Source organism: Paenibacillus sp. FSL R7-0313, from assembly GCF_037969885.1.
Classification (GTDB): domain Bacteria; phylum Bacillota; class Bacilli; order Paenibacillales; family Paenibacillaceae; genus Paenibacillus.
This window is the reverse complement of record NZ_CP150219.1, coordinates 3,515,992-3,573,662: the sequence shown is the minus strand read 5'-3', so window position 1 is coordinate 3,573,662 and position 57,671 is coordinate 3,515,992. Positions and strand designations below refer to the sequence as shown.

The following is a 57,671-nucleotide window of genomic DNA, read 5'->3' as shown; positions in this document are numbered from 1 at the left end:
CATTAACCTCAATTAAATCAATTAATTTTACTCTCGATCCTTTATTAATATCAATATTCGATGTGTAAAAAACATTTAAAGGATAGGCTGCTCCTTCAGTAAATGCTGACCCGAAGTATTTAATACTTATTAAATCGTTACTTTTAAGCATAATCTGATAATTTATATCAAGACTATCTTTCTCCAGTGAATAGGAATTAATTATTCTTGTCGCTTCCTCTTTAATCAGCGCATTTATTTTGTCATCATTTGTAATATTAACTACCTTTGGATATATAATGTTAATATTATTCTTAGAGTAATTACTACTTTCAATTTTGTAACTTTTTTTTATACTCATTTCATTACTACCTTTTGCTTGATCCGAGTGCACCTCAGCTTTCGTATTACAGGAGATTAATAGTAAAACTGATATTATAACCAATAGCCAATGTTTCATGTCGTTTCATCTCCAGTTCAAGTAATAAGTCTCTCACTAGCGTAGAGTTTTCTTAACAAGTGTATAATATTTTTTTCTATTAGCAAGATGATTCGTTCCACCGTTAACTCGCTTAGTCACTTGGGTAACTGAAGCACCTGAATCTACTAGTTTATTCAACTTGTTATCATCCCACCAAAATCCTGCTGCTCGCCATGCATAATTTTCAGCAACGTATTCAGCACCTATTTTCATTATTTTTTGGTCCCCCATAGCGTCCGCAAAACGTTGGTAGTTATATCTACCTGTCATTTGTATATATCCTGCGCCTCTAAATTTATAACCATCTCCCTTTTTAGTATTACCAAGTTGTTTACCTAATTTGGTTCCAGGCTCATATTTAGAAAAATATTTTTTGCCACCCAGTTCAGTAGTCCATCTTCCCAATTCGGATTCTTGCATAACCTGTGATAGGAAATGACTAATCCTCTCTTTAGTTGTTATATCAAAAGTCCCTAACGTAACATTTAAGTCTTTCACCATGTTATTTGTTATATTTTGAAATCCCAGTTGAGTTAACTGTTTTTTTGTTACATATACTGTATATCCATTAGCAGTATTTGGCGGAACAGTATTATATGGACTATCACCTACGATTGGCGCATGCCCACTCGGATCTACATATTTTAGAGGATTATTACTTACATAGGAGTACAAATTCAAACTGAGCGGATCATTTAGTTCCCCTTCGTACGTATCCTCACCAATGAAACGTGCCATGCCTGGATCATACCAACGCGCTCGCAAATATTGCAGTCCTACCGTATCATCCCAATATTCTCCGGCATAGCGAAGCATATTAGGTACGGTTTCCTCTGTTGTTAACGGTCCACCCCAGATATCATAAGTGTAACTGTTCAGCACTTTGCCTGCATCGTCCACGAGGCCAACGACATCGCCATGACCATTCAACTGGTAGTATTCCAGTTTACCTGTTTGCTTGTCCTGGCGAGCCCATAATTGCCCATACAGATCATAGATATAGGCATATGTCAGCTCTGCTTTTCCAGACGTTACAGTGCCCTCAGCCATAAGTTTGGCTTCTTCATCGTAGTAATAACGAATCGTTTGGTCACCTTCCGTACGTTCATACAACAGTCCATCTCCATTATAGCTGTAGGTTACCGTTTTGCCTTCCCCCGTTGCTTTAATCAGACGATTCTGGCTGTCATACGTATACTGTGCATCCTTTAGGCCGTATACCTTACCACTTCCGGTACTGTACCGGTTACCATTCGGGTCATAAGTATACGTTTCTTTTTGCGTACCCGTTTCGGTCTGAATCCGGCTCAATTCATCGTATGTGTATTGATCAGTTTCCCCATTCTGTGTACGGGACGTGATGTTTTTATTACCATCATATTCATAGGCGAACTGTTGCACCGCAGATGTCCCTTGAGAGATCGTGATTCCCGACAGGTCATAGCCGCTGAACTGGTAGCTTGTGCTGAGGCCCTTGCCAAACGACAATTTCTCCAGCAAGCTATTGGACGCATAACTGAATGTCATCCGATCCACAGGCGTCGTTCCCGATGCTGCGAGTGCAGAGGCCCCTCCTGAACCCGAGGTAATATCCATGGAGGTTACCCGATTCATGGCATCTACTTCGCCGTGAATGCGCAAGGATTGTCCTTTGGCATCCGTTAAGGTATACCCTAGACGTTGCTGGGTATTGTTTTCAAAATCAAGTCGTGTCCCATCCGGGAACGCCAGTCCGTTCAACATCCCATCTGCTGCTTGATAACTGTACGTGGTCTTTCCATGATCATCGGTCATCGATGTTCTGCGGCCAATCTCGTCGTACGTATAGGATACATTCGTATCCGGTGCTTTCATACCTGTGAGCATGTTGTCACTGTTATACGTATACTCTGTTACTTTCCCAAGTCGATCCTGTTTTTTAATCAGATTACTTTTCTTATCGTAATATAACGTTGTCGCATACCCGGCTGGACTCGGATGCGTCTGTTTAATGAGTCTTCCCAATTCATCATACTGTTTTGTGACTGTTTGCGTATTCGGTGATACGATCTGTGTCACTTGGCCCTGATAGCTATAGAAGTACCGGCTTGTCTCTTGCTTCGGTGTGGTTACCGTCGTGATTTGTCCAAGCGCATCATACGTATAGGTCGTTTGTTGACCGTTACCATCGATAGATGCAATTACGTTACCATCGATATCATACTCGGTTTGTTGTAACGGAACATAAGCACCATTCCGATATTCTTCCACCGCCGTCACTCGACCAAGTAAATCCTTCTTCTCCCGTGTTTGATTGTCAGCAGCATCCTTATAGGTCACTGTTTGACCCACAGCATCAATATTGGTTGTTCCAATGGTCCCGTCTGGATACTTTGTCTCTATCGTTTGTCCAAACGCGTCGACTACAGCTCTCGTAACATTGCCTTCGGCATCCTCAACAGCCGTTACATTACCTTCGCGGTCATAGGCGTATTTGTACGTAGCCTCAGCCGTCTGCTCTTCTACCAAAAGGCCTAGCGGATTATACCGCTCGGTCGTGACAATGCCATCTGGTGATGTATTTGTAATGATGTTCTTAACATCATCGTACGCCGTAGTTGATTTCGTACCATCAGCATGCACGATTTGCAGAAGTCGCCCTTCCTTATCATACTGATACGATTCCTGTTCCCCGGATGCATCGGTTATCTTTTCCAGTTCACCAGCATTCGTATATTCATACGATTCCACGAGGGCTTCTGCTTTACCGGCAGCATCATTCACGGTCATGGACTTGGATTTCACCAAATGCCCTGCATTAGCCTGATAACTCAACGTAGCTACGCTGTCTTTAGCTAAATAGCCGCCTTTATCCGTAGTGCTGATGACTCTTCCTTTATCATCCAGCTTCACTTCCGATTCAGTGAGCAACTGACCACCGTATCCATTTTTGGTGGTAGTACGTAATGCGTCACCTTGATTGTTGTATGTCGTCTCGGTATATCGCTCTAACGAGCTGTTAATTTTCGTGGTAGACCGCACTGGCTTAATCCAGTTATACGGAGCTTTGCCAGTTTCGTACGCATAGGTAGATTCCTGTCCTGTACTTTGTTTTTCGGACGTCACCATGCCATTGGCATCGTAGGTCATGGTCGTGGTTAGCTTCTCGCCCGAACGGCCATTCTCGCTTACCCACTCCGTCATTTGAGTCGGAAGGTTTCGCTTCGTCTGGTTATCGTACTGCAACTCCGTGGAATAAGTCACGTCATCTCCAGTTAACGTGTGCTTATCTGCGCGAATCAAATCTGGATGCGCTGCAGCGCTAAACGTTTTGGAGAACGTCCAAGTATCTACAGTGTTCTCTGCTTTCACTTTTGTTGTCCATGATGCGGGTTGACCGTATGCTTCCAGGTCTTCTCCAGAATATTCAAAGTTAATCTTGTCCAGAACGCCTTCGCCTTCCGTTGTACTAAACTGGCTTTTGCGCTCTCTTACTTTGAATACGAAATGGGAGGAAACTTCGCCAATATGTTTCAACTCCGGAATATATGCATAATCCGTTATAGCTGATGAAGGGCTTGTAATGCGCGATAGCAACGCTGTATGCATCACACCTTGAGCATTTTGGTTGCTCTGCAACTCAGGTAAAAAGTTGAATTTGGATTCCGGATAATAGTACGTATACGTCGTTGTCCGATCGAGGGCATCCGTGTATTCTCGCAAAATACGAATGCCTTCGTCCTCGCGTTGCGTGTACGTTGCCTTCCGATCCGTTCCAGCAAGCTGTACAGTAACCTTCAGGTCGTCATAAGCAAATGTCAGCGCCTGACCTTCACTGTTTTCAATTCGTGCAATGGCTTGATTTCCGTTCAATGTCGTATAGTGAAAGTTCACGGTATTTTGGTAGCCATCTGTAATTTGCAACAGTTCTCCGGCTTCATTAAATAGATAATCGTAGCCGTTTCGAATGGATAAACGATAAGTGCTAGATACACCATTAACAGTCACGGTCGCATCTCGCTTAACGGTTAAATCATTCCATACGTAACCTTCCAGTTCCAGATTCGCGTTTAAGCGATAATAGCCCACGCCTGGAATCTGAATATATTGATTATCGCCACGTTTTTCCATGAAAGGAATGTCCCAACGCCAGCCTTGCCCCAATCCAGCAGAGAGTTCTTCCTTGCGTGGCGTAACCATATTGGAGTACGTTTGTGTCGTTTCGTCATATTCAACGCCAAGTTGCCCAGTGGCTCTAGCGCTGTCATAGACGCGTGTCAGATCAAACGGAATGAGTCCAGGTAGAGAAAGGTCAGTACTCTGAATCATCATTTCCCCTGTAGCAGTAGAGATGGATTCCGCTCCATAAGACGTCATATAAAGCGATGCGTCATCTCGGATATCGACATGGTTAAGTCCAGTTTCGTCCACGGTTGTTCCCGTACCTGGAGTATCCTCTCCAAGAGCATTAATCGAAAAGTTGTTTTGCTGTGATGAACCGGAAGGGAGTAAACCCTCCATTTGAATCGGTTCGCTTATTTCTTGTGCTTCTAGCCATTTCTCAGCAGCCTCGCCGCCTGTGCGATCTGTCTGTAAAGCTTTATACAACTGGTACAGCGAATAACCTTGATCTAGTTTTTTCTCAACCCAATCTTCCTTGATGCCAAATTGCTCTTTTAAACTATGGATAGTAATGTAGGTAGCGGAAGGGAGGGAATCCCTACCTTCTGCCGCCGCTGCTGCTTGTCCTCCATATCCAAAAGAACTGAACCCACTAAGAATCAATATGACGCATAACCAAGTAATCGTTATTTTCTTAAACACTCCATCACCTCAACCTAGATTTAGACAATCATTAATTAAATGGGAAAATCTTTTTCGTTCGTTTCGTTAAATTACCGTTGCGATCATACTCAAACACAATTTGATCTCCCGTAAATAGAACGACTTTAAGCAATTGATTGCCATAGCCGTATTCATAGCTGTTGTCATTACGAATGTTCATCCATGCTGCTTTTATGGCTCCCTGAATCGGTTTTCCTTCTTTTTCACTTAGCTTGAGATAATAATTCTGTCCACCTTCAAGCTCCCATTCAAGAACGGTATATTGCTCACCATATACCTGCTCTTGCTCTATTGAAGCAGCTACCGGAATACTCAATTCCTTATCTGAATACAATTCAATCCGAGGTTCAATGGAAAAATCACCTGTTTCCTTTATGGCAATCCGATACTTGTCAGAGCTATACGGACTGAAACGGTAGTACACATTCCCTTGCTGAACTGTCGGAAGCGCCGTCTCTGTGTTTTCATACAAAGTCAGAAACTCCACTTCCACTTCCTTGACCGTAAAGTGCCGATAAGCACCTACAAATTTCAGTGTTTGGGCTGACACGTTATGCACCTGAATCTCAGACTTTCCAGGTACAAATTGTCCTCCTGTAGCGTTCTTACCTTCCTTAACAACAACTTGATTCTGATTTCGAATAACGTAATCATAGGTTCCTCCTTCAGAAGGAGAACCAACGAGTATAGCCTCATACGATGAGGTATTCGAGAACAAGAGCGTGTTATTTGGCGTCAAATTCCGCTTGATAAGTGCAGGCTCCTGACTTAAGCTGGCTATCACGGGAGATTGATATTGAATCGTTACAGGTTCCGTAGATACTACGGTAACAACAAGCGTTGCACCTGCCGGAATATCCCATGTTGCATGACTCATACCTTCCACGAAATACAATGCTTTATTAGATTTGTCGTAGACCGTATAATCCACAACGGAATTTACTCCTGCGATTCGTTCAATTTGAGCGGGTTTTGAATCCGGATTCGTAAATACTGCACTCTGTCCTTGATTGACAGTGATTTCTGTTTCTGGTGAAGGGACTTGATCATCTTGTCCACGGAAAACGCGGTAAATCCCACCATACGTTATGGGTTGATCTGAGATGTTGGTAACAACAACTTTTTTACCACCCAAGACATACGCCTCGATCGCTGTTGCTGTTCTACTGCTTGACACTGTCCCATCTACGTTGTAAATCGTGTAATCATACACCCGCCCCTCACTGCTGGAAGCATCATTTCGGACCCTTTTCGCATCTGAGCTTATGTTGGTAAAGGCATAGCTCTCGCCTTTGTTCAACGTTACGCGCAGATAAGCTGGTTCCTGGCTATCCACTACAGAGAAATCATCCGTGTATTCAAATGTTACAGGTGTACTTCCCCCTACGGTAACGACGGCTTCACCACCAGAAGGAATGGTAGCGAGACTTACATTGCTATTGAATTTGTCACTATGTGCTCTGCCGTCTGCCTTATACACCACAATATCAAACAGTGCACCTAATTTTTTGGCGTTACTCCGTATTGGGTTGCTGAGTGAGCCTCCATTATGGAATTTTACCGATTGCCCCGGTGATACCGTAATCTTAGTTAGTGCTTCATTTGGTCGATCCTCTACATCAAAAATGGTGTAAATCGCACCTATGGTTACAGGTTGAGCAGATACACCTGTAATTACTGCTTTATTTCCATAGTAAACAACTGGTTCAACCGCTGTTGCTTTTCTTGTACTTCGTTCTGTACCATCTGGATAATAGGTGACGTAATCAAAGATCCGCCCTTGGGTGGTGGACGCATCACTGTCGAGATATTCCCGATCAGTAGTGTTATTCCAAAATGTCACGCTTTCTCCCTGTTTTAGTGTTACGCGATGGTACGCAGGTTCCATGCTTTCTTCAACAGAGAAATCATCCGTATAACTAAACTCAATTGGGACTTGCCCAACTACGGTCACGACTGCGTACCCCTGTGAACGAATGATCGGATTAGTATTTTTGTTGAATCCATCCGAATGAACGACGTTTTCTGCTGTATAAAGAACATAGTCAAAAAGGGCTCCATTGGTACTGCTGGCATTGTTTTTTATCGGATTGGCCAACGAACCATTATTACTGAAAATCATAGATTCTCCAGGATATACAGTGATTCGAGTAATTGCATCGCCACCGGCTTTTTGGACATCAAATGTCCGATAGGGCACACCATATGTTACAGGCGTTGCTGTAACCAAAGTTACAACGGCGGTTCTTCCTGCTGCTACAGTAGGTTTAGTGGTCGTATTCGTCCCTGTAGAACTTTCCGTTCCATCCGGAAGATAAACAACGTAATCATGCTTATCTTTGGTCGTTCCATCCGTTTGGAGTGCATCGGATTTGGAACTGATATTAGTGAACTGGTAGCTATCTCCCTGATATAGCGTTGTACGCGTATAGGCTGGCTCATCGCTCCATTCACCGGTATAGACTTCATAGGGAAAACCAACACTAACAGGCTGTGAGCCCGCTCCAGTAATAATGATTTCGTTCCCTCCCGCAAGTGAAGGTTTCCCAGTCGTTTCGAAATTGGAAGCTACAAGACTACCATCTTCTTTGTATGAAGCGTAATCTATCTTCCTGTCCTGAGCTGTGGAAGTATCGGCACTTAGAACTCTTGACTGTGTCCCTTCATTAAAGTATCGATAGCTCTCTCCTTTGGATAACATAACCCTAAGCATGGCAGGGTTAGCTGATACACTGTAGGAAAATTCTGAACGAATTGTCACCGTAAAAGGATTCTGACCCGTCGAGGTGATCACAGCTGTATAGCCTGAACCTACTGATAAACTACTAGTAGAGTCCATGTTTTCGCCCATGATGCTGCCATCTGGTCTATAAATAACGTAATCGTACGCACTACTTCTTGAGGTCGCCGCATTCGTACTTAACGATCTTGTCGCACTTCCGTTATTCGTGAACGTATAGGAATCTCCAGGACTCATGGTCAAAGTTTCGTCTGCCATGGCCATTGCTTGAGCAGAGAAAGAGTTCTCCCCGTATGTATCATCAGTAACCGTCGATTCATCTTCCGGTTCTTCGATAAATTCGTCTATACCTTCCGGTTCTTCATAGAAATCCGGATCAACATCTTCCAGATATTCGTTGTCTGTTAAAGTTGATTCCTCCATAGGAACATCAACTTTCTCCGTGCTACTTTCAGTTGTTATTATGGCATCCAATTGATTTGAAAGCGCATAACCGCTAGTCGGATAGATGGTTCCAATCAACAACAAAGCCATAAGAAAAACAATAAAACCTTTTCTTAAACTCATGGAATTTATATTCCTCCTTTATGTTTTTTCTCCATTTCCTCCCTCAACAGATGTATAAATGGAGCCTAATAAATCATTATCGTCATTTTCCTTATTTTAGGACATAGTAAATTAGTCCCTAAATTCAGGGACTTTTTTCCTTTTATATCTCAGATAACAATTTAAAATATAACCTGTAATTATCCTGATACAAAATAGAATAATAGATTAGATGTAGTTCAAATGCTATTTCAACTGAGTTAATCGTCTTTCCTATTTGGATTAGGACTTAGATTTAATATCTGAAAAATAAAAAAGCCGCCAGTTGGCGACTTTTAAGTGAATCAAATAGTTATCATTCTGGTACATGATCAGCGCAAAGCAGACTACTTTCCCTCTGCTTGTATGAATACATACGTACTCTCGTCGGATCGCTCTTCTGAAAAGGCAAAGTTCAACCGATCAAAGTTTCTTACGTCCTTCACATCTGTAATCTTGTGTTCTGCCATATAACGTACCATTTCACCTCTGGCCATCTTGGCCCAGGTTGCCTTTTCAACAAGCTTCCCATTGACCGTTTGTCCGAATACACAAGTAATGAACCGGGTTTCCTCACTCAGAAACGGCAAAATATTTTTGCTATACTCTTTGGAAGCCAGATTTAGGATGTAGTTGCTTTCTGATTGAAGCTGATCTGCGAGTTTGCTGCCCCAGAATTGATAGAGCGATTTGAAGCCTGGACCTTGCAGCTTGCCCTGCATCTCCAACCGATAAGGGGTAACCCCATCCAAAGGCCGCAACATGCCATAAAAACCGGATAATATACGTAAATGCTGCTGAAGATACGCCAGTTCCTCATTTTGAAAAACACCCGGAGCCATATATTGATACTGAATGCCCTCGTAGGAATATATGGCTGGTGTCAGATTTGCTTTAATATTCATATTCTGAATCCGCTCCACGTTCTGTTCGGCGATTGCATCGTTACACTTCCACATCGCTTTGAGTTCGTCATAGGATAACTTTTGAAGCAGACTCAACAGCTGTTCTGACTCGTTTATAAACTGCGGCATCTGTGCGATAGCCATAAGATCGGTATCAATCTTCATCTTTTTAGCTGGTGATATGATAATTCTCATCGTGCTGATCCATCCTTAATCTACCGTTGTTTTTGTCGTTATCCATTGTACAGGATTGGACAGGCGAATCCAATGCCAAGGCTTAACTAAACCCCTCATGGTACCTTTGAAAAGACTTAAAATGAACAAGTCAGCCCACGATTGGACCGGCTTGTTCATTAGAATTCAACACATTAAATTGGTGAGAAAGCAAGGGATGCATTTCAAACCGCTATTAGGGAGATACGCTCCCCGTGCCGCTATTTTGCTCTGTTTTGGTAGTCGGCAATTGAATCATTGGCGTATTTGACCCACTTACATATGGAAGGGCTCCATCCCATTTCTTGATGGTTTCATATTCAACGAGTTGACTCGATAAGGATTGTTGAAGCTCTTTGTTGGCTTTAGCTTGACCTTCTGCTTCGATCAATAGTTTGTCTGCATTACCTTGTGCTTCCACGCGCTTGCGCTCTGCTTCTTTCTTGGCGATCTCAAGTTCAGTCGTTTTACGTTCCAGTTCTTGAGAAGCTTCAACACGCTTATCTATTGCTTCCTGAGTCTTAGCGTCAGGTTGAGGAACACCTACAGTAACGTTGGATACAATGAAGCCTAACTCTTTAACGTCATCAGAAAAACGTTGTTGGACATCCACTCCAGCTTCAGATGACTTTTCCCCATATACATCAATCACTGTAAACTTGGAAATACCTTTACGAGCTGCGTCACGGAAACGTGTTTTGAGATATGTATCCTCAATTTCTTGAATGCTAATTGGCCCAAATGTGTTGAAAATAGAAGATACTTTACTTGGTTCTACCTGGTAGTTGTAAGCAAAATCGATTGTGATGTTTTTCCCGTCAGAAGTAGCAATCTGAATATCTCTGTATTCCACCGTTTGAATTCGGATCGGATATTTCGTCACTTTATCAAACGCTCCAACGAGTTTCCACCCTTGACTCAGTGTACTATCTTTTACCCCTCCATTGGGTGAATAAACGACCCCAACATATCCATTAGGAATTCGTGTTAAAAAGAAGGTCACCAGTAGCACTCCCACAATAATAACTAATGCAACCGCAATTGCCCCTACCCTAAACGTCTTTGAATTTTTCATCACCATTCTCCTCTTGTTTGAATTTATTGTATTTCTTCAAAATTCTACTACCTATTTTATTGAATAGCGGGAACATTAATGACCATAGAATAAATGCTAGGATAAAAATTAAAATGATTCCCCCAATAAATGGCATATTCGTCCTCCCCTCTATGGATGTAACCGAGTACAAATTTATAAATGGTAACTAATTATATCCTCTTTTATATATACTTTGTAAATTCGTATTAGGTTTCAAGGATGTTTAGAGCTTGAAGTACTATTAGGTAAAGTAGAGAAGAGAAAGGTGGGTGAATGGGCGTCCAGTACCCGGTTATTCATATTCAAGAAAGTAATCAATAATTCATCTGGTAATTATGGATCAGGCCATAATTGTACCCATTTCGTTTCTCTGTAGGTGTAGACATATTCCTGTGGGTTATCCTTCAATTTGACGACTACAGGATACTGTGGCATTTTACTTCGACGAGCAGTGATGCTAATGATATCATGTTCATCCACACCCTTTTCAACGATTAAATACGTTCTTAAACCATCTTCAAGATCCTTCATATCCTTTTTATATGAGCCGTACCATGTGACAGAAGTTATGACAACTAATATAAGTACAATCAGTGATCCTTTTAGAAACTTCTATTCTATCGGCCAAAAAGAAAAAACCTTAAGGACATTGCCCCAAGGTTTAAGCATAGGAAATTATACATGTTCATTATAAGAAATAGACTCAAATAATTGACCAAATACAGGTATTAGTTTAGTTACATACCAATTTACGTCAGTTATTTTGTTATAACTTTCTACATCAAGAACTTTTCGATTGATATCAGGACTCATAAGTATGGTACCATTCTCTTCAATTAAAAATGTTCCCCCTACATCAGTATCTTTCCAAGTCATTGCCACTCCAATTAATTCTTTTTGATTATCCTTTATGACTAAAATCTTTAGTAACTCCTCTAGAGGAATTGATTTATTCTGCCAATTAAAGTCATTATCATCTCCAATCGGTAGATAAGTTACTTTTCCTTGATCGTTATAAGACCAACCGAAATCTTCCAGTTGGCGAAGAATAGACATTCTTGAGATTTGCTTTGATAAACTTATTTCAATGGATATTGAAACAGACATGCAAAATCCCCCTTATCTTTAATCTAAAAATCCCTTGAATCCAATCCCTTTTTTAGTTAGCCAATCTTTGATCTGCTGAGGTATTTTCGTGTTTGAATACAAGTAATTTATAAATTGCGGCATCTGCGCGATAGCCATAAGATCGGTGTCGATCTTCATCTTTTTAGCTGGTGATATGATAATTCTCATCGTGCTAATCCATCCTTAATCTCCGTTTTTTTTGTTGTTATCCATTGTTCAGGATTGGACAGGCGAATCCAATGGTGAAGCATAATATCTTCTTTTGTCTTAGTAAGTATGATTGCTTTATTCATTCGGATTAGGCGTCAGCTGAATCCATTCATCTGTATAGTTGTAGATATATTCCTGCGGATTGTCCTTGAATTTGACGACAACAGGATACATCGGCATTTTGCTTCGCCGAGCGGTGATGCTTATAATCGTGTTTTCATCTATTCCTTTCTCGGCGGTTAAATATGTTCTCAAATCATCCTCCAGCTTCTTCATGTCACTCTTATAAGAGCCATACCATGAAAAAGAAGCAATGACCACTACTACCAGTATAACTAAGGAGGTCTTTAGCAACTTCATTTTGCTCACCCTTACTTTAATTTATATTCTAATGATCCGAAATTCACCAAACTGATTGAACCCGCTTATTTGGAATAGGCCCTTGCTACTATATCAGATCAAAACTTGTCAATATGCTATTACCTGAAGTCGGGTCGATATTCTCATGAGTCACCATGATCTGTTTTGTTATGATTATAAATAAAATGTATTAAAATTAATAGAGTTTAAGAGAAAGGGTGTCGCTTTTTATGTTTATTGTTCAACTACTGCTCGCTCTCGCACTTTTGGGCGGTTCAGACAGCTCCAATGATGCCACATCTACACAACTGGAAGTCAATCCGTTACAGCCTCACCCTGCATATTCTGAACTTGTCTTGGAATCCGGTTTAAAGCCTTTCCGTTCTGAACTAACATACAAAGGATTTGATCCTGACTATAATCAATTTGAGCAGGCCGCTAAAATTCTTCAGGACAAGCTTTTGGATAGCGCACTACCACCGCTTCTATCCAAATCCGGAGATACAGGTACATTTGATTACGGCGGACAATTAAAATTGTTAAAAACTGTTCCTCTGAAGCAAAGTATTGAATTCGGCCCATTGACTATTCATATGATGGATGCTCAATTATTAGAGGCTAGTGATATTCCAGATGATACTCGTAAAAACATTTCTATTCTGAATCAAGAAGATATCGGTCCTGATATAACTTATATCAAAATCATCTACAGTGTGGAAAATACAACGGATCAAAATATCGGATTTTACGGTTTGAATTCCATCCATCCAAACACAGGTAAACCTATCTCAGCAGATCGTAATTTCATGAGAAAACCCTATGTTTATCATCAATATGACGGTGTAGTCATGGATAATATGGGCTATGGTTTAGTATACACAGATGACCCCGACAAGCTGGAATCCATTGAATTGGTTTTCAATAGAATCTATGAATATGACACTGGAGAAACCATTGTAGAGCCTACTTCATTGAATATCCCTTTCACGGTCCAGAAGTAATATTAAACTTATATTTGCTTCAATTTTAAGATACCATTTTTTCACGATATAATAATTATTAAACCCCGGCCATGTACCTGCAGATGAGCAGCATACAGCCGGGGTTCCTTGTTGTATTAAGAAAATACATTTGTTCTATCTATAAACTCAAACTATCTCATCTCGTAAAATCATGCTGGCCAATGGTCAGCAGCGTCGGCCTGCTCTTACTCCACACCGAAGTGGCTATCTTCGGATTGTAATAATAGAGCGCTCCGTTTGTCGGATCAGCGCCATTCAAAGCCTTGCGAGCAGCTCTGTAAGAGGTCTGAGTCGGCTTCGTATTGAACTGCCCATCGTCTATAGCCGTGAATTGTCCTTTCTGGAAAATAACTTTCGAAATAGACGACGGGAATTCACTCGAATGTACCCGATTCAACACAACCGCTCCTACAGCAACTTGCCCTTCAAAAGATTCCCCGCGAGCTTCACCGTGGATCAGCTTCGCCAGCTGGCGCAGTGTCTCGCCTTCGGCTTTGGCTTTTTTATTCAGCCTGTTCAGTGTTGCCGGACCTGCAACGCCGTCTGCACTCAGCCCCTGTGCCTGTTGGAACTTGCGGACAGCACCTTTGGTGATGGTACCGTAATATCCAGTCATTCCAGCATCGAAGTAGCCCAGATCGCTCAATTGTTCCTGCAATTGCAGCACATGTTCACTGCGAACACCCTGTTCCAGCTTCTGTGCTCCCGCAGAAGGCGCTGCCACGGTCAATCCCAGTGTCAATGCGCAGGCACCGAGAAGCATGCTGACCCGTCCTGCTCTTTTACCAGCGGCTTTCCCCTTTCCATGAGTGACTTTCCGACTGACGGTGATTGGTTCCATGATGTCAGCAATCGCCCGCACATCAGATCCTTCATTCGTCCTACCAGCACTAGTCAGAGCATCCTCGCTCTCTGTGCACTCCATATTTTTCGTAATTGTCATGTTATTCATCGTATTGGTGACCTCCATCTCTTTCATGGGTTTACTTTCATCCACAACATACACATCATACATTCTGTTTATTTCACTCAGTTCATTACTGTTCTTATCGCGGTACGTTACATGTATGTCGTTATTCATATGCGCACGCACCATGTCAATCACGTTATTACGGCTTGCATTTATACTATTCAAGCGAGTCTTTTCATTCATTTGTGCCATCTGCTTATACTTGTTCATCATGCCATTTACCTCCACTTTTCTGAATCCAGATCCCACTTCTTCCCCCTGAATCCTCGCGGTCCTACATCCCGAGTGTCATTATAGGATATAGAAAAAATGAAGTCTATCGGACCGATGACGCAGTGAAAAATCGATGCTGAACATAACAAAAAGAGGCATGAGCCCATGGTCACACCATGGTCATACCCCTTCTTGTATCAACCATATACCGCTTGTCCAACCCGTTATTTCCGTAGGCAGGCAGACCCGTACAAAAGTTGCGTTGTATTTATTGACAATTACTCAGCAAGTTCCTGACCCTTCGTTTCCCGGCCCCAGAACAGTACAGCCGCTGCGCCAATGAGGATTGTCACGAAGAAAATCGTGAAAATCAGGCTGATCGCCACTTCACGCTGAACCAGCATACCGACCATTAATGGAGCAAGTACGCCCCCGATTCTGCCAACCGATGTGGCAAGTCCAACACCTGTCGAACGAACGGAAGTCGGATATAATTCCGGGCTGTAGGCGTACAGACCACCCCAGGCTCCCAGATTGAAGAAGGATAGACAGATTCCTGCGGCCAAGATCGTCGCTTCCGTTGTTGCCAGTCCAAACGCAATCGCACTGAATGCGGTCAAGGTAAGATAAACAACCAGTACGAACTTGCGACCGTAACGTTCAATGAAGTACGCTGCGGTGAAGTAACCTGGCAACTGTGCAATCGTCATGATCAGCACGTATTGGAAACTTTTAACCAACGTAAATCCTTTTGCCATCACAACCGAAGGCAGCCACAGGAACATTCCATAATAAGAGAAAATGACGGTAAACCACAAAATCCAGAGCATCAACGTTGTACGGCGATGTGGTGCTGACCAGACGGTAGCTACTTTCTCGCGGAACGTGATTTTATGAAGCTTGGTATGATTCTTGTACCGCGGCGGGTCCTGAATGGCACGACGCAGATACAGTGCATAGAACGCCGGAAGCGCACCAATGGCAAAGGCAATTCTCCATCCGTACTCCGGGATAACAAAGTTCGCAATCAGCGCGGATACAATCCAGCCCCCAGCCCAGAAACTTTCCAATAATACAACGGCACGTCCACGTTCCGCTGTAGGCATCGACTCCGATACCAGTGTGGATGCCACGGGCAACTCTCCGCCAAGTCCAATACCCGCAACCAGACGCAGTGCACACAATACCGCAAATCCAGTCGCCAATGCAGACAGACCGCTTGCAATCGTAAAGATTAACAAGGTCCACATCAGTATGGCCTTCCGTCCAAATCGGTCCGCGAGTGCACCTGCAAGCAAAGCACCTAGCGCCATACCGATCGAGTTAATACTCGTAAGCACGCCGACTTGTCCGGGACTGAGACTCCATTCCTTGGCGAGTGCAGCCACGATAAAGGAGATCATACCAACTTCCATCGCATCAAACAGCCAGCTCATGCCGGCACTGAACAGCAGCTTGCGCTGCTTGGGATTCCGCAATACTTCCAGTTTGCTCATCACTTATAGCTCCCTTGATCTCTATGTAGTCATTCTGACACTAAATCATTATTATGCAGAATGCTCCAGAAATCAATGCAAAATAAGCTTTTCCTTCCGATTTCTGCGATACCTTACCCCTTGAGTGAACCCGCTGTCAGACCTGCTACAAAGTAACGCTGGAGTAGAAGGAACAGCACGATCATCGGAATGGCCGTTACCAGCACACCCGTAAGCATCATCGGATAGTTCGTCACGTATTCCCCACGGAACTGCATAAGCGCGAGAGGTAAAGTGAGCTTGGACTTACTGCTGAGCATCAGCATCGGAATAAGCAAGTCATTCCATACCATGACGAGAAGGAACGTAGCTGTTGCCGCCAGCGAAGGTGCAGCCAGTGGCAGTGCAATCCGGGTATAGAGCCTCCATTCACTTGCTCCATCCATACTGCCCGCTTCCAGAATCTCCGAATTAAGCATGCGCATGAAGCCTGTCAGCATAAATACGGAGACTGGCATCAGCATTGCCGCGGATACGACAATCAAACCTGTCAGACTGTCCGACCACCCGAGTGTACGCGTGAGAGAATAGATCGGCAGCATACTCACTTGGGAAGGAACGATCAGCCCTGCTACGAACAGAGCAAACACGATTTTACCTACATTACCGCCCCAGCGGACAATGGCGTAAGCAATCATGCTGCTCAGCACTAACTCAATGGCAACCGTACCAAGCGTCACAACCAGACTGTTCCCGAAATATTGCCACATCGGCTGATTGCGGAACATGCCCGTGATGTTATCCCACGTAAACGGGTCCGGCCAGCTGAATGGACTGGTGAAGAAGTTGCTGCTTGTTTTGAATGAGGAAACAAATACAAAGTACAGCGGCACAAGGATCAGCAGCGCGTACACCAATAAGATCAGGCGATTGAACCATTTTAAAAACATGTGAACTCCCTTCTGCCTCGATTGCAGGATGAATGCTCCAACATCAACCTCAATAACTTACCCGGTCGGCACGCAGTGCCTTGAACTGCAAGAGCGTCAAGAGCGCGAGCAACACCAGGAAGATCATGGAACCGGCAGAAGCCAGACCAAATGAATAGCTGCCAAAGGCGGTATGATAGATATATGTTGTCAAAATTTCAGTTGCGTAGTTCGGGCCTCCGTCCGTCATGGTGAAAATAAGGTCAAATGCCTTGAACGACTGAATGGTCGTATAGGCCACAACAATCGTTGCCGAAGGTGCCAGCAGTGGCCAGGTCACGGTACGGAATACCTGCCATTTGCTGCCGCCGTCAATGCGAGCCGCTTCATACAGTTCTGCCGGAATGCCTTGCAGACCTGCGATGAATACAATCATCATCTGTCCAGCATGGGCCCAGACTTGGACCGCAGCGATGGAATAGATGGCGATCTTAGGATCACCAATCCAGTTGCGAGCAATACTGCTCATCCCGGCTTCATTCAATCCATAGTTGATCAATCCAATGGATGGATCATACATAAATGCCCAGATCAGTCCGACCGATACGGAAGACAGAATCGCAGGCAGGAAATACAGTGCCCGAAGCACAATGCGTGTCTTGGTATTGCGTACCAGGAGCAGGGCTAAGACAAGAGAAATAAAGGTTTGTGCTATAACAACCGTTAACATGAACTCCACGTTATTACCAAAGGCTTTGCGGAATACGATGCTGCTGAGACTGTCCTTGTAATTATCCAGCCCTACAAATGCATACGACGGGGATACCCCGTCCCAATCCGTAAAGGAGTAGAACAGCCCCGTCAATGTAGGAAATACGAACAATCCAACGTACAGCAGCAACCCAGGGATCAGAAAAAGGGATAGCTGTAGACGGTTTTTCATCGTTTATTTCCCGATATGCTGATCAATGATCGCTTGTGCCTGCTGTGCTGCTTCTTCTGGAGAAGTGCCGCTCAGTACAGCCTGGATGGAGTTGGTTACTGCTTTTTGATTGTCTCCGTTCAGGATGGTGAACCGTGGCTGGAACACGGTCTTTTTGGTTGCCCATTCTCCGGCTACCTGAAGCTCAGGCGTATCGTACTTCACATCATTCACCGTTACATTCTGTCCCGTCTGGTTGGCATAGTCACTCGCTACATCGGGATTGCTCAGGAATTCGAGGAACTTCTTCGCTTCTTCCGGATGTTTTGACTTGCTGTTCACCGCGAGCATGAACGTAGTGGTATGCACTCCTTCATACTTCGCTTGATCTGCACTTACCGTAATCGGTGCAAGCAGTTTTTGCTCCAGATTTGGATTCTGCTGCTTGTTCTGAGCCAATTGATACGATCCACTTGCCAGCATCGCTGCTTTCTCTTGGATAAACAGTGCGCCAGCCGCAGGGTCTTTTGTACCCAGTGCATCCTGCTGGAAGTAACCTTTATCGTTCAGTTCCTTGATTTGAGTCAACGTTTTCACCCAAAACTCATCCGTCAGTTTGGCTTCCCCAGCTTCCACTTTGGTAAAAATGTCGTCACTCGGTGCATTGTTCATCACCATCGTATTCATGAATTGCCCTGGGCCAATGTCCGCTCCGGCAAAGGCAATCGGAATGATGCCATTGTCTTTCAGCTTCTGGCAAAGGGCCAGGAAGCCTTCCCAATCGGTCGGCGGCGTCAAGCCGTATTGTTCAAACAGTTTTACGTTATAGATTGGATCGTTATATACGAGTTGGTACGGAATCGCATATTGCTTGCCATCGTGCTGTCCTGATTCAATCAGCTTTGAATTGTAGGCCGACAGGAACGAGGATCCAGTCAGATCAGTGAACAAGCCGGCTTTGGTGAAAGCTTCGAACTGTGCACCCGGGAAGGATGCAAATACATCCCCTACCGAACCGTCACTGATTTTGGATTGAACGGTGGACTGATATTGATCGGAGGGCAGTGTCTGCATCTCCACGTTGATATTCGGGTTTTCTTTTTCAAATGCGTCAATGGTCTTGTTGAGTGCTTCCACATCTTCTCCACGCCAGTGAATGAAGCTGATCGTAACCTTGCCTGAACCTGAGGAGCCGTTCTCTCCAGATGACGCGTTATCCCCACCGCCGCAAGCTGACAGCAGGATGGACATCACCAGCATACTGACGAGCGGCAGGATCAATTTTTTATTTTTTTTCATGAAAGACGACCTCCTGAGGATGATTAATGTAAGTTGCACAAAAGTTTTTACACAGGGCACTCCGAGTGCAGTACCATCTTCCGATCGCTGTTATCCCCGGATTTCTTTGAATCATTTCTTTCAATGGTTAAAATCCGGGGATAAAGGCGAGCGCTCCGCTTCTTCAGATCGGTTCTGCCCTCTCCGTTAAAGTGTAAAAAAAGGGGCACTTACCTAGAGTTGGTAGTAACTTAGTTAGTAGTAACGGAATGCTGCTTCTGTCTTGTTTTCCATTTCTCGCGAATGATCGGCATCACAGTCCGACCGAAGATTTCGGCCTCTTCCAGATGCGGGTAACCCGAGAGAATGAAAGTCGTAACGCCGAGATCTCCATATTCCATCAAACGTTCTGCGACCTGTTCGGCTGTACCCACAATGAGGATCGCACCGCCGGAACGCACAACGGACAAGCCTGTCCACAGGTTGGGACCTACGACAAACTGCTGCTTCTCGGACAGTTCCCGTAACTCGTTTTGTCTGCGTTGGTTGGTTGCATCCGTTTCGGCAAAAGCGGCTTTGGCTTTCTCAATCGCTTCTGGTGGTACTTTGCTAATAATCTCCCAAGCTGCTGCCCATGCTTCTTCCTCGGTATCTCGAATGAGTACCTGAGCACGCATGCCGTAACGGAGCTGACGATCTTTTCCCGTTTCCTCTTTCACCTGCTGACGAATTACCTCAATCTCTTCGATCTGCTCCTGAATCCAGTCATGTGGCTCGCCCCACATGAGGAACGTATCCGCATGTTCAACAGCGACCTTCTTAGCAATCGGAGAGCTTCCTCCCAGATAGAATGGTGGATGCGGATTTTGCACCGTCTCCGGCATGCCTACCGGTCCTTTGAAGTTGTAATACTGACCGTTGAATTCAGGATTGGGATCACTGGGTGCATCTGCACCAGATTTTGAACCACTTCCGGCAAACTCCGTCAGGTTCAGTCCCGTCGATTGGGTCCATGAACGCTTCATGACTTCCATATACTCGCTCGCTCGTACATATCGTTCATCATGCGCATGTGCCAGTGGATCGCCGAGTTCCTCCAGATCTCGAACAGAACTGCCTGTCACCACATTGATCATGGCGCGACCACCAGAGAGCTGATCCAGTGCGGCTCCCATTCGTGCAGCGAGCACGGGTGTAACCAATCCCGGGCGAATGGCGACAAGGGGACGCAATGTCTTCGTGTGACTCATCACTGCTGAGCCGACCACCCACGCGTCCAGACAGGCTCCCCCTGTCGGAATCAGTACAAATTCGAATCCTGCCTTCTCAGCCGTCTGTGCCACATCGATCAGATAATCCAGACTCGGTTCCCGCTCCGGGGCAACCCCTACATACTTACCATCCCCTGCTGTTGGCAAAAACCATCCAAACTTCATATCTTCCTGTTCGCTCACAAAAGTCAATCCCTTCTATGAATAAATAAAGTCTCATGTTAAAAATAAGATCGCTGTTCTGCAACTTGGCCGTTACGGTTACGAATCGTTCTTACGATCACTGTTATCTCCAGATTTTTTGATTCCCTTTTCTAAGGGAAAATCCGGAGATAAAGGTGAACACTACGTTTCTTCAGAATCGATTTCGTCCCCTCCACTACGTTTGCACTCGTTTAAAACTTATTTTTAAAGTGTGCCTAATTTCTAATTCATTTTCAAAGTAAGCATCCAAATGCCGATTAATTAACTTGGTTTAATAGGTATTGACATCATATCAATTGATTTGTCTGTGATCAATGTCATTTCGCGGCAATTTCATTTTGTCATTTTGTGGTCTTTTCTCAGATTTAGGTCTTCCTGATCTTGAATATGTATAAAACCCACCTGTATAATAGGTTATAAGTGAAACTTTTAAAATCTACAAACGATACTTATACAATAAAGAGGTGTTCCTGATGACCGAGAGCATGAAGGAGGACCACCATGAGTTTTTGGATATTATTTTCTTCACTCCATCTGAATTCGAGAAAGCTGGTGGCGCCTGGCCGATTCGTATTGGCCGTAATATAGCCAAGACCAACTATCATATTGGCCCTCGTACCACACCTTATCATTATTTGCTGTTTGTGCTGGAGGGGGAAGGTACATTCATACAGAACGGACAGCATCATGCCCTTCGAGCCAGGGATGCGTTCTGTCTGTTTCCGCATGTTACCCATGAGTACTGGACGGACCCGGAGGACACGTTGCAGAAAATATTTATTGCATTTGATGGCGCACATGCATCGGAACTGCTTTCCCGAATTGGACTTACACCCGACTCACCGTACCGTTCAGGTGTACTGACCCCGGAGACAGCAAGTGCGATGCGCTCGTTCATGGAGGATGTTCGCAAACCGCAGGATGGAGCGAGCGATCTGGGACGACTCACCCGGTTTCTAACCCTCTTTGACCGCATAGCCCGTTCCCCGGCAACCAAAGGATTGCAACCGGATTCGGCCACACCTTGGCTTCAGAAAGGCAAGGAATACATGGACATTCATTTTGCAGGCGGCATCTCCGTGGAAGGTGTGTCCGCTCATGCGGGTGTGGATCGAACCCATTTTGCCAAACAGTTCCGCAAAGCCTATGGCCTGTCCCCTGTGCAATATATCCAACAATTGAAAATGAATCAGGCCAAACGCCTGCTGGTGCAGACGCCGCTAAGCTTAACTGAAGTGGCTCATTCCGTAGGTTACCCGGACTTGTTCTCCTTCTCCAAAGCGTTCAAAAAGCAAGTCGGTTTGCCGCCCAATCGCTATCGCACATCGGAGAGCACGAAAGAATGAGGGAGCGACCTTTCGCTCCCCAGCCTAAAATCCATGCTTCATGCACCACGCCTTGTGTACGGTTATGTACGATGTCTCCTTTACCAAATTGCAATGGACTCCTGAGATTCGTATCCTGTACATTATATTGCTGCTAAACGCATATATAAATTGAACTAAACATTTACACGAGAACGTAGAGGACAGAAATAACCTGAAGAAGTGGAGCTAAAAGCTTTCTGTGGCAAGTGTACATTTTCTTAGTTCAATTTATATAAATCCACCACCAAAAAAGACAAGCCCCATCTAACCGGGACTTGCCTTCTTTCTATACTACAGTCGTGACGCACGTACTCGAAACCAGGAACTTTTTATGTTGACGTGACGCTATTCCTTCTCCTCATTCTTGCGCGCAAGCGGAATACCGTTCTCTTTCGCATACCATGCTTCATAATGATGCACAGCCACACCTGCAAATGAAGAATGAGAGGAACCGAGATCAAACACCTTTGCCATCTCTTCATTCATATTGCTAACCGGTTTACGGAAAAAGGTCAGGTGATCCCCCTCGTGTGTATCCGCGAGTTCCGCTCCGATCCAGACTTTCTTGCCGAGATCATCGGCTTCGTCCAGTTCTTCCTTGGACAGATCATACATCTGCTGCCCACTATCCCGGTAAGCCATAATAGCTACCGCATCGAAGTGGGAAATGACCCAGCGACTGAATGTACCCTCACCTTCAGCCGACTGACGGGCATCAAGCCAGAACGGAATGGCAGCGCTCATGTACAGTCCGGCATCCTCGCCGGCTTTTGTCCAGGCCTTCATGTTGTTCTGCCACTCTGCAATGACGCTGCTCTCCTCGTTCTCCCAGCGCTTCAGCTGATACGGCTCCACATCCAGTTGAATGCCTTCGAAACGTTCATTCTTGGCCGAAGCTGCATTGTATGCTCGTACTCGCTCGATAAAAGCAAGTCCTTCATCCCGCTTCTCCTCATAGGCCCAGTCTGCATGACCGTTAAGTCCATGCACTTCAATCTCAGCCTGCCCTGCAGCCGCAATGAATTTGCGGTATGTTGCGTCAGGCACCTCATCCTGGATTTGCAGGAAGATGGTATCCACGCCCTGTTCTTTGGAAAAGGCAATAATCTCAGGCGTCTGTTCTGCAATAATGGACGCGTCCCACAGCCAGGTCGCTTTGTGTTCCTCCGCCTGGAACCATTTGAACATCCAGGACAGAAGCAGCAGGCACAACACCACAGCCAGAATGGCCCATTTCGCCATACCCACCAGTTTGCCCCGTTGCCTCATATATTTCCTCAGACGAGCAACGCTTCACTTGGTTCAAGCACAGGATGCTGTACCGAGTGACCAATCTTGTAGATATGCGGATGTGTGTACGAACGGAATGCATTACGTGTATCCAGAATCGGCACACCCATCTCGGCAATATCAAAGTAAGGCAAATCGCTGTGGTTGGTGATCAGCACGATGCAATCGTACTTCTTAAACTGTTCCAGATTGAACACTTCGCTGTGTACGGTCTCCCCATGCTTGTCCTGGAAGGAATCCGCATGTGGGTCGTAGTAGCTTACGTTAGCTCCACTTTCCTTGAACAGTTCATATACTTCCAGTCCTGGTGATTCACGCAGGTCGGCAATATTAGGCTTGTACGACATGCCGAGGAGCAGAATATTGGATTTACGTACGGATTTGGCGTATTCGTTCAGAATCGTTGACGTTTTGTTCAACACATAATATGGCATGTTGTCATTGGTAGATTGCGCCAGCTCAATGAATTTGCTATAGAAGCGGAAACCTTTAGCCTTCCATGACAGGTACATTGGATCAAGCGGAATGCAGTGTCCACCGATGCCTGGGCCTGGATAGAATGGCATGAAACCAAATGGTTTCGTCGCCGCTGCGTCAATAACTTCCCAGATATCGATTCCCATGCGGTCACACATCATCGCCATCTCATTTACAAAGGCAATGTTCACACTGCGGAAAGTGTTCTCCAGCAGTTTCGACATCTCAGCCACTTTTGGTGAAGATACCGGTACTACGGTTTCTACATATTTGCTATATAGCGCTGTTCCAAGTTTCAGGCAGGCTTCAGTCGTGCCCCCGATTACTTTCGGCGTATTAAATGTGGTGAAACGTCCGTTCGACGGATCCACACGTTCAGGCGAGAAGCAGAGGAAATAGTCTTTACCTGCTTCTTGTCCGATCTTGTCCAGCTGCTGCTGGATCAGTTCTTCGGTTGTACCTGGATAAGTGGTACTTTCCAAGGTAATCAGCATACCTGGTTTCATATGCAGTTTGATCTGATCTACAACGGTCTCGATGTAAGACGTATCCGGGTCCTGATTCTCACTAAGCGGTGTCGGTACGCAGATACTGAGTGCGTCGATCACGCGCAGCATACTGTAATCTGTCGTTGGCTGGAAACGACCGCTTTGCATTACTTTTTTCAACTCATCGGACGAAATATCGTGAATATAGGAATCTCCTTGATAGATACTTTCTACTTTGGACGCATCCAGATCAATTCCGATTACCGTGAAACCTTGATTGACCATTTCCACGGCAAGTGGAAGTCCTACGTAACCGAGCCCGACGACGCCGAGTACAGCTTCTTTATTTTCAATCGCATTCAGTAATGTGTGGAATTGTTGATTCTCCATGATATTCCCTCCGGGCAGTGTATTTGGTAGTGCTTAAAATCCATATAAATAGATGAGTGTCTGTGCTCTAAATGTTGCTCTAATCTATCTGATTCATAGTGTCAAAAAAGCTCTTTCTTTGAACTTCACACAATCAGTTGTTCCAAGCTGTCTTCTAATGCAGGCAGCGTCTGATTCGGGCATCCAGTTCTACAGGTGAGAACGGTTTGGTCATGTAATCATCCACTCCGCTGCGGAAGCATTGACTGATTGTCTGCTCAACACGTTGTTCGGTCAACACGACAATTTTGGGCGGCTGCTCCATCTCCAGGTTCTGAATATGATGGATGAACGGCAGACCGTCGATGCCATACAGATTCAGCTCGGTGAGCACCAGGTCTGGTGTAACCTTCTCGATCAACTCCAGTGCAGCCAGTCCATCGACGGCTTCATAGGTTTCGTATCCCTGCATCTTCAACCGCAATTGCAGGAATTCGCGTACTGTAGGATCGTTGTCCACAATCAAAATTCGTTCTGGCTCGTCCGCCGTATTGTCCAGCGTGTAGATATGAATTTCCGACGAATCTACGAGCTTCGAGGATTCAGCCATATGCTGAATGGTTGCCTTCGAAGGGCGCTCCCCTTCCGGGAAACTGGCCAGTGTAATCTGTGGATCGGCACCAGGTACGGTCTCTTGCAACTCATGTTTGATCCGAAGTCCTTCATAATGAACTTCATCCAGTGACAACCCTGGTAGCAGGACGGCTATCGCCTGAGTGGCCCCATCCTTCCACACCTGGAAGGATGTCCCGCTCGTCTGCTCCAGATGTGTCCTGACCTGCTGCTCAGGTTGAGAGTTTCCTGCACAATGGATGAACATTAAGCCGCATGTTTCGGCACCCGTTTCCTTCAATCCCTGTTCTACACTTCGGTACACATTAACGGCAGCCTCACGCTGCAATGTCGCCGTATTTGGCATGTTCTTTTCCACCCTTCTCCTCGATTATCTATATAAGTCCAAAAAATATTATTTACACTGACACTCCGATGACAGAACAGCCTTTCGATCACTGTTATCCCCAGATTTTTTGATTCCTTTATACAAGGGGAAATCCGGGGATAAAGGTATGCTTTCGATGCAGCTTTCTTTCAGAAAGCTTTTAGGTGCACGCTTCGCTTCTACAGGCTTTTTCTGCCCTCTCCGTTATCGTGTAAATGTCTAGTTGGACATATAATTGCTTTGATTATTCTTTAATCAAGCGGCTTCGCTTGTTTTCTTCTCATCCTCGGACCAGCTTTGCCGTGTCATGGTACCCCATGAGTTGTTGTTTTGCATGAACTGCACATGTCCCTGCAATCTCCACAGTACGCCCAGCTGATGGTAACCCACGAATTTCAGCGCGGAGTAGACGAGCATTTTGACCAGATCGGAGAGTTTGTTGTAACGCTTGAAAGCAATCTCCTCCAGGACAAGTGCGCCTACACTCAGCAGATAACCACTCACAAAGTTCAGCAGTCCGAACAGAACCAGAATCGGCCATTGTGTCATATCCAGAAGCACATATCCAGCGAGAGCCAGAAGTCCGGTAATCCGGAAATACGGGTTGAGTGCTTCAAAAAGGACGTTATATGGCATGGTCACCATACCCATAACCTTATATTTCGGATTGAACAGCATGCCCCGATTCTCCAGCATGTTCTTCAGGTTCCCACGGCCCCAGCGCTTGCGCTGACTGGACAAGATCCGGTAGGAATCCGGTGCCTGCGTCCAGCATACTGCCTCAGGGCAGAAGGCAACGCGGTACTTCAATTTGTTCTCCAGCATATAACGGTGGAGTTTGATGATGATGTTCATGTCTTCCCCAGGATAACCATCCCGGTATCCGCCTACGGCGATTACTGCGTCCTTGCGGAACATGCCGAAGGCACCAGAGACAATGATCAGACCGTTCATGTGACTCCAGCCAATCCGTCCACCCAGGAAGGCTTTGAGATATTCAATCGACTGGAACATGGGCCAGATCTTGCGTGGCAGTGATACATCTTGCACTGCCCCGTTTTCAATTTTGCAGCCATTGGCGATCCGTACATCTCCACCGATGGCTACCGTCTCTTCCGGATTCTCCATATACATGCGTGCCATGCGGATCAGGGCATCCTTCTCCAGCAAAGAATCGGCATCGATGGAAGAGATCAATGGATAATGGGACAGGTTGATCCCCGCATTGAGGGAATCGGCCTTACCGCCGTTTTCCTTGTCAATGACATACAGATCCGGGAACTCTGGATTGTGGTAGATCCCACGAATTTTCTGACAGGCGATCTTGCCCCGAATCTTCGTGTTGGGTACTGGCTTCAGACGATATTCTTCCAACAGGATATTCAGTGTCGCATCACTGGAGCCATCATTCACCACAATGACTTCATATGTTGGATAATTCAGCGTCATCAGGCAGTTCACATTTTCAATAATCGTCAGTTCCTCGTTGTATGCCGGTACCAGCAGAGAAACCGAAGGTACCAGTTCCGAGCCTGACAATGTATTGTATTTGGAATAGTGCGACCGCCGGAAGATCGTCCAGATGTTACGGAACGATAAAGCCAGAATGGAAAAGTAGAGCGTATTTACAAAAACAACATAGTAGATTGCGACCATGCCGTAGATTAATAGTAGATCCCTAAGCAGTGTAATCCCCTCCTACCGTAGCGACACCTGTGCGCTTCTTGCTGGTTCTGTTCTCTCGGACAGGGCCAAAATAACGATCGTACAGCAGTCTTTTTTTGTTATGTGCAATCATCTGCTCTACAGCTCTGTCATCGGTTCTCGTATGCTGCATGGTGCTCTCAATCTGCTGCATCGCAATCTCGCGCTCAGCAACTGTACCTTGCACCGCAGCCTGACACAGTGCTTCGAATCCCGGTTCACCGAGCTTGCTCAGACTCTCCGCACTGTTATATCGAACTCTCCAGTCCTCATCCCGCAGCGCTTTGCGCAGCAATGGAATACTGCCAGATGCATGCTTCGAACCAAGCGCTTGTACCACTTCGGCGCGAACTTCCGGATCGGGGTCCTGGATCAGCTTCAGAATGGTCTCATCCCGGAGTGCCGGACTTGCGCTAAGATACAGCTTCACCGCCTCGGCACGTACATCCTGATGCTCTGCGCCTACCAGTCTGTCCAGTGCAGGCATCACTTCAGGTACAGCCTGTCCCCACATGGCAACCAGTCCGACTTTGACAAAATCAGGATTCCGGTCTTCCAGCAATTCAATTAGAATTCTGCTCGTATCCAGACTCGTTTCGAGCAGAATATCGGCTGCCAGATGGTGAATGGACTTGCCTTTGGTTAACAGCAATGCCAGCATGTCTTTCAGTTCACCTTGCCGAGTCGTACATCTGGAGATGGATCGACCAATCATAATGGCCATCGGGCCCGGTTTCTCATCCTTCAGCAATTCCATCAAACCCGGAACAGCTTCGGGACAACGCATGCCACCCAAGCGATAAGCTGCATCAATCTGGCGACCATAACGCAGACGGCCCAGTTCCTTCAGATCATGCTCTACGAACCCTGCTTCACGGCACAGTGCGATTAATTTGTCGCGATACTCACCCTTGAACTGGTCGATCCATTCAATCAGCCTGTCCTGAATGACTCTGCGTTCCAGCGGAGCCAGCTTGCCTGGCGGCAATTTGAGTGGACTATTCTCGGTCAAAGCTGTTTGCAGATAGGTGAAGTAGTCACGCTGCTTCAATTCATAAAACGCCGTCTTGCGTCGTTTGCCATTGTGGGACATTTTCATGGCAAACAATACGATGACGCCTACAACAACAAGTGCGATACAGATGTACAAAAACAGATAGGCCAAAGCCAAACTTGGAAACATGTGAAAAGGTCCTCCTTTATACTTATTTATTCGATCTGAAAACTAGGAATTTTTTCATAGCTCTTCTTCATTTTTTCGTAGCTTATCTTCAGCCGTTCACTATACTGCACCTGCTCCCAAGGCTGCCAGCTATATACGGGCAATGTCTTCAGATCCAGGGTCGTCTGTTCACCCCCAGGCCAGGATACTTTCTTCGTGGCGCGGTCCGTTAACCACGGAATGAGGGTAATGCCTTCCACAGCAACTGTGGAGAACTCACGTCCATTCTTGAGCGGTCCATAGTCGATCGCTTGCAGCGAACTCGGATCACCGAACCCAAGCAGCATCCAGGGAATTCGCATCTCCACCTGATTGCCGTTATACTGCCATGCCGTTAATGAATCCGTATCGGGCTGACCGGGAGCCGTCGTTCCCCGCTTCAATGTTCCGACCTTTTCATTCATGAATGGATGAGCAGATCGGGTATCCGGCGGTGTCATTCTCAGGCTGACTGCCAGATTCCATGGGTGGAACGGATCTGCGGAATCGGACTGCTGATCTGGCAGCATGTCGTATCCTTCTCTGCCGTACAGACGCTGATTAAAGTCATAATCCTTAGCAATCTCCACCTGTGATTCTTCATCCTGCCCCAGTGTAATCACCGTCTCAAGACCATCACTGAGCGTCCGGCCCGGGAGTAACTTGTCAGGCTGACTGCCTCCAGCAAGTGTATCGGTCCCAATTCGTAGCACTGTCTTAGCCGGGTCAAACGGTTGATCCAAGGTCAGCCCAATATACAGATAGGCTTCATCATGGGTCATCTTCATTTCCTGAATGCCGTCCACTTGGCCCTGCCAGGTCGTGACCTCTTCATCCTTCAGATCATCCCAGTCATCCAGTGATCCGTCGATGGTCAACTGTTCCTGTTTACCGGGGTCCATGGCAAGCAGGCCAAACATCTTCTCGTTTGTCAGTACGTTCAGCCAATATGCACGGCGATCAGCCGGGATTTCCAGTGGCATCGTGTTCCATGTTTTTTTGAACCATTCATCCTGCCACATGAACACAATTGCTCCCGAGTACCCTTCATCATAGATATCCTGCGTCAGTGACGCGTCAATATCTCCCTGCTCTACTTCGTTATGTCCACCCTGATTCCGTCCGCCCATACCCAGATGGGAAATACCAAGAGAAGAGGGTACGCCATACTCTGTAATCATTACAGGCATATCGGAAAACTCGGCTTTCAGCTTGCGCAGATAACTTTTGTACGTATTGTACTCACCGTTCTCATCCTTGATCGTTTGGAGTGTTTTATCGATATGGAACAGATCCGGGTAATACGGGTACACATGGTAGGCTGCAAAATAACCTCCCTGCCATGCCTCCGGCTGAATATGTCGGGCATCTACACTGACGAGATCCTCTTCATACAGCGGCTCGCCGGGATGATCCAGCACATCGGTCGTTACCCAATTGGTGAAGGTCATCGGATGTTCCCATCCATACTTCTTCTCCAGGACCGCCGTATGATCCAGTAACTCTGCGAGCCAGTTCTCGAACGGTGACGCTTCTGGACTCGCCGAGAAATGAACTCCCTTGTACTGCGGTACGTCCGCATGTTTTGCGTTTGTGTTGTCTACCATCGCCGGGTCCCATTCCGTCCCCACATGCCAGGCCATCAGGTATTTTCCTGCATTCGTTTTGTATTTGCCGCTGGACTCTCCCTGCTTGGCAGGAATGTCCGCATCGCCATAGACAGCAGATACGGCCTTTTCAATCTCCTGCTTGAACGTCTGCTCAATATGGGCTGCATAGGCATCCTGTTTCTCAATCAACTCTTCTTCAGGTGACCATATGCCCTGTATAAAATATAACGGTTGCTCCCGGCCGCGGTTATATTCGACCAATGCGGAGTAGAAAATCGGTTCGTGAACCGTGTATACCCGGATTACATTGGCTCCCAGATCCTCGATCTGCTGGAACCACCGCAAGTAATCCTCTTTGGTCAGCGGGAATTCTCCCGGGTAATGCCCCGGTGAAGTTGCGCCCAGGTTGACACCTTTGACGAACATCTCCCTCCACGTTCCATCTGGCCCGTATTCCATGAACCGGTCTCCATCGGTCTTGAATTTCATCTCCGTGCCGTTCTCCGCTGTGTACGTAACGAGCTTGGGTTGCATATAGTGCCATCCGGCAAATATCCCACCGGTCACCACCACTGCTCCTGTCAACACCGTTAATAGCCAGCGTCTTCGTCTTTGTCTGCTCATGTCTTTAGATTGCTCACCTCTCTAATATGCATCCTGCTTCAACATCGAATGGTCCAACATGAAGTTTACGAATCTTTCCGCTTCGGATGTCCGCTTGGTAGAGATGTCAGCGGTGTAGTTCTCACTATAGCGCTAAGACTCTGCATTTGTAACTAGGCTGATGGAAGCAAACATGAAATGGAACATTCTGCCCATAATTCGTAAAAAGCGCCATCAACTAGCACCCGAAAGCCTTCAGGATACGTCTGATTCCCAAACACTAATATTTGCTGGAATCGCATGGATTAGATACCCTGCTGATCTTGCACTTCTGGAACCTTTATTGTTATGTGCAACGCGGGTACAGGCAACGTTTGCCGTTTGAACACATACCCCATTAAACGCGAGTTATATTTTAAAGTTGCGGACCATTTTACAGTATTAACCATAAAGATTACAAAATTGATACTATAGTCCGATAACGCATCAGCGATATTCCGCGTCACATCAAGGTTTTCTGAAAAATGCAGAAAATCAAAAAAGGACATCAGTCCCCCTCTATAGGACTGTGCCCATTTATAACCCTTTTACAAAAACCCAAATGAACGCCCGGTCATCACCCGGAAGTCATGGATCTCTCACATTAAATGTAAAAAAGCACATCTTATTTCCTAATTTCTGCCTCTAATATAGCTAACCCATAATTGTGTCCAATTTGCAAAATAATTCCGGTTGCCGCATTTCGAATTGTCGGATATGCTTATAAAACAAGAACACTTGTTCCATACTGTAAATAAACTGTTAATTATCGATGTTCAAATGAATATAATTGCTTCTTAACATAAGAGCTTAGCATCACGAATAAGGAGAGAAGTCTTATGCCCCGCCAAGACAGACGTGTCATCATGCTGGCAGACTGCCAGTCATTCTATGCCAGTGTGGAGAAGTCTGCACACCCCGAATACAAGGATCGCCCCCTCGTTGTTGCGGGAGATCCGGCGCGCCGTTCGGGCATTATTCTTGCGGCCTGTCCACTCGCCAAGTCCTATGGAATTACGACAGCAGAACGACTGGGCGAAGCGCTCGCCAAATGTCCGGATGTTGTTGTTGTTCGCCCCCGGATGGCCGAGTACATTCGGGTGTCCCTTCATATTACGCGTATCCTTCAGTCTTACACCGATCTGGTGGAACCCTATAGTATTGATGAACAGTTCCTCGATGTCACCGGAAGCCTGGATCTGTTTGGCAGCCCCGAGACGATTGCGCGCAGCATTCAATCCAGAGTGATGGAGGAGACGGGTGTGTACATTCGAATTGGTATCAGCGATACCAAGGTCGTTAGCAAAATGGCCTGTGATCTGTATGCCAAAAAAGTCCCTGGAGGCATCTGTACGCTACCTCGCAAAGATCTGCCTTCAACCATCTGGGAGAAGCCTGTGCGAGACATGTTCATGGTCGGTTCCCGCATGGCGCAGCATCTCTACAAGATGGGAGTCCATACGATCGGTGATCTGGCCCAGACCCCACTGTCCCGACTGAGAGAACGTTGGGGTGTGAATGGCGAGGTACTGTGGCGTATCGCCCGCGGTATTGACGATTCCCCGGTCAAACCCGGGACATATGCTCATCAGCAGCAGGGAATCGGACATCAGATGACGCTGCCCCGGGACTATGACTCCTGGGAAGATATCAAAGTGGTACTGCTTGAACTGGCGGAACTCGTCAGTCGACGTTCCCGGGACAAATCACTCATGGGTCATGTGGTCTCCGTTGGGTGTCGCGGACAGGATTATGATCGGCCAACTGGTTTCTCCCGCCAGATGAAGGTGAATGAACCCACCAACATTACGGATGAAGTATACGATGCGGCAGCAGCTCTGTTCCTGCGCCATTGGGACGGATTACCCATCCGCCGCATCAGCGTGTCATTGACCGGACTTGTACCCGATTCTGAAGTACAGCTGTCCTGGTTTGATGACCGTGAACGTAAAAGAGAATTGGAACGTGCCACGGATGATATCAAGCGCAGGTACGGAGATACCGCCATCATGCGGGCATCCTCCCTCTGCTCGTCCGCGCAAGCCCATGAACGTTCCCATAAAATTGGAGGTCATTATAAATGAGTAAAAAATTGCAGCAAAACGGTATCTTCGAGTCCTCACGCATGATGCTCCCCGAACACCGGGAAGCCTACATTCTTCATCAGGAACAACTTGCTCCTCGTACCCGCCCATCCCTGGATGCCCAGGCCGCGGAAGAAATGTCCCGTTTGCTCAGCAACTCGATGATGCTTGGAGATAGAGTCACTATTACGTTGTTTCACGAACATGACGATATCCGTTACACGGGGCAGGTGCTTCGGCTGGACCGTCCTGCCCGGACCCTCAGACTACTGATGGAAGATGGGTCCCGGGATATTCAAATGAACCTCATTACGGATGTGGCGCTTGCCAATGAATGAAGGGGTATACACCCACCCCGGTGTTGTGGATAGTCCATGATAGATGCAGCATAGTCGTTAACATGCAGGACTGCCTTCCTACACATCCTGATGAATACCAAAAATAGCCGACGAGACATATCCTGACCATTCACTTCGTTCTAAAGAAGCAAAATATCGGATACGTGATTCATCGGCTACATATAAGGGTACAGCTTCTTTTTTCTGAAAAACTTTTAGAAAAAGCTCCAGTCAAATTCCTTGGACAGACGCTCGAGCAGATGCACGCCAGCAATACTGTTGCCTTTGCGATTCAGAGCCGGGCCAACAAGACCTATGCCGAATTGTCCCGGTACAAGGGTCAGAATTCCACCGGATACTCCACTCTTGGCGGGCAAACCTACCTCGATGGCAAATTCGCCTGAAGCATTGTACATCCCACAGGTCGTCATAAAGGTTTTGGCAATCTGAACATAGCGACGAGGGATGAGTTCTTCTCCCGTAATTGGATCTGTTCCATTATAGGCGAGAACAAGTGACATTCGCGCCAAATCTGCACAGGTGACTTCAATGGAGCAATGACGGAAATACACGGCGAGTACATCTTCCACGTCATCCTTGATTACACCATTATGCTTCAGAAAATAACCAAGTGAACGGTTCAGGTGACCGCTCTCTGATTCGGACTCGAATACCTCTTCGTTATAGCCCAGCTGATCATTATTCGCCAGTTTGCGGAAAAACTCCAGAATGCGGCGTGATTTTTCTTCCTTACAGTCTCCTCCAACAAGCGAGGACACCGTAATCGCACCTGCATTGATTAATGGATTGAACGGGATTCCGGGTTCAACCAATTCAAGCTTGATCATCGAATCGTAATCGTCGCCTGTCGGTTCTTTTCCTACATTAAAGAAAACCGCTTCTTCCCCATGATCCATCAGGGCCAGAATAAGGGTAAATACTTTGGAGATACTTTGCATCGTAAATGGGACACCGCAATCCCCTGCCGACACATGGTTCCCTTCGGCGTCCATGATATGTATACCAAGCTCATCCTGAGAGGCTTTGACAAGCTCTGGAATATAAGAAGCCACCTTACCTTGCCCGGTGTGCAAACGACTGGTCTCCAGCCACTCCGGCAGCAATGCATTCAGACGTTCCATGGTTGAATTGCTCATATGTCATCTCCTCCACATCTCTATATAAGCAAGCATCTTGCATGAAATGTGCATGCGTGAACTCCCACGGTGATAATGAATTTCAGCCATCTCATAGCAAGATGCCCTATATTATCTGATTACCCTCAGAACAGTTCCTTTACCGCTTCGTTTGAAGATTTAACTCCAGAATCTCACCAGGAAGACCATCGTAATCACCTGTCCAGGTGGATACAAAGTTCTGGCGGGTCAAGATCCGGCGGGAAGCAGCGTTACCCGGATCGATAACTGCATAGAGGGATCCAATCCCTGCGGCTTGTGCCTGAATAATCAACCGTGACGCTATGGATGTGCCTTGGCCTTTGCCCCAATGTTCAGGCAGGATCATGTAACCTATCTCAGCCTTGGTCGGGTCCTCCTGATCCGGAATCAATTTGGCATACGCCACACCGGCACCATCTTCACTAAAAACCCGGTAATGTCCGCAAGTGGAACGCTCATTAAACTCCAGCATGGACTCAAATTGCGTTCTCGCCTCTTGCTCCGGTATTGCACGTTCTGTAATCTGTTTCATTACTTCCATATTGGAAACCAATGCATAATAATCATCAAAATCAGGTTGTGTGTATTTAATGAACTTCATGATATGCCTCCTCTGGGGTACATAACTTATCTTGGTCTTGTTGAATTCACCTAGAGTATAACAGATGCGAATGATGGAATGCACACAAGGCACCACGCTTGCAGGTAGCCAGATTGGTCCGATCGGACAACAGTTCGGCAATCTGACAACTGTAGATACCAAAAAGCGGCCTCGTCTGGAGACCGCTTTGTTTACTTTGTTTTTTAATTTGCTTTTTAAGATGAAGAAATATTCTCTGTTCCGTCCTTCCAGTGCATGTTGTTAGCTTGCCCGTGATGAAGGGTTAAGGTTCATCTGTTTTTCACGTTGACGTGCACGACGACCTTGACCTGGAGGGGTGATGATCAGTGCGAGCAACAGCGAGACAGCGCAGAGTACGGCAATCACGATGAAGGTTAGATGGAATCCGCCCAACAGAGCGCTGATGAATGATCCTGCCAAAGCACCAAATCCAAATCCCTGATAGATCACGCCATAGTTTTTGCTCTGATTCTTCAGTCCGAAGTAATCGGCCACAATCGCCGGGAATACGGTAATGTTACCTCCGAAACAGAATGCAACGGCCGCGACACAGGCGAAGAAAATCCCGAAGGTCAGTGGAACCAGACTAAGTGTCATGACAGCTACGGCTGTAACAAGCAGCGCACCAGCAATGACCTTCATTCGTCCTACTTTATCCGACAGCGCACCGAGAATAATACGTCCTGCCGTGTTAAAGATTGCAACCATGGCCACTGCGTTCGCAGCGGTAGCTACATCGAGACCTGCAAGCTGTACACCGATATCTTTGACAATACCGATCAGATACAGACCGCTCATACACGCCGTGAAGAAAATAACAAACAGCATGTACGCTTCTTTTGTACGCAGCATCTCTTTCACCGTGTAGTCATGACGTGCCACGACTTGTTTGGATCCTTCCTTGCTTGCCGGAGCCTGTTCACGAACAACCGCTTCACGAATCAGGAATGATCCCGCAACGACCAGAACCAGAACGATAATGCCCCAGTACATAAATGCCTGAGCAGGACCAACGGCACCAATCAATGCCGAGTTCACATATTTGAACAATAAACTACCGGTACCAAAGGCGCCGACAGAGATCCCCGAGATCAGACCTTTGCGCTCCGGGAACCATTTGATCAGATTAGACAGTGACGTAATGTACGCCGTACCATCTGCAAAACCAACAACAAATCCAGCCAAAATGTACAGCAGTGTTAGCGAAGTGACTTGGGAACTCAGAATAAGACCCAGCCCAAGCACAACCCCGGCTACACGGATCAGGCGCTGAAGACCCCAACGTTCCTGCAACCGTCCTGCAAACAATGTGGCAAATGCCAAAGCAAAACTGGTAATTGAAAAAGTTATCGCGACCGAGCTGACGTCCCATCCGAAACGATCAGACAACGGTTGATTAAATAAACTCCAAGTATAGATGGTTCCAAGACCCATTTGTACAATGATGGTCCCCAAAACAATAAGCCAGCGGTTCATTTTTGTAGGTGCAGATGTTGATTCAGGTGTTGATGAAACGGATGAAATGGTTGCTTTCATCGTGATCTCCCCTTTGCCGATGTCATATACATGAATGCGTTCACAAGCTAATCATACATGAAAGGGGATTCATTACACCGTTTTGAGCATGAGTTGCATCAGATGCGGAATGAAATGCTTCTAGATGCGCATGAGTTGCCTGAATTCTTTGACCTTCCCACGACTCACGGGCACTTCAGCTTCCAAATCGCGCAGACGGAGCAGATACGTATTGTTGAACCAAGGTACAATTTCACGGATTTGCGACAGATTTACGACGTACGAACGGTGGCAGCGAAAGAACGTATCCTGTGGCAGTCGGCTGTGAAAATCCGATATGCTCACTGGCATGGTGAACTCCCCATTTTTGGTATATACCTTCGTCACTTTCTCTTGCGCTTCCGCATAGTAGATGTCTGCCGTATCCGTAACAATAATATTGTCATTCCGCAGCAGATTAATTCTTCTGTCCGTATGGGAATTAGTATCTCGTAACAGATCTCCCTGTGCAGCAGATCCGTCTACCATAGTAACTGGTCCATCCTCAACATGTTGCTCCACCGGCGCATGATCACGTTTGAATGCGAGCTCCAGCTTATGGAGCATTGCAGCAATTCGTTTCTCGTCATACGGCTTCAGAATATAATCAAATGCCTCCAACTCAAAGGCTTCCGCTGCATGTTCCTTATACGCCGTAGTAAATACAATGTAGGGTTTCGTTGCAAACTTCCCAATATGATGGGCCAGCATCATACCGTCCAGCGAGGGAATATTGATATCAAGGAAAATGACATCTACTTCTTGTTCCTGCAAAAATTTCAGTACATCCAGCCCGTCTTCAAGGCGGTCAACCACCTCAATCTGGCTATGTTCCTGGATTAAATAATTCAATTCCTCACTTGCCAGAATCTCGTCTTCCACAATTAGAGCTCTCATTGATCCATCATCACCTTGTTACGACATCTCCTTTGGGCACATCAAATAAAATATCGGTTCCTTGTTCCAGCCTTGTAATGGTTACACCTTGTCCGTAGATAAGCTTAACGCGGCGATGCACATTATACAGCCCGATCTGGTTACCAGGCATACGGTCGTGGTAAACCCGGTCTATAATATCTGCACTGATCCCTGCTCCTGTATCACTGACACTGATTCGTAAAAACTCCGGATAATCCTGTACCCGGATTCGAACAGTCCCGGGTCCTTTCACCTTGAGAATGCCATGAATAATTGCATTTTCGACGAGCGGCTGGATGACAAGACTCGGAATATGCACCGCGACCTCATCAATGTCATAGATCACGTTAAGTCGGCTACCAAAGCGAGCTTTCTCAATCTCTACATAATTACGGACCTGCTCTAGTTCCTTATGAATATCGATCAACTCATCCGACAGCTCCAGATTGTAACGCATGTACCCGGATAGATTCACAATCAGCTCGCGTGCTCGATCCGGTTTGGTTCGGATGGACGAAGCAATCGCATTTAGCGCATTAAACAGAAAATGAGGATGAATGGTTGTCTGTAATGCACGCAGCTCCGCTTTGTTGGCAGCAGCCTTGATCTCTTCTACCCTCGATACCTCCATCTGGGTCGAGATGATCTGAGACAGACCTACCGCCATCGTTTGTAATGGATACGTAATTTTGTACGCTTTGCGATAATAAATTTTGAGCGCACCTGTGATGTCTCCTCGTTCTTTGAGCGGAATGATTAACAGCGAGTGGATATCGGGTGTTTTTTCATCAATCACATCATTACTGATCGTAATCTCCCCGCTGGATATCGTCTTCTTGGTCATCTCACTTATAATTTCATTACCGATATGATATCGTTCCTCACCAAATCCTACATAAGCCAGTACATTCCGGGTATCCGTAATTGCAACCGCATCAGCCTGAATATCCTCCTGAATAATCCGGCAAATTTTGCGCAGAGAATCCTCATCAATCGAACGGAAATACGGCAAGGTTTTGTTAGCAATCTCCAGTGCCAGCTTCGCCTGACGGGCTGCAATCATCTCTTTTTCCCCTTCGACACTCTGCACCAGGAGCACAATCAGCCCAATGTTGACTTCACCCAGAATCATAGGCAGCGCAATCTTCGAAACAATATCGGCACCCAGTGGATCGGGATAGGAAAATAACAAGATTAATAACATCGTCAGCGCTTCACAGATCATTCCAGCACCAATACCGATGATCCATCGCTTAGGCTTGGGCGTGTACTTATGTATATAACCGGAGACCAGACCTGCCAGGATACTCGTGATTAGACACGGTATAGCTGTAACTCCATCCATATCGATCAAATACCGATGCACCCCGGAGACTATCCCCGTAATAATACCCACAGGCGCTCCGAACAAAATACCACCCGATAACACGGCGATGATCCGTACATTCACCAGTGAACCTTCAACATTAATGCCCGTATATGTTCCGAAAATGGCAAAAGCACAAAATAACAAGGTAACCGCAATAGACTCCTGCCACCTTAATTTCCCCTTTTGCAGAATCTGCCTAAATCTCGGCACCCTCGACAGAAAGAATAAAAATATAATCAACAGCGCCGCCCGTTCAAATAAACCCAGCAGCATCGTAAACATTTCCAATCGTACTTCCTCCACATCTGTCTGAAAATAAAATGCATACCGACACAGCCACGCCTTTTTGACGTAACATCCATGACATTGATCGCTGTTGCTTGTATGCTCGTATGCTCGTATGCTCGTATGCTCGTATGCTCGTATGCTCGTATGCTCGTATGCTCGTATGCTCGTATGCTCGTATGCAACAGTTTACCGCTCCCCCCGGAGGAAAGCAAAGTCCATCCTGTGAAAATACATCAACTATACTGCACCATGCATATGATAGTTCATCCCTTCACTTCTATGAAAATGCCAGACTCCAGAAAAACCTATGTTATAATTAGTTGTCATGTTATTCCAATTATTGAGTGAAATTAATTACAGAAAGGTGTTCAAGCATGCTTGCCATTCTACTCTTAGGTTTGCTTCTGCTTTTTAGTTTTCTATGGTACACCCTGTATTTTATCTCCAGACGAAGCCATCATCCTGATCGCTTATCGGCGATTGTCCTGCGGATAATCTTAAGCATCTCAACTCTGACACTCATCGTTCAAGTCTACATACTTAAAGGAAACCCATATAACTTTATATTAATATTCGTATTTATCGCTTCATTAATAGCCACTCGTTCTTTTATCGGTACGAACAAAAACAGATAAATAACAACAATAGGCATGGCTGGCTCTATAGTTTAATCCTGGAACTAATCCAAAAAGGCCAACCAGACGTACCTGGTTGACCTCAAGTCCAAAATTATAAAAAATTTCGCCTGATAAAATAACTTGGTGTGCAGCTCCAAGCATGGCAATAACTGTTGACCAAATTGCTGCCATAAGGAGAATACGTTTTGTCGTCCGGGTCGTAGAGCTCCCAGAAAGTGTCCGCTCCATCCTTCAGCATACCGCCCCAATACCTTCGGATCTGCTCCAGTGCCTTCTCCTCTTCCCCGCACATAAGCAATGCATCAACATAATGATGAACCATGTACGGCGTGGTCATGCCAATAGCTTCTCCGTTACTCGTTAACCGATCAAGTAATTGCCGGGCCGTCGGAGCATCCATGATCTCAGCCAGAACCATCCATACTTGCGATGCCCAGGATACCTGTCTTTTATCACCACTGATGAAAAAGCCCTGTTCACCATCCCACAGATGTGTGAGGGCTGCTTGCTCAGCGTCTTTGATGTGGGCGTTAATCCATTCCTCATACTCCGGCAGCCCTAGTTCTTTGGCAATCAACCTTCCCCTTTTCATACTATAGATGAGAACTGCCTGAGCACCAGCCTGTTTATTTAGTTCTTCATGCCAGTCCAGAAAACAATACCATGTATCGTCATCCCTTACGATGCCCCGCTCATCGAGTCGTTTAAGCCCAATTTCAATCTGTTCTTGAGCGACCGGCCAAAGTTCTTCCAACGTTCCCCTGTCCTTCGTAGCCTCAAAATAGTCCCATAATGTCACAATAAAGCACAACGCATAGTCATATAGGTAAATGTCGTCCACGTATGGTTCCGGTTGTTCGTACAAACAGGCTCCTACTTGGCCTCCCTCCAATCTTGTTCCGGCAAAGAGATAGAGACAGCGCTTGACGAGATCATTACAGCCGAATGTTCCATAATTGACGAGGGCCTGAAGGCGAAGATCTCCGATCCATAAACGTCGATCGCGCTTCGGTCCATCTTCGAATACGGTCTGCATACAATCCCGGAGTGTCTTCACGGACACGCGATCTATTTCCAGCAGCTCCGTGTCGATAACTTCAGGCAATTGAGGTACTACCCCTATGTCTGCTGAAGTCACCGTCATGCAATATATATCGTTAATTCGAATATCGTAACGGATCGACGTTTCTACCACCTCGATTTTCAGATACCGAAAGGCATAGCGACGGTCCAGTGTTAGCGTGCCGGGTAACACGTCCACATTCACGATCTCATCTTGAAGCCATGAACGGCTAAGCCAACCCGAATATTCTGCAAAATCCTCACCGACCTCACAGGGCATTTCTCCAAATGTGAGCTTCAACCTGAGAGGTGCATCTGCATTACTGCGCTCGTTAAGAAGCGACAAGGTTAGATAACCGACGAGATGTTCTCCGAAATCCAGCGTTACACTGTCTCCCTTGCACAGCACTTGATCCGATAAGTGTTCTGCTAAGCCGAGTGGTTCGATACGCCATCCCTGAAAAGCCGACGCATCCGGAACTGCGCTCACGATGTGTTCCGGATAGACCTTCTGCTGGCGAAGCTCCGGCATCAGACCCTGCGCTTTTTCCAGCCAGGCTTTGTTTATCACATTTTCACTCATTGCAGTGTCCTCCTTAACCTTTGACCGCCCCAACGGTCATACCACCGATAAAATATTTTTGCAGGAACAGAAACGCCAGCAGCAACGGTAGAGCGCACAGAAAGCACGCTGCAAACAGGACGTTCCACTGCGTGGGATTTTGCTGATCGCCCAAAAATCCGAGCATGGCCAGCGGTAACGGTGAATCTCCTGCGCTGGAAATAAAGATCATATTGAAGAAATAATCGTTCCAAATCCAGACACCTTGCGTAATAATGACCGAAACCGTTACCGGAATGAGTAAGGGGAACACGACGGTCCAGAACCGTTGGAATAATCCCGCCCCGTCGATGTGCGCCGCTTCTTCTACCTCCTCAGGCACACCGCTTCGAATGAAGCCCGTGTACAGGAAAGTTGAAAACGGCAGACTGCACGTAATGAACATGAAAATAGGCGTATATTGATTCGTTGGAATATGCAGCGCATTAATCATTTGCACGATCGGTATCAATACCATTTGAGCAGGTACCACGAGTCCGGACAAAAAAAACAAATACATGAACTTGCTTAGCTTTGTCTTCAAACGGGCCATCGGGTAGGACGCCATCGCCGCAAACAGGACAACGAACACGACCGATACGCCGGTTAACACCACGCTGTTCCATAGCGCTTCCGGAAAGTGCATGCGGTCGAAGGCAGCCTTGTAACTTGCAAAGGACATCTCCTGGAACAGGACCAGCGGATTTGTGTTGTTGCTTGGATCTCGGAGTGATGTCGAAAAGGCAATAATTAACGGAATCAGATTTAACGCCATCACCAACAACACGACGACCTGAACGGACCCTTTCCCCAAAACTTTACGAAGCATCATGCCGACACCTCCCGTTTGTTCATTTTCAGGACAAAAACAGCGGTAATGACGATAATTACGGCAAAGGAAATGACACCAAGAGCCGAAGCTTTACCAAAGAGTTGTTCGGTAAATGCCATCTTGTATATAGTATAAATCAGCGTGTTGGTAGCCGTGCCGGGACCGCCATTCGTCATGATAAACGGGAAGTCGAACGCTTTGAGTCCATTGATCAAACTTAACGTCACGTTGATTGTAATCGCTGTTGCCAGTAATGGAATCTTCACATGTCGTAGCAATCTCCATGAGCCGCAGCCATCAATCCGTCCGGCTTCCAAAAGGTCGCTTGGAACAGTCTGTAGTCCTGCAAGGAAGATAATCATTGTCGTTCCGATCGTCTTCCAGATTTCCACGAAGATAATAGAATACAGCGCGGTAGAGTAATCACCCAGGAAATTCAGTTCATTTGTGATACCCAGTTTATCGAGAAAGGAAGAAATCAGCCCGTAATCCGGCATATAGACGTAACTCCACAAAAAGCCGACGACAATCGCACTGAACAATGTGGGAATATACGCCAGGGAACGGTAAATCCCGGTTCCTCTTATTTTCATGTTTAACAGCAATGCCATTGCCAAACCGATGATATTGCCAGCTATGACGGTGACGAACGTATAGATCAGTGTATTTTTTAAAGAAATGCCTAGGATGTCGCTCCGGAACAATTCCTTATAGTTGTCGAAACCGATATAGTTATAGGCTTGGGCGTACCCGTTATAGTCCGTTATACTGTACTGGAACAACCGCAGGATCGGGAAGATCCAGAAGGTCAGGTAGAAGATCAATGCCGGCAAAGCAAACCAGTACATGGACTTTTTCATTACAGTAGAGCTCATCCTGCTCCATCCTTTCCAAGAGGGCCTGCGGCAAGGGAAGAAGGACAATCATTCTCCCCTTTACAGCAGACAGCATCGTTTTGTTCTAATTTTTCCACAGCTCGCTGAACTTGGTTTCCATGGCGTTTGCCACATCTTCCGGTGTTGTTTTCTGTCCAGCAATAATTTCGGCAAACTTTGCCTGCATGACGTCCGATACTCCGGCTGGCCACATCTGGTTGCTGAAGTAGACGGAATTTCCAGTTTGTTGATAGTTGTCATTCACTTCCTTAAACAATTCTTTTTCAAGTTTTACGTCCTTATACACGCTGATGGAACTGTTGGCTTCCACAAATGCCTTGAACAGATCTGATTCACCATCGAACAGGTAGTTCAGTACTTCCTTGGCTGCATCCAGGTTTGCCGATTTGGCGTTCAAAGCGTATCCCGCAGATGTTGCAGCAGATACAAACACCGGCTGTTCCGGCTCGTTACCTGGCAATGAGGCGAATCCGCGAGTAAATTCGGCAGCGCCTTTGGACGTCATGGAAGCATAATCCCATGTTCCCGTAAAGGTCATGGCTGCTTTCCCGTCGATAAACAACTGCGCAGATTGGGCACTACCAATGCCAAGCGAGTTTTTGACGACGTAGTTGTTATCATAGAGCTCTTTGTATTTGGTTATGGTTTGAACCCACTTTGGATCAGTCAGCGATTTTTCGCCGTTCTGCAGTTTGACATCAAAATCCATCTCATTCGGATACACGACATTGGCCGCAATCGGATACATACCGAATTGAATCATCCAAGGGTCCTTGTCACCCATCGCAATTGGTGTTACGCCCGCTGCCTGCAACTTTTGACACAACTCCAGGAACGAAGGCCAATCCTTCGGAAACTCGGAATATCCGGCCTGCTGTAACAACTCCTTGTTGTAATAAACGCCGAGGAAGTCTAGTCCTTTGGCCACTCCATAAGGTTTTCCCTCATAGGACATATCTGCCTTCGCTCCTTGGCTGATGTTGTCCCAGAACTTCAGATCGGATAGATCAGCAGCAAATCCTGCCTTTGCGAAATCATTGACGCCGCCAGCTGCATTCTTTGGAAAAATCAAGAACATATCCGGCCCCTGTCCAGCCGCAAGCTTGGTACGTACGGATGTATTGTACTGATCATCAGGCAATTTCTGCACTTCAAGGGTAATGTTCGGAAACTTCTCTTTTACCAGACGCGGCAAGGTTTCCAACTCGAAATCCTCTCCATCAGACGCCTTGTTTCCCGATAGCATCATCGTCAACGTAATCGGCTTTACTGATTCATCTGAACTCCCGTTGCTATTATCCGTACCGCTCCCCTCCTGACTACTGGAGCTACATGCGCTCAGAAACATCATGAGCAGTACCAAAGTTAGGGACCACAGTCGTTTTCTTTTTTTCATCTTGTCATTCCCCCGATTCATGTTTATTCTTGCTTTGTGCACATTCTCATCATACGGTGGGCAAAAGTGCATTTGCTTTGGCTCGTATGGTGCACTATTTTTAGAATTGACAAATGGCGGGAGGAGCACGTATGATTCTGTTCAACATCAAAACTAAACTTTTTCTGGTCCTCGTCCTCGTATCGATCGTGCCAATTATCGTTGTTTCTGTCAGTTCCTATCGCAGTTACACGAAGCTGGTGAATGAGCAGACCACTCTCGTGACGTCGACAACTATAGGCAATTCGGTCAAGAGCATGGAGGAAATTTTGCAGAACATCGACCGGATCTCCGTCACACTCCTTCAGCAGTCTTCCAATGCAACCGCTTACAGCACTGTGAGTGATGAACTAATCAAGTTGAACGGTACCAACGATCAATATGAAATATTCATGATCCGCAGCAAATTGAAATTGATCTTTGAAAACATTCTGCTTGGCTACAATTACATCAATGGTTTGTACCTTTTCACACCAGATGGCAAATGGATAAGCTATGGCAGTAGCGGCACAGACCTACGCCTTGATTATGTCGCACTTCGCGATGAGTGGTATCTAAATACGATCCAACGTAAAGGCGATTTGTATATTGGTGAAGTTGGCGTCAAACCTTACATCATTAACGCCAAGGAATCCATTGGCTTCTCCAGAGCTCTCTACGATCCCAACAACAACGAGTTCCTAGGCGTGTTTATGCTGGATTGCAGTATGAACATTTTTGACGGTCTAAAACGTAATCCGGCACCAAGCTTGTCCAATCTATATCTGGCGAACGACGCTGGCGAGATCTTGTACTCCAGCGACGGAAGTAGAGTTAGCACTCCTCTCTCCGATACGCTGGCTGCGGCAACGCATCAAGTCGGCAGCAATTCACAGTACAAATCCATCCAAGATAACATGATGACGGTAATCCAGAAAGTTCCCGGCCGCAATTGGAACGTGATTGCCAACATCTCTATGGATCGGTTGTATGAGGAGTACAACATCTCGCAAAAGTTGCTGTTATACGTGGCCATAAGCTGTGCCGTCATTTTCCTTCTGCTTTCCTTTTTCTTATCCAACCTGATCACCAAACCCATCATCGAATTGACCAAACTGATGCGCAAAACCAAATCTCATCGTTTTGTGACCATCAAGCCTCAAGTAACGAGGCAAGTCGACGAGATTGGAATCCTTTACCATGAGTTCAACAAAATGATGAAAGACATCGATACGCATATCCGAGAAAGTTACCAGAATAAAATCCTCATGCTGGACTCCCAGATGAAGGCATTGGAAGCACAGATCAACTCCCATTTCCTCTACAATACGCTGGAGTCGATTAATAGCATTGCCGAGATCGAAGAAGTTGAGAGTATTGTGGTGATGACCAAGTCACTCGGGGACATGTTCCGCTACAGCATCAAAACGGATAGCGAGCTGGTCCCGGTCAGTGAAGAACTTCAACATGTAGAAAACTACATGGCCATCCAGCAGATTCGGTATGGTGACAAGTTCGCGTTCAACCTTAATGTAGACCCGGAAATTCGGAGTCGTCGCATGCTGAAGCTTCTGTTGCAACCACTCGTGGAAAATGCCATCTATCACGGGTTGGAGAACAAACGTGGGAAGGGTTCCGTTACCATTACCGGTTTGTTTCAGGAGGACAGCATCGTGTTCGAGATCTGGGACGATGGCGTGGGCATGTCCTCAACACAAGCGGAAGAACTTCGACAATTGCTCCAGCAGCCACCTGAATTCGTCGCCGTTGGTCAAAGGCATAAACAAAGCATCGGCATCAAAAACGTGCATTCACGAATTGCTTTGTATTACGGAGAGGGTTACGGCCTTTCGTTTCATACCGATTTGAATACAGGAACTCGAATTACACTCGAAATTCCGGCCAATTGGGAAAAGAGGTGACCAAGAGATGTACACGTATATCGTTGTGGACGATGAACCCTTGATCCGCAAAGGTTTGTTGAAAAAAATCGGGACTTTTGAGCACTCGCTTGAACTCTTAGGCGAAGCAGATAACGGCGCAGACGCCTTGGCTTTGATTGAATCGTTCAAGCCGGACATTATCTTTACGGACATGCGCATGCCTGAGGTCGACGGCAAGCTGTTGATCAGGACAGTCTGCCAGCAATATCCGCGCATCAAGTTAATTGTCATTAGCGGACATACCGATTTTGATTATATGCAGGAAGCAATCTCTGCGAAAGTTGTAAATTACCTGCTGAAGCCTTTTAGCCGGGATGAAATCCACGGTACGCTTCACCAAGCCATCCAAGCCATCGAACAGGAGCGCTCTCTTCAGCGGGAAGTCGTTCTAAGAGAAGTAGAAACGGAGCAGATGAAAAGGGATACAGACATGCAAGCCTTCCTGAATTATGTGCTGGCTCCCCATTCATCCATCAAAACACCTGTGTTCCGCTCTGCGGAATTTGCCGCCATCATGGCTTCTGACCAGTTCATTTTCTTGACGATTTATGGTCCTCAACCGCTTACAGCACAGCAACTGCCTACCTTTTCGAATGGCCTGTACATTCCTCATCCACAAACGGATCAGCTATTGTTTTTCCTGATGCATGATCTGGGTTGCTCAGGCCAGCTTGATTTGCAGAAAATGGCGGAACAAACAGCAAGTATCATTTTGAACAAATCCGAAACTACGGATTGTTGTGTAGGGATCAGCTTGCCTCATACAGGCATTGGTGGGGTCCGAGAAGCTCATCATCAAACAATCCTTGCGTTGGACGAACGAGCCATTACCGATTTTGGAAAATGTTACGTATTTTCACGGGAGCAAATTCCTTTACATCAACTGAAGTGGGCTCGAACGTATGAACTGTTATTTTTTATAGAGAGCGGGAATGTACCGAAGGTGGAAGAGCTCATCACCGATTTCTTTGCTTTCTACATACGCCAGCCTGACGCTTTGCTTGCCCACCTGAAGGAGCAGTGTAGAGACATTATCACGGAAACCAAACGGCTACTGAGTAACTATATCCAGAACGGAGGTAACAGTAGCGCCTCTTCCAGCTTGGAGGCCGTCCTGAACGTCTCGTTCGATATGGAGTGCATTAGGCATTACATGGTAAAGGTGCTGACGGGAACAGCTCTTCTGCTTAAGGAAGACAACCCCTACGCATCAGATCAAGTGATCGACAACGTCAGGACATATATCGATAATCACTATACCAAGGATTTAACGCTGGAATGGGTATCGTCCCTGTTCTACCTGAACCCGAGTTACCTCAGTCATTTATTTAAAGAAAAGACATCCGAGAACTTCACTGATTACGTAAACCGACTACGGATCAGTCAAGCCAAGCAGCTCTTAACGAGCACAGACGATAAAATCTACCGGGTTGCCAAACAGCTGGGTTACGACAATCCAAAATATTTTTTTCGGGTGTTTAAAAAATTGACCGGTTGGACCCCAGAGGAATACCGAAAGCAACACAAATCCTTCACCGCAAACAACAAGGAACTAGGCCATGTATGATGGCCCAGTTCCTTGTTTTCGTTGTTGTGGTTCTTAGCTGACAGTCTTCTCCCTGGCACCATAAGTTCAAAAAGGGGTGTTCCCTTACGTCATCTGCATGACTAATGAAACACCCCTTCCTAAATTACCACACAACTTGAATGTAATTTGGGTTTTGTAAAATATATCAATTTACACAACAACGGAGAGGACAGCAATAACCTAAAGAAGCGAAGCGTGCGCCTTTATCACCGGATTTTACCCTTGGAAAGGGTCAATCAGAAAATCCGGGGATAACAGCGCTCGGAAGGTTATTCTGTCATCGTAGTGCCCTCGTGTAAACGAATGTTTTACCCCACCCAACATTACATAGAATCCCTACCTAAACATCCCCCACAGCTTAATCAAATGAAACGTATTGTTTGGATCAATCTTCTGCGCGAGCACAAAAGCAACAAACTGCTCCTCCTGAGCCGGAGAGAAATTCTCATTCATAATGACTGCCGAAGACTTGACCAACCTTCTGACCTTGGCCTTATCTTGCAGATCAGACTTGGTCACGCCATCAATCAACTTTTTGATACGCTCTTTGACAGCGGGATTTTTCATCTTTAATTTGATCCGCTCCACCAGCTGCGGACTAATTCCATATTGTTGATAACCCAAAACGTATAGCACCTCCCAAAAGAATGAACTCACTTCTTATTCATATGTCGGGAGGGCTTGTACACTTGTCTTTTTTTACAAAGGTAATACGAAAAACCAGCTTACGTCGCAAGCTTTAGTCAATCAGATCGCCCTTGAATACTTGCTGTTGCTGTAGGAAATCGCGCAGAGGTGCATAGTCCATAGAGGTCCAGAAGGTCGCATCCTCAATTAAGTGGGTCACGTCATCTCTGGCCTGTTCCAGCACAGCAAAATCAGCAACCATATCGGCAAGACGGAACTCGGGTAATCCACTCTGTTTTGTACCAAAGAAATCACCCGGCCCCCGGAGATCGAGGTCACGCCGGGATACCTCGAATCCATCCTCCGTTTCCGTCATGACCTTCATGCGCTCCTGTCCAACCTCCGTCTTGGGATCAGCAATGAGTACACAATAGGAAGCATGTGCACCACGACCGACCCGACCACGAAGCTGATGCAGCTGAGATAGACCGAAACGATCCGCATCCATAATGACCATTAACGTTGCATTTGGCACATCGACCCCAACCTCGACAACGGTGGTGGAGACAAGCAACTGAATATCATTGCTGTAGAAGTCACGCATCATCTCTTCTTTCTCCGCAGCCGTCATCCGGCCATGCAACAGACCTACACGATATTTCGGAAAGTTCTGCTGCATCTGCACATGCAGATCAATGGCATTCTGCACATCCAGCTTCTCCGACTCTTCAATAAGCGGACAGATCAGATAGGCCTGACGGCCCTGATCCACTTCTCTGGAGATAAACCCCAGCACCCGCTCCATCATTTCATGCTTAACCCAATACGTGGAGATGGGAATCCGTCCCTTCGGACGTTCCGAGATCGTGGATACTTCAATATCCCCAAAAGCCGTAATCGCAAGTGTCCGTGGAATTGGCGTAGCCGTCATCGTTAACACATCCGGATTATATCCTTTGCGTCGTAAAACGCTGCGCTGATTCACACCGAAGCGATGCTGCTCGTCCGTCACCACAAGACCCAGATCACGGAAGAAAACATCTTCCTGAATCAGGGCGTGTGTACCCACCACGATATCAATCATGCCCATTTGCAACGAGGCGATCAGATCTTTACGTTTACGTCCATTTACACTGCCCGTTAACAGCCCTGCGGTTACCCCAAACGGTTCAAACAGCTTTTGCAGTGAACGCATATGCTGCTCCGCCAGAATCTCCGTAGGCACCATCAGAGCCCCTTGGAACCCAGATCGAACAGTCGTGTATAGGGCAATTGCAGCAATAACCGTTTTACCCGATCCGACATCACCCTGCAATAACCGGTTCATTGCATAGGGTGAACGCATATCCTTCAGAATTTCAAGCTCGACCTTTTTCTGAGCATCTGTCAGTTCAAATGGTAAACTGCGTACAAACTCACGGATCGTCGTATTGTCCGTAGTATGTACCACGCCATCCATGCGATTTCGGTTCAACGCACGGTACGCCTGCATTTTCAACTGGAACAGAAACAGTTCTTCATACACCATCCGCTGTCTGGCCTGTTGACCTTCCCGGTTGTCCTGTGGACGATGAATCCCCGCAATCGCCTGTTTACGAGGCATCAAGCTGTATTTCTTCATCAAGGACTGAGGCAGAATCTCGGGAATCATATCTCCGAATTGGATTAACCCTTGATTGATCGTTTTCCGCATCCATTGTTGCGTCAGTTTGCCGGTTACCGAATATACAGGTTGCAGTGTGCCTGAACGCCCATCGCCTTTATCGGGGAACTCCGAGTCAGTAACTGTCATCTGCATGCGTTTTTGTTCCCATTTGCCCGTAATCACAATCTCCCGATTGGGGGTAAGTTGTTCTTTGAGGAAATGGCGATTGAACCAGGTGGCTGTAATCATCCACTCTTCCGTCATGATCTTACAGGTGAGACGGGACTTTTTACCGTATCGTTGTAATACAGGAATACCCATCACCTGTCCCTGGACCGTAATCTTGTCCCCATCCTTCACTTCACTAAGTGAACGCAGACGATAATCCTCGTAACGGAACGGATAATATTCAAGCAGGTCTTTAACAGTAGAGATGCCAAAGGCGTGAAGCTCTCCCTCTTTGAGAGCACTCACGCCGTTAATTTGCTTAACTGATATTTCTTCCAATTTCATGTCTAATCCCTCATTCCGGAACAGGCCACATAAAGATTGCAATGACACCAGGTCCAACATGACTGCCTATTACGGCTCCAATATTGGTATAGATCACTTCATTCAGTGTAAAATGACCCCGCAGCTGCTCTGCACAAGCGATCGCTGATCCCGGGTCAGCGGTATGACCTACCGCCAGGTTCACCCGTTTGCCTGCAAGATCCTTCTGGAACAGCTCAATAATGCGTGCCATTGCTTTTTTATGACCTCTGACTTTCTCAACTGCGTAGATAACGCCTTCTTCATCAATAGACAGGATCGGCTTAATGTTAAGCAACGTTCCCAAGATGGCTGAAGCTTTGCCAATCCGACCGCCCTTTTGCAGATACTCCAAAGTATCTACAAGAAAGAACAATTTGCGAGATTTTTGCATCCCTTCAATAGCCGCAGCGATTTCGACTGCTGACTTGCCCTGCTCGGCAAGTTCAGCAGCCTGTACCACCATTAGACCGTATCCATACGATGCTGACTTCGAATCCAGCACGGTGATGTCACCCTCACGCTCCAGCAAAGACTTGCCAAGCATGGCCGATTGATAGGTACCACTCATGCCGGATGACAGGTGGATCGATACAATCGGGCGTTCCGGGTTCTCATCAAGCAATGCTTGGTACACATTCATGAAATCGGTTGGAGATGGCTGTGAAGTTGTAGGCAACACAGATACCTTCTTCAACTTTTCGTAGAACTGTTCCGAAGTCAGATCAACGCCATCTGCATAGGTCTCTTCACCGAACAGAACACGTAGCGGAACAATATGAATCCCGTATTTGCGAATGAGTTCTTCGGGAATATCCGCCGTACTGTCTGTTACTATCGCAACTTTGTGGCTCATGACTCTCCTCCTCTTCGCTAGAGTGCTATTAGGACTCTACGGAGAACAGATAATAATACACCGGCTGTCCTCCAAGATGTACCTCTACCTCAGCATCAGGATACTGTACTTCAAGCCATGCAGCGAGGGCAGCAGTAACCTCAGGGTCAGCTTCGTCCCCTTCAAGGATCGTCACCACTTCATCTCCGCTCTCCATCATCTGTTTGAGCAGACCTTCACATGCTTGGAGCATAGTTTCATCCGTCGCTACAATTTTGGAGTTATGAATACCGATATAGTGCCCCGCCTTGATATCCAATTCATCATATTGCGTATCACGAACCGCATGAGTCACTTGACCGGACTGTACCCGGCTAATAGCTTCCAACATTTGGTCACGGTTTGTTTCCGCAGACTCATCTTCCTGGAAAGCAAAAGCAGCAGCCATTCCCTGTGGAATGGTCTTGCTTGGAATAACCGTAATCCGGCGCTCATCTTCAAGCAATTCACGAGCCTGCTCCGCAGCCAGTACAATATTCGAGTTATTCGGGAGTATAAATACCTGCTCCGCAGCAATGGAACGAACGGCTTTTACAAAATCCTCAGTACTCGGATTCATCGTCTGTCCACCGGACAGAACAACATCAACGCCAAGACTTTGGAAAATCTCTGCAATACCGTCACCGGAGGATACCGCAATAAAACCATACGGTGCCATCTCATCTGCAGGAAGCACAGCCTCTTCCATACTGCGCGCCGCCTCAGGTGGAATCTCTGCAAACAATTCAGGTGATGGAGCAATGTCCATGCCTGCTGTCAAGAGATCCCGATGCTGTTCACGCATATTGAGAATATGAATCTGTGTAATCTCACCATAATGCAGCGCCAGGTTTAATACATCGCCTGGTGTCTTGGAATGGACATGAACTTTGATGACTTCATCATCGGCAATGATAATGATCGAATCCCCATTAACTGACAACGCTTTCCGGAATGCTTCGTCATCAAATGCCACTCCTGCATTCTCTCCAAGCTCGCGGTTAATGAAAAATTCCATATCATACAGGAATTCAATATCTTCCGTTTCCAGTCTCGCCTGAGCAGACAATGGCATCTCTGGTGCAATCACCTGCTGCTGTGCAGGCTTCTTGATATCCACTTCTGTCGGTGCAGCCGGTTTCAAAGCAGATGCTGCCGCGGATGGGGTTACTTCTTTGTTCAGTGAAGTACGACTCCCTCCGTCACTTTGCAGCAATACTTCCATAAAGCCCTCGTAGATATATACAAGCCCCTGACCACCTGAATCCACAACACCAACCTGTTTCAGTACAGGCAGTAATTCCGGAGTCATTGCCAGTGCTTCTTTTGCTTTTAACAAAACTTCATTCATTAATTCAGTAATATCATTCGTCCGTCTTGCGTAGTAGTTGGCATGTTTCGCCGCTTCCTTGGCTACGGTAAGAATGGTCCCTTCAACGGGCTTTACGACTGCTTTGTAAGCTGCGTCAACACCGTTCTGCAGGGCTGCTGCAAATTGGAGCGTATTCAGTTCCTCATAGGGAGCAGCTGAACGACTAAAACCACGGAACAATTGCGACAGAATAACTCCTGAATTCCCCCGTGCGCCCATAAGCAGGCCTTTCGATAGAATACCGGCAGCTTCGCCGATGGAGGCAGAACTTTTTCTTTTAATCTCTGCAACTCCTGCACTCATTGTCAAATTCATGTTCGTTCCCGTGTCACCATCCGGCACAGGGAAAACATTCAGGGAATTGACGTGCTCTGCATGCTGTCCAAGTTGTTCCGCTCCGGCAAGTACCATTGCGGTGAAATCTGTTCCATTTAAAGAACGTATACTCAAGTGAGAATTCCCCTTCCTAGCTTGATACACGAACACCTTGCACCAAGATGTGTCTGGTCTGTTCATGCGCTAACGCGGACTGCGTTATTCTTCGTCCATACCTTGTCCGGCACAGGCATACAATACAACATGTCAGCCGGATTAACGGTCTGGGCGGCCGGGCTACCAATATCCTGCACTCTCTGCACCCCTAACTTCGGGGCATACGGATATGCACCGGTATCAAGAGCCGGCATGAATGCCGCATGGAGACTGGTGCCAATGATGGAATGCCGCAGCTCACAGCGTTGCCAAAAAGCAGACCACCGACCTCTAAGTACGGTTTATTCTCCGACTTCCTCGCGGCAACAGCCTGTTCACCACTGTATTATGGACTACTCAACATTGTACTATATTAGACAGGAGAAATAAATAAAGTTTTTGGATCAGTTGACGAAGCTTTTTTAATTATGATATTATATTCAAGTATTGTTTTATGCAGGTTAAGTAATGGAAATGATCCGGTTCATGCCGGCTTAAACAACGCCATTAGCTACTGAAACCTGATCTTTATGATCAGGAAGAACAATTTAGTCCTTATGGAATGACTTTTCGTTTCTGAAGGCAACTGGTTATTTTAGGATAGGAGGTGTAATCTATGTCTCGCAAATGTTATGTGACAGGTAAGAAACCGGGCACCGGTAACCACGTATCCCACGCTAACAACCGTAACCGTCGTACTTGGGGCGTAAACGTTCAGAAGGTCCGCATTCTCGTTGACGGCAAACCAAAACGTGTATACGTAAGCACCCGTGCACTGAAAGCCGGTAAAGTGACTCGCGTATAATCACGCAAAGCTACTATAAATCGGGTAAGCAAAAAGCACCTTGTTCCTTGCAGGTGCTTTTTTGGTATTCAAAAAAGGGATTCTTGAATACGCTCATTAACATGTGAATGGCCGCCGCATGACGCTTCGCAGGTACGAATTCCAGATAAGACTGAGCCAAAGCGGCGGTATTCCCTGTTACCTTATCAATCGGATCAGTTCTTTTGAAACGTATTAAGAATTGCCTTTACAAACCCTCCCAAAAACTTCGGCAGTTTGAATGTGTAAAATTTCATAATTCACCCTCCCCATCATGCTCATGCGTCCGCCGTATCCTATGCTTCAGGCCTTCTTTACCTCAAACACGACAAAAAAGGCTACATGAGAAACCTGCTCATGTAACCATATTTATGCGGAACCTTCGATCCCTATTCCACAATGACAAGCCCGAAGATCAGGTCATTTACGTTTGGGCAGGAATATATTGATAGACAGCGATCATGAAAACACTCAGTACATAATACAGTATGCTGAATATGACAAAAGTAACCCGATGCCCGGTACGATCAAATTTGCGGAAATACATAATAACAACGCCCACCCCGATTAATGACGTGATGGCATTAAACGGGGATTGAATAACCGCAAACAAAGCAAGCACAAGTCCCGTCACGAGACTCGCAGCCATCGTCCACAGTGTCTCCTTAAGGGTCATAGATCAGCCTCCGTAGCTACGGCGAATTTCAGTAATCGCGGCAGCACGATCCTCACGTCCAAATACGGCACTCCCAGCAACGAGCACATCTGCTCCAGCTTCCACTACAAGCGGGGCTGTATCGGCTGCAATTCCGCCATCTACTTCGATATGTACATCATGGCGTCCCTTTTCGTTCAACCAGGTACGAATCTGCTTGATTTTGTTCATCGTACCCGAGATAAATGCCTGTCCGCCAAAGCCAGGATTGACCGTCATAACAAGAACCATGTCCACATCATCCAGCACTTCGAGAATGGCAGACGCTGGCGTTCCCGGATTAAGGGCAACTCCTGCCTTCACTCCTTGCTCCTTGATCAGGTGAATAACTCGGTGCAGATGCACACAAGCCTCAGCATGAACGGTAATTACCGCTGCACCCGCTTTGGCAAATTCCTCAACATAACGCTCCGGATTCTCAATCATCAAATGCACATCGAGCGGCAAGCTTGTATGTGGAGCGATCGCCTTCACAATCGCAGGTCCAAGCGTAATATTAGGGACGAAATGACCGTCCATAACGTCAACATGAATCCAGTCTCCTCCTGCAGCTTGAGCTTCTGCAACTTCCGCACCAAGGCGGGCAAAATCAGCTGATAATATCGATGGGGCAATTTTAATCATGTTAATACCTCCGCTTCTTATCTTTCATTTCGGTCAGGAACAGCACATAGTGCTGATATCGGCTTTCGGAGATCAGACCTTCCTCCTTGGCCGCAAGCACACGACAACCTGGTTCATGTGTATGGGTACAACCTCGGAATTTGCACTGATCTGCAAACTGGGCGAATTCCCGGAAACAAGTGGAGAGTTCCTCCACACCGATCTCCAGAAAGTCCAGTTGGCTGAATCCTGGCGTATCCGCAACAAATCCACCATTATCCAACGGAATAAGCTCCACGTGCCTGGTGGTGTGTTTCCCTCGTCCTAGACGCATGCTAATCGCATTTGTCTCCAGCGTCAGGCCCGGCATCAATGCATTTAACATCGAAGACTTGCCTACACCGGATTGTCCGGAGAATACGCTGATCTTACCAGCCAGACGGTCTCTGAGCAATTCACTGCCTTCACCGGTACGTGAACTTGTGGAGATCACTTCATAACCAACCTGTTCATACAATGCTTTCACTTCAGCAACAGTGTCTTTGGCTGGATCAGCCAAATCCAGTTTGGTCAACACAATGAGTGCATCCAGCCCCGCCTGCTCGATGTGAACAAGGAACTTGTCCAACAGGTTCAGGTTCATATCCGGTTCCTTCACAGAGAACACGAGAACAGCCAAACTTACATTGGCTACAGGAGGACGGATAAGTTCCGTCTCACGCTTCCGAATTTCATCAACCGTTCCTTCTCCGTTCTCAGTCAACATGTAGCTGACGCGATCACCTACAAGCGGTGACGTTCCCCGTTTTCTGAAGATACCTCTGGCTCGACATTGAACGGCGGAACCTTCAACCGAAGGAACCCCGTTGTCTTCCACTGGCATGACATAATAGTAACCGCTTAGCGCTTTAACGATGATACCTTCTGGCATAGCTCCGTCGCCCTCCTTTAGATGGTGGTACATTCACTCCAGACGCCAGCATAAGCCGCCCTTATGGACGGCTTGATGCGTTAACGACTTCCTTTTTCTTCTCTTTTTCCTTGCCGTGCCCCTTACCATTATTCATGGCAGAAGTGTCCTCATCTACACTGTCACCTTCACCGTCTGCCGGTGTGGACTCAGGTTCACCTTCCTGATTGGGATCAACACTGCCTTCATCAACGCTACCTTCACCTGGATCAGGCTCGTTTTCTGGCGGCGTCTCAGTGCTTTGTTCCGGGTCAATGGAAGGTACATTTACTGTTCCGTTTTTGGCGTCACTGTAGGAGACAAGATACGTATCCAGGAACTGTCCATCACGATATACGGACACAGCCCCATTTTCATTTGGAGCGAGCACAAGTGGAATGGTCAAGGTCTGGGTTGAGTTCACAGTGCGTGTTCCCCATTCCTGATTCTTGCCGCGTGCATCTTCATATGTGATACGAATTTTACTGTTTTTGCCCTCTTCTTTGGGTGACACATTGATATTAAAAGGATATTGCAGCGCTTCAGGCGGATACCCTGTACTGATAAAGATCGTAATCTTATCACCAGGACTCACCTCTGTGCCCGCTTCCACAGGCCATTGCTGCGTCACTTTTCCCTTTTCTATCGTATAGCTTGGTTCTTCCTGCACCTGAGCAAGTTCCAGTCCAGCAGATTTAAGCTTTTCTTCAGCTTCACTGCGGGTAAGATTTTTCAGTTCAGGCATTTTGACCGTTTCAGTGCCTTTACTTACGGTTAACTCAA

46 protein-coding genes (2 of these 46 only partly in view) are annotated in these 57,671 nt (G+C 46.4%); 8 read left to right on the top strand and 38 right to left on the bottom strand.

The annotated features are described in order from the left end of the window. The 8 genes from NSQ38_RS15650 to NSQ38_RS15615 form a co-directional block, all read right to left on the bottom strand. Positions 1-439 carry the 5' portion of a hypothetical protein gene (locus NSQ38_RS15650; RefSeq protein WP_339782824.1) on the bottom strand. The gene continues 323 nt to the left of window position 1, outside the view, so 439 of the gene's 762 nt are visible here — the first part of the coding sequence; the start codon lies at positions 437-439; the stop codon falls past the left edge of the window. A 36-nt stretch (positions 440-475) separates the two neighbouring features. Beyond that, positions 476-5,263 (bottom strand): RHS repeat-associated core domain-containing protein, encoded by a 4,788-nt coding sequence (locus NSQ38_RS15645; RefSeq protein ID WP_339782822.1) that lies wholly within the window; start codon positions 5,261-5,263, stop codon positions 476-478. Positions 5,264-5,294: 31 nt separating this feature from the next. Further along, entirely contained in the window at positions 5,295-8,591 is a 3,297-nt protein-coding gene (locus tag NSQ38_RS15640) for a hypothetical protein (protein WP_339782820.1), read from the bottom strand. Between the two features lie 365 nt (positions 8,592-8,956). Then, positions 8,957-9,709 carry a peroxide stress protein YaaA gene (gene yaaA, locus NSQ38_RS15635; RefSeq protein ID WP_339782818.1) on the bottom strand — a complete coding sequence of 251 codons (753 nt, stop codon included), beginning with the start codon at positions 9,707-9,709 and terminating at the stop codon, positions 8,957-8,959. 214 nt (positions 9,710-9,923) lie between these two features. Beyond that, positions 9,924-10,802: an SPFH domain-containing protein gene (locus NSQ38_RS15630; RefSeq protein WP_339782816.1), complete on the bottom strand. Its 879-nt coding sequence runs from the start codon at positions 10,800-10,802 to the stop codon at positions 9,924-9,926. Between the two features lie 354 nt (positions 10,803-11,156). Then, positions 11,157-11,405, bottom strand: a complete 249-nt coding sequence (locus NSQ38_RS15625; protein ID WP_339790551.1) for a hypothetical protein — start codon at positions 11,403-11,405, stop codon at positions 11,157-11,159. Positions 11,406-11,498: 93 nt separating this feature from the next. Then, positions 11,499-11,930 (bottom strand): hypothetical protein, encoded by a 432-nt coding sequence (locus tag NSQ38_RS15620; RefSeq protein WP_339782814.1) that lies wholly within the window; start codon positions 11,928-11,930, stop codon positions 11,499-11,501. 306 nt (positions 11,931-12,236) lie between these two features. Continuing rightward, positions 12,237-12,521, bottom strand: coding sequence for a DUF3139 domain-containing protein (locus tag NSQ38_RS15615; protein ID WP_339782812.1), 285 nt, complete (start codon positions 12,519-12,521; stop codon positions 12,237-12,239). Between the two features lie 230 nt (positions 12,522-12,751). Between NSQ38_RS15615 and NSQ38_RS15610 the strand changes: the two genes are divergently transcribed. Continuing rightward, positions 12,752-13,522 carry a hypothetical protein gene (locus NSQ38_RS15610; RefSeq protein WP_339782810.1) on the top strand — a complete coding sequence of 257 codons (771 nt, stop codon included), beginning with the start codon at positions 12,752-12,754 and terminating at the stop codon, positions 13,520-13,522. Between the two features lie 157 nt (positions 13,523-13,679). Here the strand turns inward: NSQ38_RS15610 and NSQ38_RS15605 are convergent, their stop codons facing one another. The 6 genes from NSQ38_RS15605 to NSQ38_RS15580 form a co-directional block, all read right to left on the bottom strand. After that, complete coding sequence (locus NSQ38_RS15605) at positions 13,680-14,726, bottom strand: cell wall hydrolase (protein WP_339782808.1); 1,047 nt, start codon at positions 14,724-14,726, stop codon at positions 13,680-13,682. A 278-nt stretch (positions 14,727-15,004) separates the two neighbouring features. Beyond that, positions 15,005-16,222, bottom strand: a complete 1,218-nt coding sequence (locus tag NSQ38_RS15600; RefSeq protein ID WP_074095747.1) for an MFS transporter — start codon at positions 16,220-16,222, stop codon at positions 15,005-15,007. Between the two features lie 113 nt (positions 16,223-16,335). Then, positions 16,336-17,151 carry a carbohydrate ABC transporter permease gene (locus tag NSQ38_RS15595; RefSeq protein ID WP_339782806.1) on the bottom strand — a complete coding sequence of 272 codons (816 nt, stop codon included), beginning with the start codon at positions 17,149-17,151 and terminating at the stop codon, positions 16,336-16,338. Positions 17,152-17,200: 49 nt separating this feature from the next. Further along, positions 17,201-18,073 (bottom strand): sugar ABC transporter permease, encoded by an 873-nt coding sequence (locus tag NSQ38_RS15590; RefSeq protein ID WP_339782804.1) that lies wholly within the window; start codon positions 18,071-18,073, stop codon positions 17,201-17,203. Positions 18,074-18,076: 3 nt separating this feature from the next. Next, entirely contained in the window at positions 18,077-19,351 is a 1,275-nt protein-coding gene (locus NSQ38_RS15585) for an extracellular solute-binding protein (protein ID WP_339782802.1), read from the bottom strand. Between the two features lie 230 nt (positions 19,352-19,581). Then, positions 19,582-20,766: an LLM class flavin-dependent oxidoreductase gene (locus NSQ38_RS15580; RefSeq protein WP_339782800.1), complete on the bottom strand. Its 1,185-nt coding sequence runs from the start codon at positions 20,764-20,766 to the stop codon at positions 19,582-19,584. Positions 20,767-21,278: 512 nt separating this feature from the next. On the opposite strand from NSQ38_RS15580, the gene NSQ38_RS15575 reads away from it, so the two are divergent. Continuing rightward, positions 21,279-22,151: an AraC family transcriptional regulator gene (locus NSQ38_RS15575; RefSeq protein ID WP_339782798.1), complete on the top strand. Its 873-nt coding sequence runs from the start codon at positions 21,279-21,281 to the stop codon at positions 22,149-22,151. Positions 22,152-22,517: 366 nt separating this feature from the next. Here NSQ38_RS15575 and NSQ38_RS15570 read toward each other — a convergent pair whose 3' ends face one another. From NSQ38_RS15570 to NSQ38_RS15545, 6 genes are all read right to left on the bottom strand, one after another. After that, positions 22,518-23,441, bottom strand: a complete 924-nt coding sequence (locus tag NSQ38_RS15570) for a hypothetical protein (RefSeq protein WP_339782796.1) — start codon at positions 23,439-23,441, stop codon at positions 22,518-22,520. A gap of 8 nt (positions 23,442-23,449) precedes the next feature. After that, positions 23,450-24,817 (bottom strand): nucleotide sugar dehydrogenase, encoded by a 1,368-nt coding sequence (locus NSQ38_RS15565; protein WP_091028694.1) that lies wholly within the window; start codon positions 24,815-24,817, stop codon positions 23,450-23,452. A gap of 154 nt (positions 24,818-24,971) precedes the next feature. Continuing rightward, positions 24,972-25,775: a response regulator gene (locus NSQ38_RS15560; protein ID WP_339782795.1), complete on the bottom strand. Its 804-nt coding sequence runs from the start codon at positions 25,773-25,775 to the stop codon at positions 24,972-24,974. A gap of 276 nt (positions 25,776-26,051) precedes the next feature. Further along, positions 26,052-27,452 carry a glycosyltransferase gene (locus NSQ38_RS15555; RefSeq protein ID WP_338587840.1) on the bottom strand — a complete coding sequence of 467 codons (1,401 nt, stop codon included), beginning with the start codon at positions 27,450-27,452 and terminating at the stop codon, positions 26,052-26,054. Between the two features lie 22 nt (positions 27,453-27,474). Next, the gene (locus NSQ38_RS15550; RefSeq protein WP_091018251.1) at positions 27,475-28,683 is read right to left on the bottom strand and encodes a HEAT repeat domain-containing protein; all 1,209 of its coding nucleotides are present in this window, start codon (positions 28,681-28,683) and stop codon (positions 27,475-27,477) included. A 26-nt stretch (positions 28,684-28,709) separates the two neighbouring features. Continuing rightward, positions 28,710-30,935 carry a hypothetical protein gene (locus tag NSQ38_RS15545; RefSeq protein WP_339782793.1) on the bottom strand — a complete coding sequence of 742 codons (2,226 nt, stop codon included), beginning with the start codon at positions 30,933-30,935 and terminating at the stop codon, positions 28,710-28,712. An 857-nt stretch (positions 30,936-31,792) separates the two neighbouring features. Between NSQ38_RS15545 and NSQ38_RS15540 the strand changes: the two genes are divergently transcribed. Both NSQ38_RS15540 and NSQ38_RS15535 read left to right on the top strand, forming a co-directional pair. Further along, the gene (locus tag NSQ38_RS15540) at positions 31,793-33,037 is read left to right on the top strand and encodes a DNA polymerase IV (RefSeq protein WP_339782791.1); all 1,245 of its coding nucleotides are present in this window, start codon (positions 31,793-31,795) and stop codon (positions 33,035-33,037) included. Beyond that, entirely contained in the window at positions 33,034-33,375 is a 342-nt protein-coding gene (locus tag NSQ38_RS15535; RefSeq protein ID WP_091028686.1) for a YolD-like family protein, read from the top strand. Before NSQ38_RS15540 ends, NSQ38_RS15535 begins: the two co-directional genes overlap by 4 nt. A gap of 215 nt (positions 33,376-33,590) precedes the next feature. Here the strand turns inward: NSQ38_RS15535 and glsA are convergent, their stop codons facing one another. Beyond that, complete coding sequence (gene glsA, locus NSQ38_RS15530; RefSeq protein ID WP_338587844.1) at positions 33,591-34,532, bottom strand: glutaminase A; 942 nt, start codon at positions 34,530-34,532, stop codon at positions 33,591-33,593. 139 nt (positions 34,533-34,671) lie between these two features. After that, positions 34,672-35,154 (bottom strand): GNAT family N-acetyltransferase, encoded by a 483-nt coding sequence (locus NSQ38_RS15525; RefSeq protein ID WP_091028682.1) that lies wholly within the window; start codon positions 35,152-35,154, stop codon positions 34,672-34,674. 70 nt (positions 35,155-35,224) lie between these two features. On the opposite strand from NSQ38_RS15525, the gene NSQ38_RS15520 reads away from it, so the two are divergent. After that, a complete protein-coding gene (locus tag NSQ38_RS15520) occupies positions 35,225-35,419 on the top strand; it encodes a hypothetical protein (RefSeq protein ID WP_339782790.1) in 195 nt (64 codons plus the stop codon). On the opposite strand, the gene NSQ38_RS15515 is transcribed toward NSQ38_RS15520, so the two are convergent. The 7 genes from NSQ38_RS15515 to NSQ38_RS15485 all read right to left on the bottom strand — a co-directional run bounded on the left by NSQ38_RS15515 (position 35,416) and on the right by NSQ38_RS15485 (position 44,729). Then, positions 35,416-36,651: an OFA family MFS transporter gene (locus tag NSQ38_RS15515; RefSeq protein ID WP_091034815.1), complete on the bottom strand. Its 1,236-nt coding sequence runs from the start codon at positions 36,649-36,651 to the stop codon at positions 35,416-35,418. The two genes, NSQ38_RS15520 and NSQ38_RS15515, sit on opposite strands and share 4 nt — an antisense overlap. A gap of 180 nt (positions 36,652-36,831) precedes the next feature. Beyond that, positions 36,832-37,626, bottom strand: coding sequence for a LytTR family DNA-binding domain-containing protein (locus tag NSQ38_RS15510; RefSeq protein WP_339782789.1), 795 nt, complete (start codon positions 37,624-37,626; stop codon positions 36,832-36,834). Positions 37,627-37,636: 10 nt separating this feature from the next. Beyond that, the gene (locus NSQ38_RS15505) at positions 37,637-39,298 is read right to left on the bottom strand and encodes a sensor histidine kinase (protein ID WP_339790548.1); all 1,662 of its coding nucleotides are present in this window, start codon (positions 39,296-39,298) and stop codon (positions 37,637-37,639) included. 735 nt (positions 39,299-40,033) lie between these two features. Continuing rightward, positions 40,034-41,587 carry a sugar hydrolase gene (locus tag NSQ38_RS15500; protein WP_339782786.1) on the bottom strand — a complete coding sequence of 518 codons (1,554 nt, stop codon included), beginning with the start codon at positions 41,585-41,587 and terminating at the stop codon, positions 40,034-40,036. Between the two features lie 13 nt (positions 41,588-41,600). Next, positions 41,601-42,437 carry a carbohydrate ABC transporter permease gene (locus tag NSQ38_RS15495; RefSeq protein ID WP_339782785.1) on the bottom strand — a complete coding sequence of 279 codons (837 nt, stop codon included), beginning with the start codon at positions 42,435-42,437 and terminating at the stop codon, positions 41,601-41,603. After that, positions 42,434-43,312 carry a sugar ABC transporter permease gene (locus NSQ38_RS15490; protein WP_249912206.1) on the bottom strand — a complete coding sequence of 293 codons (879 nt, stop codon included), beginning with the start codon at positions 43,310-43,312 and terminating at the stop codon, positions 42,434-42,436. The genes NSQ38_RS15495 and NSQ38_RS15490 overlap by 4 nt, the downstream gene beginning before the upstream one ends. A gap of 85 nt (positions 43,313-43,397) precedes the next feature. After that, positions 43,398-44,729 carry an extracellular solute-binding protein gene (locus NSQ38_RS15485; RefSeq protein WP_339782783.1) on the bottom strand — a complete coding sequence of 444 codons (1,332 nt, stop codon included), beginning with the start codon at positions 44,727-44,729 and terminating at the stop codon, positions 43,398-43,400. Positions 44,730-44,860: 131 nt separating this feature from the next. On the opposite strand from NSQ38_RS15485, the gene NSQ38_RS15480 reads away from it, so the two are divergent. Together NSQ38_RS15480 and NSQ38_RS15475 are read left to right on the top strand one after the other, a co-directional pair. Then, entirely contained in the window at positions 44,861-46,669 is a 1,809-nt protein-coding gene (locus NSQ38_RS15480) for a sensor histidine kinase (RefSeq protein ID WP_339782782.1), read from the top strand. A 7-nt stretch (positions 46,670-46,676) separates the two neighbouring features. Further along, positions 46,677-48,257 (top strand): response regulator, encoded by a 1,581-nt coding sequence (locus NSQ38_RS15475; protein ID WP_339782781.1) that lies wholly within the window; start codon positions 46,677-46,679, stop codon positions 48,255-48,257. 357 nt (positions 48,258-48,614) lie between these two features. On the opposite strand, the gene NSQ38_RS15470 is transcribed toward NSQ38_RS15475, so the two are convergent. The 4 genes from NSQ38_RS15470 to NSQ38_RS15455 all read right to left on the bottom strand — a co-directional run bounded on the left by NSQ38_RS15470 (position 48,615) and on the right by NSQ38_RS15455 (position 53,777). Then, positions 48,615-48,902: a stage VI sporulation protein F gene (locus NSQ38_RS15470; RefSeq protein WP_036614589.1), complete on the bottom strand. Its 288-nt coding sequence runs from the start codon at positions 48,900-48,902 to the stop codon at positions 48,615-48,617. A gap of 115 nt (positions 48,903-49,017) precedes the next feature. Further along, positions 49,018-51,063 (bottom strand): ATP-dependent DNA helicase RecG, encoded by a 2,046-nt coding sequence (gene recG / locus NSQ38_RS15465; RefSeq protein ID WP_339782780.1) that lies wholly within the window; start codon positions 51,061-51,063, stop codon positions 49,018-49,020. Positions 51,064-51,073: 10 nt separating this feature from the next. After that, complete coding sequence (locus tag NSQ38_RS15460) at positions 51,074-51,937, bottom strand: DegV family protein (protein ID WP_339782778.1); 864 nt, start codon at positions 51,935-51,937, stop codon at positions 51,074-51,076. A gap of 28 nt (positions 51,938-51,965) precedes the next feature. Next, positions 51,966-53,777, bottom strand: coding sequence for a DAK2 domain-containing protein (locus NSQ38_RS15455; RefSeq protein ID WP_339782776.1), 1,812 nt, complete (start codon positions 53,775-53,777; stop codon positions 51,966-51,968). Between the two features lie 637 nt (positions 53,778-54,414). On the opposite strand from NSQ38_RS15455, the gene rpmB reads away from it, so the two are divergent. Continuing rightward, positions 54,415-54,603, top strand: a complete 189-nt coding sequence (rpmB, locus tag NSQ38_RS15450; RefSeq protein ID WP_017687459.1) for a 50S ribosomal protein L28 — start codon at positions 54,415-54,417, stop codon at positions 54,601-54,603. Positions 54,604-54,797: 194 nt separating this feature from the next. Here the strand turns inward: rpmB and spoVM are convergent, their stop codons facing one another. The 5 genes from spoVM to pknB form a co-directional block, all read right to left on the bottom strand. Beyond that, a complete protein-coding gene (gene spoVM / locus NSQ38_RS15445; protein ID WP_019424875.1) occupies positions 54,798-54,878 on the bottom strand; it encodes a stage V sporulation protein SpoVM in 81 nt (26 codons plus the stop codon). Positions 54,879-55,045: 167 nt separating this feature from the next. Continuing rightward, the gene (locus NSQ38_RS15440; protein ID WP_091014322.1) at positions 55,046-55,297 is read right to left on the bottom strand and encodes a hypothetical protein; all 252 of its coding nucleotides are present in this window, start codon (positions 55,295-55,297) and stop codon (positions 55,046-55,048) included. 3 nt (positions 55,298-55,300) lie between these two features. Next, positions 55,301-55,960 (bottom strand): ribulose-phosphate 3-epimerase, encoded by a 660-nt coding sequence (rpe, locus tag NSQ38_RS15435; RefSeq protein WP_017687456.1) that lies wholly within the window; start codon positions 55,958-55,960, stop codon positions 55,301-55,303. 1 nt (position 55,961) lies between these two features. Then, the gene (rsgA, locus tag NSQ38_RS15430; RefSeq protein ID WP_017687455.1) at positions 55,962-56,870 is read right to left on the bottom strand and encodes a ribosome small subunit-dependent GTPase A; all 909 of its coding nucleotides are present in this window, start codon (positions 56,868-56,870) and stop codon (positions 55,962-55,964) included. A gap of 61 nt (positions 56,871-56,931) precedes the next feature. Next, positions 56,932-57,671, bottom strand: the end of a protein-coding gene (gene pknB / locus NSQ38_RS15425; protein ID WP_339782774.1) for a Stk1 family PASTA domain-containing Ser/Thr kinase. The gene runs 1,471 nt beyond the window's last position; the window shows 740 of its 2,211 coding nt (coding positions 1,472-2,211); the start codon falls outside the window, past its right edge — the gene reads right to left on this strand; it ends in the stop codon at positions 56,932-56,934.

Bases quoted from the DNA above. Each gene is read 5' to 3' on its own strand.
- NSQ38_RS15440 (WP_091014322.1), bottom strand. From the start codon at position 55,297: ATGACCCTTAAGGAGACACTGTGGACGATGGCTGCGAGTCTCGTGACG.
- NSQ38_RS15515 (WP_091034815.1), bottom strand. From the start codon at position 36,651: ATGAACCGCTGGCTTATTGTTTTGGGGACCATCATTGTACAAATGGGT.
- NSQ38_RS15640 (WP_339782820.1), bottom strand. From the start codon at position 8,591: ATGAGTTTAAGAAAAGGTTTTATTGTTTTTCTTATGGCTTTGTTGTTG.
- NSQ38_RS15580 (WP_339782800.1), bottom strand. From the start codon at position 20,766: ATGAAGTTTGGATGGTTTTTGCCAACAGCAGGGGATGGTAAGTATGTA.
- NSQ38_RS15475 (WP_339782781.1), top strand. From the start codon at position 46,677: ATGTACACGTATATCGTTGTGGACGATGAACCCTTGATCCGCAAAGGT.
- NSQ38_RS15490 (WP_249912206.1), bottom strand. From the start codon at position 43,312: ATGAGCTCTACTGTAATGAAAAAGTCCATGTACTGGTTTGCTTTGCCG.
- NSQ38_RS15555 (WP_338587840.1), bottom strand. From the start codon at position 27,452: ATGGTCGCAATCTACTATGTTGTTTTTGTAAATACGCTCTACTTTTCC.
- NSQ38_RS15560 (WP_339782795.1), bottom strand. From the start codon at position 25,775: ATGCCAAATACGGCGACATTGCAGCGTGAGGCTGCCGTTAATGTGTAC.
- NSQ38_RS15615 (WP_339782812.1), bottom strand. From the start codon at position 12,521: ATGAAGTTGCTAAAGACCTCCTTAGTTATACTGGTAGTAGTGGTCATT.
- NSQ38_RS15525 (WP_091028682.1), bottom strand. From the start codon at position 35,154: ATGAAGTTCATTAAATACACACAACCTGATTTTGATGATTATTATGCA.
- NSQ38_RS15570 (WP_339782796.1), bottom strand. From the start codon at position 23,441: ATGAGGCAACGGGGCAAACTGGTGGGTATGGCGAAATGGGCCATTCTG.
- NSQ38_RS15600 (WP_074095747.1), bottom strand. From the start codon at position 16,222: ATGAGCAAACTGGAAGTATTGCGGAATCCCAAGCAGCGCAAGCTGCTG.
- NSQ38_RS15610 (WP_339782810.1), top strand. From the start codon at position 12,752: ATGTTTATTGTTCAACTACTGCTCGCTCTCGCACTTTTGGGCGGTTCA.
- NSQ38_RS15500 (WP_339782786.1), bottom strand. From the start codon at position 41,587: ATGAGTGAAAATGTGATAAACAAAGCCTGGCTGGAAAAAGCGCAGGGT.
- NSQ38_RS15585 (WP_339782802.1), bottom strand. From the start codon at position 19,351: ATGAAAAAAAATAAAAAATTGATCCTGCCGCTCGTCAGTATGCTGGTG.
- NSQ38_RS15485 (WP_339782783.1), bottom strand. From the start codon at position 44,729: ATGAAAAAAAGAAAACGACTGTGGTCCCTAACTTTGGTACTGCTCATG.
- recG (WP_339782780.1), bottom strand. From the start codon at position 51,063: ATGAAATTGGAAGAAATATCAGTTAAGCAAATTAACGGCGTGAGTGCT.
- rsgA (WP_017687455.1), bottom strand. From the start codon at position 56,870: ATGCCAGAAGGTATCATCGTTAAAGCGCTAAGCGGTTACTATTATGTC.
- NSQ38_RS15535 (WP_091028686.1), top strand. From the start codon at position 33,034: ATGAGTAAAAAATTGCAGCAAAACGGTATCTTCGAGTCCTCACGCATG.
- NSQ38_RS15620 (WP_339782814.1), bottom strand. From the start codon at position 11,930: ATGTCTGTTTCAATATCCATTGAAATAAGTTTATCAAAGCAAATCTCA.
- NSQ38_RS15590 (WP_339782804.1), bottom strand. From the start codon at position 18,073: ATGAAAAACCGTCTACAGCTATCCCTTTTTCTGATCCCTGGGTTGCTG.
- NSQ38_RS15480 (WP_339782782.1), top strand. From the start codon at position 44,861: ATGATTCTGTTCAACATCAAAACTAAACTTTTTCTGGTCCTCGTCCTC.
- NSQ38_RS15460 (WP_339782778.1), bottom strand. From the start codon at position 51,937: ATGAGCCACAAAGTTGCGATAGTAACAGACAGTACGGCGGATATTCCC.
- rpmB (WP_017687459.1), top strand. From the start codon at position 54,415: ATGTCTCGCAAATGTTATGTGACAGGTAAGAAACCGGGCACCGGTAAC.
- NSQ38_RS15505 (WP_339790548.1), bottom strand. From the start codon at position 39,298: ATGTTTACGATGCTGCTGGGTTTATTTGAACGGGCGGCGCTGTTGATT.
- NSQ38_RS15540 (WP_339782791.1), top strand. From the start codon at position 31,793: ATGCCCCGCCAAGACAGACGTGTCATCATGCTGGCAGACTGCCAGTCA.
- NSQ38_RS15595 (WP_339782806.1), bottom strand. From the start codon at position 17,151: ATGTTTTTAAAATGGTTCAATCGCCTGATCTTATTGGTGTACGCGCTG.
- NSQ38_RS15565 (WP_091028694.1), bottom strand. From the start codon at position 24,817: ATGGAGAATCAACAATTCCACACATTACTGAATGCGATTGAAAATAAA.
- glsA (WP_338587844.1), bottom strand. From the start codon at position 34,532: ATGAGCAATTCAACCATGGAACGTCTGAATGCATTGCTGCCGGAGTGG.
- NSQ38_RS15575 (WP_339782798.1), top strand. From the start codon at position 21,279: ATGACCGAGAGCATGAAGGAGGACCACCATGAGTTTTTGGATATTATT.
- rpe (WP_017687456.1), bottom strand. From the start codon at position 55,960: ATGATTAAAATTGCCCCATCGATATTATCAGCTGATTTTGCCCGCCTT.
- spoVM (WP_019424875.1), bottom strand. From the start codon at position 54,878: ATGAAATTTTACACATTCAAACTGCCGAAGTTTTTGGGAGGGTTTGTA.
- NSQ38_RS15550 (WP_091018251.1), bottom strand. From the start codon at position 28,683: ATGTTTCCAAGTTTGGCTTTGGCCTATCTGTTTTTGTACATCTGTATC.
- NSQ38_RS15510 (WP_339782789.1), bottom strand. From the start codon at position 37,626: ATGAGAGCTCTAATTGTGGAAGACGAGATTCTGGCAAGTGAGGAATTG.
- NSQ38_RS15520 (WP_339782790.1), top strand. From the start codon at position 35,225: ATGATGGAATGCACACAAGGCACCACGCTTGCAGGTAGCCAGATTGGT.
- NSQ38_RS15605 (WP_339782808.1), bottom strand. From the start codon at position 14,726: ATGATGAACAAGTATAAGCAGATGGCACAAATGAATGAAAAGACTCGC.
- NSQ38_RS15630 (WP_339782816.1), bottom strand. From the start codon at position 10,802: ATGAAAAATTCAAAGACGTTTAGGGTAGGGGCAATTGCGGTTGCATTA.
- yaaA (WP_339782818.1), bottom strand. From the start codon at position 9,709: ATGAGAATTATCATATCACCAGCTAAAAAGATGAAGATTGATACCGAT.
- NSQ38_RS15545 (WP_339782793.1), bottom strand. From the start codon at position 30,935: ATGAGCAGACAAAGACGAAGACGCTGGCTATTAACGGTGTTGACAGGA.
- NSQ38_RS15495 (WP_339782785.1), bottom strand. From the start codon at position 42,437: ATGATGCTTCGTAAAGTTTTGGGGAAAGGGTCCGTTCAGGTCGTCGTG.